The organism is Streptomyces sp. NPDC051664 (assembly GCF_044453545.1).
GTDB lineage: Bacteria > Actinomycetota > Actinomycetes > Streptomycetales > Streptomycetaceae > Streptomyces.
Genome location: NZ_JBITCU010000013.1, coordinates 57,672 through 115,342, shown reverse-complemented (window position 1 = coordinate 115,342; position 57,671 = coordinate 57,672). Strand labels below are relative to the sequence as shown.

Genomic DNA, 57,671 nt, shown 5'->3' with positions numbered 1-57,671 from the left:
GCCTGGATCACCGGTGTCTTCCTGGTTCTCGAAGTCATCGCGGCGGCCGTGGTGGCGGTGCTCGGCTTCGCCCACACCGAGCGCGGCGCCGGCAGCCTGGTGCACGGTGTGGTCGCGAGCGACGGCGGGGCGTCCCGCCCGGTCACCGCGATGCTGGTGGTCTCGGGTCTGGCCATCGCGCTCTTCATCACCCAGGGCTTCTCGACCGCCGTCTATCTCTCCGAGGAGCTGGAGGACCCGCGGCGCAACGTCTCCCGTACAGTCCTCGCCACCCTCGCCATTTCGACCGCCGTCATCCTCGTCCCGGTGGTGGCGATCACCATGGGTGCGCCCGACCTCGCGGCGCTCACCTCGGGCGACATCGGCCGGATGGTCACCACGTGGAGCAACTCGGCGGTCGGTACGTTCGTGAGCCTGTGCGTCGCACTCGCGATCATCAACGCGGGCATCGTCATGGTCATCCAGAACTCCCGGGTGCTGTTCGCGTCGGCCCGTGACAAGGCGTGGCCCGAGCCCGTCAACAACTCCCTCGCCCGCCTCGGCCGCTTCGGTTCGCCGTGGGTCGCGACGCTGGTGGTGGGGGTCCCGGGCGCGGCGCTGTGCTTCGTCAACCTCGACACCCTGTACGGCGTGACCGGCGTCTCCGTGACGGGCATGTACCTGCTGGTCGCGGTCGCCGCGCTGGCAGCCCGCCGCACCTCTCACAAGGACCTGCCCGCATGGCGGATGCCGCTCTGGCCGGCGATGCCGGTGGCGCTGATCGCCGTACTCGTCTACATCCTCAGCCAGCAGGAGGCCAAGTACCTGCTGTGGACCGGTGGCATCATGGCGGCGGCCACCCTCTACTGGGCGTTCTACCTCCGCCCCCGCAAGGACACCCGCTGGCTGGTCACCCTCCCCGAGGACGCACTCCCCGGGAATGCCAGCCTCTGAGGCGAGTGGTACGACCGGATGGCGCGACGGTGCGCCATGGGTACAGTCGGAGCCCGTACCGACCGACCGGGAAGGGGCCATCGGACCATGGCGGTGGACGCACTGGACACCCGCATCCTGCGGCTGCTCATCGAGCAGCCGCGGACCAGCGTGCGTGAGTACGCGCGGATCCTCTCCATCGCCCGGGGCACCCTCCAGGCCCGGATCGACCGGCTGGAGCGCAACGGCGTGATCACCGGTACGGGTCCGGTCCTCTCACCCGCCGCGCTCGGCCACCCGGTGCTCGCCTTCGTCCATCTGGAGGTCACCCAGGGGCATCTGGACGAGGTGGGCGAGGCCCTCGCCGCCGTCCCGGAGATCGTCGAGGCCTTCTCGACCACCGGCGGAGGGGACCTGCTGACCCGTGTCGTGGCCCGCGACAACGGGCACCTGGAGGATGTGATCCAGCAGCTGATCCAGCTGCCCGGCGTGGTCAGGACCCGTACCGAGGTGGCCCTGCGCGAGCGGGTGCCGCACCGGCTGCTGCCACTGGTCGAATCGGTGGGCCGGGCCACGGCCGGCCCGACGGGCTGATCACCGGCTCGGCAGCTGCTTCTCCGCGGTGGGCAGAGCGAGTTCACTGCGCCGGTCGCGTACGACCGGCCGGCCGGAGCTCGGCCTTCTTGATTTTTCCGGTGGCGGTCATCGGGAAGCTGTCGCGCAGCGCCGTCGCCGCACGCTGGAGGACCTGATCGTCTCCACCCCGGCCGACGGCATGGTCACCGGCACCGGAACGGTCAACGGCGAACCGTGCGTGGCCATGTCGTACGACTACACGGTCCTGGCCGGCACCCAGGGTCACCAGAACCACCGCAAGACGGGCCGGATGCTCTCCCTCGCCGAGCAGCGCCGTATGCCGGTGGTGCTCTTCGCGGAGGGCGGCGGCCGTCCCGGTGATACGGACACCACGGCGGTCGCGGGACTCGATGTGATGACGTTCCACCAGATGGGAAGGCTCAGCGGGCTCGTCCCCCTGGTCGGTATCGCTTCCGGCCGCTGCTTCGCCGGGAACGCGGCGCTGCTCGGCTGCTGCGACGTGGTGATCGCGACGCCGGAGGCCACCATCGGCATGGGCGGCCCGGCGATGATCGAGGGCGGCGGGCTCGGTACGTACCGGCCGGAGGAGGTCGGGCCGCTCTCCGTCCAGGTGCCCAACGGGGTCGTCGATCTCGCAGTCGCGGACGAGGCCGAGGCAGTGGCGAAGGCACGGCAGGATCTCTCGTACTTCCAAGGACCGCAGGGCGATTGGGAGGCTCCGGACCCGCGCGTCCTGCGCCACACCGTGCCGGAGAACCGGCGGCGTGCATACGGTGTGCGGGCCGCGGTGGAGGGCGTGGGGGACACCGGCTCGGTGCTGGAACTGCGGGCCGGGTTCGGCACCGGCATCATCATGGCGCTGGTCCGGATCCAGGGCCGGCCGATGGGTCCGATCGCCAACAACCCGGAGCATCTGGGCGGCGCGATCGACCGTGAGGGGGCCGACAAGGCGGCCAGGTTCCTCCAGCTGCGCGACGCCTTCGCCCTGCCCGTGGTCTCGCTCTGCGACACACCCGGCTTCATGGTCGGCCCGGATGCAGAACGGACCGCGACCGTCCGGCACTTCTCCCGGCTCTTCGTGACGGGCGCGAATCTCCGCGTACCGCTGGTCTGCCTGATCCTGCGCAAGGCGTACGGTCTCGGCGCGATGGCCATGATGGGCGGTTCGACGCGCACACCGGTGGCCACGGCGGCGTGGCCGAGCGGCGAGCTGGGCGGAATGGGCCTGGAGGGTGCCGTACGGCTCGGCCACCGCAGGGAACTGGCCGCGATCGAGGACCCGGCTGACCGGGAGCGGGCGTTCGAGACGCGGGTCACCGAGCTGTACGAGCACGGCAAGGCGGTCAATGCGGCGGCGGCGCTGGAGAACGACGCGGTGATCGACCCGGCGCGGTCCAGGTCCTGGATCCTTTCGGCACTGGACGGGTGGTCGGCTCAGGAGGCGTGGGACGCGGGCAAGCGCCGCCCGTTCATCGACACCTGGTGAATCACCACCGGAGCCGGGGTCGGGTCCGGCCACCACCGTCACGAAGGGCAGGCCCGGCTCCCGAGTCCGCCGTAGCTCTCCGTGTGTGGTCGTACCACCCCGCATCGATCAAGACGTATCCGAAGCAGCGCTCCTACCTGCTGTTTTCACCTCTCAGCTCACCTGCGGTAAACCTGCACACCTCGTGCCCAGACCGGTCACCCCCGCCCACCTGGACACCCTGGTCCGGACCAGTTGCAGGGAGGTTTGAACAGGAGTGTCCCAGTTGAAGTAAATGGACTTTCAGGCAAAAGGAATTCAGACGGTGAAGCTTGTGAAGGAGTCGCCGTCGACTCATGAACACATCTGCACGCAGCGCTAATTCATTGCTTGAAGAACCCCTGATCAGCACCGGTCCGATTAGCTGCGCATGGCGTCAACGTGCTTTGATCCTGCCCAATGCGGCGGCCACACCAAGGGGTTACCGCTATGAATTACCAAGCTGAAAGGCAGCCTTCATCATGAACCACACCCCCCAGGTCGAGACCCTCGAGATTTCCGACAACGACCTCGACAACGTGTCCGGCGGTCTCGTCGGCGGCCTGCTCGGCAACGTCACGGGCACCGTCGACTCCGTGGCCCCGGTCTCCGGCGTCGTGGGCTCGGTCACCGGCCTCGCCACCTCGACCACCGGTGTCAACGCCGGTGCCGTCACCGGCCTGGCCACCGGTCTCATCGCCGGTCTCTGAGACGGCCCGTGAGCCCCGGAACCTCATGGTTCCGGGGCTCACTGCTCACACCTGACAGCAAGGGAAGAGTTCCGTGCAGTTCCGCCAACAGGCCCTTTCCAAGCTGCAGTCGCCGGAGGAACTCGACCTGCCGGTACGTTTCGCGCGCCCGCAGGGCCGGCTCGCCCTCGGCATCACCGTGCTCGTCATGGCCGCCGCCGGCTTCTGGGCGGTGACCGGAACCGTCTCGTCCACACTCCAGGCACCCGGCATCTTCACTCACGCACGGGGCAGTTACATCCTGCAGAGCCCTGTTGCAGGCCAAGTCACCGCCGTACTCGCCAAGGAAGGCGAGACCCTGCCCGCCGACGCACCGCTGCTCAAGGTCCGTACCGAACAGGGCGACCGGGTCGTCCGCACGATCGCCGCAGGACGGGTGACCGCCCTGACGGCCTCGATCGGAGCGGTGGTCACCACCGGTGCGGACGTAGCGAGTGTGGAGCGGACCCGTGGCGCCGACGATCCTCTGATGGTGATGCTCTATGTGCCGGGCGACAGCGGACCGGGCATTGCGGTGGGCGCCTCCGTGGATCTCACCGCCCAGTCGGTGCCGGCCCAGAAGTACGGAGTGCTGCGCGGTCGTGTGGCCGCGGTCGGCAGGAATTCGCAGACACCCCGGCAGATCAGTGGCTTTCTCGGCGACGGCCAGCTGGGCGAGCAGTTCTCGCAGCACGGCAGGCCGGTGGCGGTCCTGGTGCGGCTCGACCGGTCGTCCGCCACGGAGTCCGGCTACCGGTGGTCGTCGGCCCAGGGCCCTCCGTACGCGATCGACTCCATGACCCTGGCCACCGGCGCCGTCCACCTGGCCGACCAGCGTCCGATCGATTGGCTGCTCCCGTGACCGCACCGCACACCTCTCCCGCCGCACCGCAGCTGCCGCCTCCCGGCCGCGGCCGGCACCGGCCGGACAACGCGCCGGGCAGCAGGCGACGTTCGGGTCCGCGGCCGGCACCGAAGGGCAAGAAGGCCAAGACCGTACGCAGCCCCACCGTTCTCCAGATGGAGGCCCTGGAGTGCGGTGCTGCCTCGCTGGCCATGGTGCTCGGTCACTACGGCCGTCATGTACCGCTGGAGGAGCTGCGCATCGCCTGCGGCGTCTCGCGCGACGGATCGCGGGCCAGCAATGTGCTGAAGGCGGCGCGCAGTTACGGGCTGCAGGCCAAGGGCATGCAGATGGAGCCGACGGCCCTCGCCGAGGTGCAGGCACCCGCCATCCTCTTCTGGGAGTTCAATCACTACGTCGTGTACGACGGCATGGGCCGCCGCTTCGGGCGGCGCGGCGTGCACATCAACGACCCGGACAAGGGCCGTCGTTTCGTGACGGCCGAGGATTTCGACACCAGCTTCACCGGCGTCGTCCTGGTCCTCGAGCCCGGCGACGGGTTCCGCCGCGGAGGCAGGAAGCCCGGGATCATGGGCGCCCTGCCCGCGCGGCTGCGCGGCACCTCGGGCACGATGCTGGCCGCGCTGCTCGCGAGCCTGCTGCTCGTCGCCGTCGGCGCGACGCTGCCTGCACTGAGCCGCGCGTACATCGACATGTTCCTGATCGGCGATCAGACGTCGTTGCTGAGCGTCCTGTTCGCGGCCATGGGCACCATGGTGGCGCTCACCGTCGTGCTCACCTGGCTGCAGCAGGCGAACCTGCTGCGCGGTCGCATCATCTCCTCCACACTCAGCAGTGCCCGTTTCTTCCGGCATCTGCTCAGGCTGCCGGTCACCTTCTTCTCCCAGCGCAGCCCCGCCGATCTCGTCCAGCGACTGCAGTCCAACGATGTCGTGGCCGAGACGCTGGCCCGCGACCTCACGGCCGTCGGCGTGGACGGAGTCGTCGTCCTGCTCTATGCAGCCCTGCTGTGGATCTACGACCCGCAGTTGACAGTCATCGGCGTGGGGCTGGCGCTGCTCAATGTGGTGGCGATGCGCATCGTCGTGCGCCTGCGGGCCACCCGTGCCCAGAAGCTGCGGGCCGACAGCGCAAGGCTGACCAACACCTCGTACACCGGGCTGCAGCTGATCGAGACGATGAAGGCCACCGGCGGCGAGAACGGATACTTCCGCCGCTGGGCGGGGCAGCACGCGACCACGCTGGAGGAACAGCAGCGCCTCGGTGTGCCGAGCGCCTGGCTGGGTGTTGTCGCCCCCGCGCTCGCGACCCTCAACAGCGCCCTGATTCTGTGGATCGGAGGGCTGCGGGCCGTCGACGGCCATATTTCGATCGGTCTGCTCGTCGCGTTCCAGGCGCTGGTGACCCGTTTCACGGCTCCGGTCGCACGGCTGAACTCGGTGGCGGGCCGGGTGCAGGACTTCGCCGCCGATGTGGCCCGTCTCAAGGACGTCGAGAACTTCCCGGTGGACTCGCTGTACTCGCGCCCCGAACCGGTTGCGAGCACGCGCAGGCTCAAGGGCCATGTGACGCTGGAAGAGATCACCTTCGGCTACAGCCCGCTCGACAAACCGCTGCTCACCGGCTTCTCGCTGTCCGTCGGGCCGGGACAGCAGGTGGCGCTGGTCGGTGGATCCGGCAGCGGCAAGTCGACGGTCTCCCGGCTGATCTCGGGGCTCTACAGCCCGTGGGAGGGCACGATCCGGGTGGACGGGCAACGTCTGGAGGACATTTCCCGCAGTGCGCTGGCCGCCTCGGTCTCCTTCGTCGACCAGGACATCTTCCTCTTCGAGGGCACCGTGCGGGACAACGTGGCGCTGTGGGACCCGTCGGTCCCGGACGACGCCGTCGTCGCCGCCCTGGAGGACGCCGCCCTGTACGAGGTCGTCGCCCGGCGCCCCGGCGGGATTCACAGCCGGGTGGAGCAGGACGGCCGCAACTTCTCCGGCGGGCAACGGCAGCGCCTGGAGATCGCCCGGGCGCTCGTCCGCCGGCCGAGCATCCTCGTTCTCGACGAGGTGACCAGCGCCCTGGACGCGGAGACCGAGCAGATCATCATCGACAATCTGCGGCGGCGCGGCTGCGCGTGTGTCGTGATCGCGCACCGGCTGAGCACGGTGCGCGACAGCGACGAGATCGTGGTCCTCGACCACGGCTCCGTCGTGGAACGGGGCCGGCACGAGGACCTGGTCGCCGCCGGAGGTCCGTACGCCGAGCTGGTCAAGGAGCACTGAGGTGACATCCGTTCACCATCTCGAGGGCGCGGGATCGCACCCGTCCCCCGCAGAGCACGACGCGGTCATCGGCGCCCTGGGAGGGCTCGGCGAACAGGTCGACTGCCACGGTCTGCGCAGGCTCTCGCTGGAGGGGCCGCAGGTGCTGTGGCTCGTCGTGGGCGGCGCCCTGGACCTGTTCGCGGTCGACGCGGCGGAACAGGGCCACTGGCACTTCCTCGGCCGGCTGGAACCCGGGACGCTGCTGCTGGGTCCCGTCGAGGGACCGCGGCACACACTGATCGGCAGGCCCCTGCAGGAGTGTGTGCTGCGCCGCATCCCGCTGCGTGAGCTGTACCGGCCGGAGTACGCGGATGCCGCGGCGTACGACGGTCAGTACCGCAGCTGGTACGACACCGGGGACACGGCTCTGAGCCTGCTCGAACACGCCGTGGCCCTCGGCGTCGGGCGCAGTCGGCGGGTGCTGTTCGAAGCACCGCTGGACGGCCGGACCACCGTCGACGAGACGGTGGCCGACGATGACATCCTGTGGCTGCCGGTCTCCCCAGGCAGCATGCAGTACGGCGCCGCGTACAGCGCGGAGGCGGCAGGCGACCTGCTCATCGACGGCGCGATGTGGCAGGCCATGGTGAGCCAGCAGTACCGGCTGCTGTCCGCGCTGGACCGTTGGATCGAACGGCTGGAGCTCGCGCACGAGGACCGCACGGCAGCCGGCATCAAGGCGGGCGAAACCGTCCGCGACGAGGCCGACCGGACGCTGCTCTCCTCCATCGGGCATTCCCGGAGAACCTCTTCACGTGCGGCGGGCGCAAGCGACGACGCGACGTACGCCGCGTGCCGGCTCGTGGCCGAGGCGGCCGGGATCACGCTCTCGGAGCCGTCGAAGAGCGGTGTGGTGAGCGACCGGATCGATCCGGTCGAGCGTGTCGCGGTCGGCTCGCGGATCCGTACGCGCCCGGTCCGGCTCGACCGCCGCTGGTGGCGGGAGAACACCGGGCCCCTGGTGGGGCACCGGGCCGCGAGCGGAGCTCCGGTCGCCCTGCTGTGGCGCCGCGGCGGGTACGACGCGGTGAACCCGGTGACCGGCCGGCGCACCCGCGTCGACGCGGCCAATGCGGAGGAGTTCGAACAGCGTGCGGTCATGTTCTACCGCCCGCTGCCGGAACGGCCCATGGGCAAGTGGCAGCTGCTGCGGTTCAGTCTGCGCGGTACCCGGCCCGACGTGCGCAACCTGGCGCTGGCGGGAGTCGTGACGGTCGCCCTCGGCGCGCTGGTGCCGATCGCGACGGGACAGGTGCTCGGCGTCTACGTACCCAACGCCGAGAACAGCCTGATCGTGCAGGTCTCGCTGGCCGTCATCATCACGAGCATCGTCTCGGCCGTCTTCATGCTGATGCAGAACCTCACCATCCTGCGCATGGAGGGGCGCATCGAGAGCACGCTCCAACCTGCCGTGTGGGACCGGTTGTTGCGTCTGCCGACCAAATTCTTCACCGAGCGATCCACGGGTGAACTGGCGAGCGCGGCGATGGGCATCAGCGCCATCCGCCGGGTGCTGTCCGGCATCGGTCCGATCGCTGTGCAGGCGGGCACGGTCGGGGCGATGAACCTCGTCCTCCTGTTCTGTTTCAGCGTCCCGCTGGCGTGTACGGCGATCGCGATGCTGATCGTCATAGCCGCGGTGTTCCTCACCATGGGGCTGTGGGAGCTGCGGTGGCAGCGCCGGCTGGTCGAGCTCAGCAACAAGCTCAACAACCAGGCGTTCCAGACACTGCGCGGGCTGCCCAAACTGCGGGTCGCCGCGGCAGAGAGCTTCGCGTACGCGGCGTGGGCGGGGGAGTTCGCCCGAAGCCGCGAACTGCAGCAGCGCGCGGGCCGGATCAAGAATCTGACAACCGTCCTCAACGCGGTGTATCTGCCGCTGTGTTCGCTGGCCATGTTCGTTCTGCTGGCGGGTCCGGCTCGCGGGTCGATGTCGGCCGGCGCGTTCCTGACCTTCAACACGTCCGTGACCATGCTGCTGACGTCCATCACCCAGCTCACGGGTGCGTTCGTCTCCGCTGCGGCGGCGCTGCCCATGTTCGAGCAGATCAAACCGGTGCTCGACGAGGCCCCCGAGGTGCGTGGCGCCAGCACCCAGCCGGGCGTCCTGTCCGGGGAGATCGAGGCACGCAGTCTCTCCTTCCGGTACACCGATGACGGTCCGCTGGTCCTCGACGATGTGTCCCTGCAGGTGCGACCCGGCGAGTTCGTGGCGATCGTCGGCCCCAGCGGCTGCGGCAAGTCGACGCTGCTGAGGCTGCTCATCGGCTTCGACAAGCCGGTGTCGGGCAGTGTTCTCTACGACGGCCAGGACCTGGCCTCCCTCGACCAGGCGGCCGTACGCCGCAGCTGCGGGGTCGTCCTGCAGAACGCCCAGCCCTTCACCGGATCGATCCTGGACTGCATCTGCGGCGCCGAGGTCTTCACCCAGGAAGAGGCGTGGGAAGCCGCCGCGATGGCAGGTCTGGCCGAGGACATCAAGCGCATGCCGATGGGTCTGCACACCATGATCGCCGGTGGCGGCTCCATCTCCGGCGGTCAGCGCCAGCGTCTGATGATCGCCCAGGCACTCGTGCGGCGTCCGCGCATCCTGTTCTTCGACGAGGCCACCAGTGCGCTCGACAACGAGACGCAGCGCATCGTGATCGAAAGCACCCGCTCGCTGAACGCCACGCGCATCGTGATCGCCCATCGGCTCTCCACGGTCCTGGACGCCGACCGGGTGATCGTCATGTCGGACGGCCGTGTCGTGCAGCAGGGACCGCCCGCCGAACTTCTCGCGGACACCAACGGTCGGCTCCACGAGTTGGTCCGGCGTCAGATGCGCTGAACGGCGCCTTCACGCCGGGCCGTGCCCGACAGATCCCGCCCCGGCGCGCGACGCCTGGCGGGAGGTGTCCGGCACGGCCCAGGGTTTCCGAGGCTCTTCGCCGCAGCCCCGGAATCCCCACGTCCGGCATCTCCATGTCCGTCACGAGAGATCCCGCCCTCCCGCCATGCCGTCGCCCCGCCCACCGTCCCGGGTCGGCGGGCATCACGGTGCGCACGACCCGCCAGGAACCGGACCCGCTCCGCGCCCGGTTCCTTCAGGACACCCAGAACAGAATGGAGTTCTAGTATTCTGATTTACAATTCGCATCCTGGGAGGAACGCCCATGTCCGGACCCGAGGAGGCCCAACTTCGCTACGCCTGGCGCGCGTTGTCGGTCGTCAGTCTGGCGAGCATCCTGACGGCGCTGGGCAGCAGCTCACTGAATGTCGCATTACCGCAGGTGGTGCGACATTTCGATGCGAGCGCCACAGCTGCGAACTGGATCCTGCTGTCGTTCATGCTGACCAATACGGGGCTGATGGTCGCGTTCGGCCGGCTGGCGGACATGTTCGGGCGCCGCACCATGTATCTGCTCGGTCTGGCCACGTACACCGGGGCCAGTCTGCTCCTGGGCTTCGCGCCCGGCGTGTGGTACCTGATCGGCCTGCGGGCGGTACAGGCCGCCGGTGGTGCGATGCTGCTGACCAACAGTGCGGCCCTGCTCGCCGACGCGTTCCCGCAGCGTCAGCTGGGGCGGGGCATGGGCATCTACATCGCTTCGTTCTCCGTCGCCCAACTGGTGGGACCGACCCTCGGTGGCTTTCTGACGGACCGGTTCGGCTGGCAGTGGGTGTTCTGGTACAACGTGCCGATCGGGCTGCTGTGTCTGGCCTGGGGTGCGGTCGCGCTGCGCAAGGTGGGCGGCCGGGCGCGCGACGGCGGCATCGACGCGACGGGCAATCTGCTCGTGCTGATCAGCCTCGGAAGCCTGCTGTTCGGCTTGTCCCAGGTCGGTGAGAACGGTTGGACCGATCCCGTGGTCGTTGCCTGCCTGGCCATATGCGTCGTGCTGGTACCGCTGTTCGTGATGATCGAGCTACGCAGTCCGCACCCGGTCATGGACGTGACGTTGTTCCGGGACCCGCCCTTCGCGCTCGGCCTGCTCACCTCGTTCCTCAACTCGGTGGCGCGGATGGCGGTGGTGCTGCTGATCGCCTTGTTCTATCAGGCAGTGCACGGCGAGTCCCCGGTGTCGGCCGGCTTGAAAGTGCTGCCGCTGTCGGTGGCCGCGATGATCGCCTCGGCATGTTCGGGGATGCTGCACGCGAGACTGGCGCCGCGCACCATCGCACTGCTGGGGACCTCCACCGGCACCGCGGGCCTGCTCTTCCTGCTGCTGAACATGTCGGTGGACACCGGCTACCCGCCGATCGCCTGCGGACTGGTCCTCATCGGTGCCGGATCGGGAATGTTCATGCCGGCCAACACCACGGCCCTGCTGGACGGGGTTTCGTCCCGGCGCATCGGAATCGTCAACGCGATGCGCCTGATGGTGCAGAACACCGGTGTCGTGGTGAGCACGGCGCTGGCCATGTCGCTCGTGACCAGTCCGCTGCCGGTCGGCCTGCGGCAGTACGTCTTCGCCGGTACGATCGCCGACGTCTCCTCGCACGGAGTCGCGCAGTTGGTCACCGGATACCGGCTTGCCCTGCTGGTCATGACGGCGATCTCCGCACTGTCGGTGATCGCCTCGCTCGGCCGGCACCGGGCGACGGGCGTCACCACCGGAGGAAACCGGCCGAGCGAGGAACCGGTCGGCAAGGCACCGTGATCTCAGTCCGCCGCGCCCCTGCCCACGGTCGGTGCGAGTACGGGAATCGCCTCGGTGCCCGTACGCCGCCACGGCCCGTGGAACAGCAGCACCGCCGGGATGAACAGCACCATGCAGCACATGGCGGTGATCATCCAGGTGTGCCAGCTGCTGCTCTCCACCACGCGCGGCACGGCGAACAGGGCCAGGACCGCCGCCCCCTTGGAGACGAATCCGAACAGGCCCCAGGCGCTGCCCTGCAGCCGCGGATCGATGTCCTCGGCATCCTCGGAGAAGTTCGCCATCCACGGCCCGTACGCGACACCCAGTGCGCCGCCCAGCAGCGCGCCGGTGAGCATCAGATGGAGTTGAGAAACGTCCTGACGACCCATCAACATCACCAGATAGCCGGTGATCGCCACTGCCGCGGCCGTGCCGGCCACACAGATCGGCTTGCGCAACTGCAGCCGGTCCGAGATCCGACCGCTCACCACGACGGTGAGCAGATTGAGTACCCAGAAGACCGACATGATCCCCGACGCGTTGGCCGCGCCGAGGCCGAAGGAGTGGGCGAGCATCGTCGGGCCGTACAAGGAAAGCGTCAGGTAGAGGATCAGCCACAGTCCGATGCCGACGACATGCGCCCAGATGGTGCGGTGGGTGAGCAGGTCTCGGGCCCGGGGCGCCGTGCCGGGGCCGTCCGGTGTGAACGCCTGCCGTTCGGTCTGCTGGATACGCGCGCGCAACTGCGGTGAGAGGTCGGCGATGTTGAACGCGATCACGAGGGAGACCACGAGCGAGAACGCGGCCATGATGACGAACTGGGAGCGCCAGGAGTCGTGGAAGAGCGGCAGAGTGGCGCTCGCGACCGCGGCAGCCAGGAAGTTGGCCCCCACAGGCCCCCAGGTCCAGAAGCCGAACGCCTGCGCGCGGCCCATCCGGGGTGAGAAGTCGCGGACCAGCGGGGCGGTGCCGGCCATGGCCATTCCGTCGATGACGGACAGTGCGATTCGGGCCAGCATCAGCTGCGTCGGCGAGTGGACCGCGGTCATCGCCAGGCAACAGACGGTCGTCAGCAGCATGAGCGGGATGAGCAGGCGCACCCGGCCCAGGTTGTCGGTGAGCCGCCCGCCGAGGACCGAGGCGAGCGCACCGGCGACGGTGGCCAGTGCGGACACCGTGCCGTAGGTGGCCAGGGACATGTGAAGGTCTTTGAGGAGCAGCGGAACCACGGGGGCGATCTGCCCCTCGTAGGACCCGATCAGGACGGCGAGTACGGCCATGGTGAGGATCCGCATCCGGCGCCCGCCGGTCGGGTATTCGTCGAGTTCGCGTACGTAGGAGAGCTTCATCGCTCTGACCTTTCTGCGAGTGGATTTCCGGCTGGTTCCACCGGTGCCGCCCCGTGGTCGCAGGCGGAGCCGCGGAACAGAATTTCCCTCTGTGACGAGATTTCGATCGATCTCGCGCCGCCGTGCCGGGGGCAGGACGGTGCATGTCTCCCGGCTGCGTCCCGGGGCTGTGGTCTTCCCTTTCGGGGTGGAGCACCGCTCGCTACCCGGTCCGTACCGACAGTCCGGTGAACGGGGCAGGCGGGTACCTGCGGGACCCCCGGTAGGGCAAAGGCCGCCACGGTCGCAGCAGGCGACCGCGGCGGCCCTCGGACAGGAGCCGCAGGTGTGCGGCTCAGTTCCAGGTGATCAGCGCGTCCAGCGCTTCGACCCGACTCCCTTGCACGAGAAGAGGGTTGACCTCCAGTGATTCGAGACCGGGTCCCAGGCCGTCCGCGAGCCCGGCGATACGGGCAATGACCTCGGCGACCTTGTCGAGGTCCGCGGGCTCGGTGCCACGTGCGCCGTCCAACAGCCGGGCGCCGCGCAGTTCCCCCAGCGCCCGGCGTATGTCGTCGGCGCCGACCGGCAACAGCCGCAGCACCGAGTCGCGCAGTACCTCGACCCACACGCCGCCGAGGCCGACGGCCATGGTCAGCCCCCACGCGGGGTCACGGACCACGCCGACGAGCAGTTCCACACCGCCGCTGCGCTGCGGCTGCACCAGGGTCCCGGTGCCGGTAAGTCCGCGTTCCCGCAGGACGGCAGATACTTCGCGGTGGGCCCGGCGCACTTCGTCGGCTCCTCCCAGTCCCAGCCGGACCCCACCGATGTCGCTCTTGTGCCCGAGGCCGTCGGCAACTGCCTTGAGCACCACGGGGTATCCGAACCGGTCGGCCGCCGCCACCGCTTCGTCCTCCGTTGCGGCCGGGGCGGAAGGCACGACCGGGATGCCGTTGTCGCAGAGCAGCTGCGATGCCCGGTACTCCGTCCACACCCCGGAGGTCGGGCCGTGTACCACCGGCCGGGGATCCGGCGCGGGCCCCATCGGGCCTGCGACGGCCCGCGGCAACTCCCGGGACCAGCGCACGGCCGCGCCGATCGCCGTCACCGCATGCTCGATGCCGCCGGCCACGTACGGAAAGCCGGTCTCCTCCTGTACATGACGGCCGAATTCGGTGATGTCGGTGAGGATGTTGCTGGCCACCATCACCGGGCGGCTCGCGTCGCGGATGCGCTGCGCGGTGGCTCCGAAGTGCAGCAGTGTCGGAGCCGGATCGGTCGGCACCACCCGGGGGAGGTCGGACAGCAGCATGACCGCGTCGATCCCCGGGTCGTCGGCGACGACCTCCAGCGCGCGGCCGAGCAGGGTCCGGTCCACCACCACGTACCCGGTGACGTCCAGGGGGTTCTGCACGGTCGCGAAGCCGGGCAGGATCTCCTTCAGCCGCGCCACCGTCTCCGGAGCGAAAGGCGGCAGCTCGAGTCCCTCCTGCTCGGCCCGGTCGGCGATGACTTCGCAGGCCCCGCCCGAGGGTGTCACCACGCCGATCCGCGGACCGTCGATCCGGCCGACCTGGGCCAGCAGCCCGGACGTGATGATCAGATCCTCGAGCGAACGGACGCGGACCACACCCAGCTGCCCGAACGCGGCGTCGATCACGCGGTCGTCCCCCACCAGTGCCCCGGTGTGGGCCTGCGCGGTGTGCGAGGCGATCTTGCTCGACCCGATCTTGAGCGCCACGATCGGTTTGCCGGCCCGGGCGGCCCGGCGGGCGGCGCGGGCGAACCGTTCCGGGTGGCGCACGGACTCCAGGAACAGTGCGATCACCTTGGTGGCCGGGTCGTCCACCAAGTAGTCGATGACGTCGGTGACCGACACCATCGTCTCGTTGCCCATGGAAGTGAGCAGGCTCAGCCCCACGTTCCGGGCCTGCGCGAAGGAGAGTATGGAACTGGCCAGGGCACCGCTCTGCAGCACCACGCCCACCGGGCCGCCGAGCAGCGGCGCCGGGATCGGCAGGCCGTAGGGGGTCGTCCCGGCCGTGGCGTTGATGTAGCCGTTCCCGTTGGGGCCCAGTACGGTCAGCCGGTTCTCGCGTGCGAAGTCGAGGATCTCCTCCTCCCGGCGCCTGCCCTCCGGACCCGTCTCGCCGAAGCCCGCGGTGAGCACCACGTAACTCCGGATGCCCAGACCGGCGCCTTCCCGAAGTACCGGAAGCACAGCGGGTGTCGGCACCATGACATAGGCCATGTCGACCGGCTCGCCGATGTCCGAGAGGCTGCGATGGGCGCGCTGTCCGTGCACCACCTCGGTGCGTGGATTGACCAGATGCACCTGTCCTGAGAAGCCGTGGTTGCGCAGGTTGTCGAACGTGGCCAGCGACCAGCCCGACTTGTCGGTGGCTCCGACCAGGGCGATGGACTTCGGGGCGAACAGCGCGCGCATGGCCTCGGCACCCGCTTGCGTGGTGGGCGCGCTCATATCGCCTCCACCACCCGGAAGCACGGCAGCTCCGGAGAGTCGTCGCCACCCAGGCGGGTGATCTCCAGCTCGACGCGGTCGCCGATGCGCACCCGGTCCCCGCCGACGATCCTGGACATCATCCGCACGCCCTCGTCGAGGTCGATCAGCGCAACCGTGTAAGGAGGCTCCCCGGCGGACGGACTGAAGGCGCGGTGCGCGACGGTGTACGAGTAGACGGTGCCGGTTCCCGGCGAAGTGAACCACTCCAACCGGTCACCGAAGCAGTGCGGGCAGAGCGACCTCGGGTAGAACACCGCACGACTGCAGTCGCCGCAACGCTGCAGGCGCAGCTCTCCCGCGGCTATGCCGTCCCAGAACGGCCTCGACTCGACATCCGGAGCAAGGTCCGCCACGCTGATCAACTCCTTCCGAGTACGACGGTCGAGGTGGACGACAGGACGCCGCCGGTTCCGTGCACCAGGGCCAGTCCGGCACCGTCGACCTGACGGCGCGGGTCGCCGGCGAAGTCGTGCCGCAGTTGCCGGGTCGCCTCGATGAGCAGGTAGATCCCGTACATGCCGGGGTGCGTGTAGGACAGACCACCGCCGTTGGTGTTCATCGGCACCGGTCCACCGGGGGCGGTACGGCCGCGGGCGACGAAGTCCCCGGCCTCGCCCGGTTTGCAGAACCCCAGTGACTCCAGGGTCAGCAGGACGGTGATGGTGAAGGAGTCGTAGATCTCCAGCAGGTCGAGGTCGTCATGGGTCACGTCGGCCATCTTCATCGCCGTCGGTCCCGAGCGGGCAGCACCGGTGACGGTCAGGTCCGGCATCTGGGCGATGCTGCTGTGCGTAGTGGTCTCGCCGTGGCCGAGCACGACGACCGGATGGGTGTCCACGTCGGGCCAGCGGTCCTCAGCCGCCACGACCACCGCGCCGCCACCGTCGGTGACCAGGCAGCAGTCCAGCAGGTGCAGCGGATCGCTGATCATCGGCGAGTCGAGCACGTCGTCGACCGTGATCGGGTGACGGTGGTACGCGTCCGGGTTGAGCGCCGCCCACTGCCGTGCGCTCACCGCCACTTCGGCCAGCTGCTCGCTGGTCGCACCGTACTGGTGGAAGTAGCGGTTGGCCGCCAGTGCGTAGGCGCCGACCGGCTGCGGCAGCCCGTAGGGCCGGTCGAACTGCTCGGTGAGCGACGGGGGTGGCCGTGGGGCGTTGCGTGAGCGGTTGCTGCGCTGGGTGCTGCCGTAGGTGATCAGTGCGACGTCGATCACCCCGGCCTCGATGGCGGCCGCCGCATGGCCGAGGTGCGCCTCGAAGGACGATCCGCCGATGTTGGTGCCGTCCAGGTAGTCCGGCTGGAGTCCCAGATACTCGGCCAGCGTCAGCGCGGGTGCCCAGGACCAGTTTCCGGCCACGAACAGGGCGTCCACGTCCTTGGGACCCAGCCCGGCCTCGGCCAGCGCCCCCCGGCTCGCCCTTGCTTGCTGGGACAGCACGGTCAGGTGCGGGGTCCTGCCCACTTCCGACTCGGCCACCCCGACGATCGCCGCGCGCCTGCGGGCCCTCATTCGCCGATCCCGCCCAGCCGTACATGGCCCTTGAGCAGGTTGCGGGCGATGGTGCGGCGCTGAATCTCGTCGGTGCCCTCGAAGATCCGCAGCAGTCGCAACTCCCGGTACCAGCGCTCGATCGGCAGCTCCTTGGTGTAGCCCATCCCGCCATGGATCTGCAGCACGCGGTCCACGACCTGGTTGGCCATGAGTGCGCCGTTGAGCTTGGCGATGGAGGAGGCGTGGCGCGCGTCCATGCCCTGCTGGACCCGCCAAGCCGCGTACAAGGTGAGCCACTTCGTGGACTCGATCTCCACCTGCGAGTCCGCGATCTGCCACTGGATCGCCTGGTACTCGGCGATCGGATTCCCCATGGAGTGCCGGATCTTGGCGTAGTCGATGGCCATCTGCAGCATCCGTTCGGCGGAACCGATCGCGCGGGCCGGGATCATGTATCGGCCCTGGCCGATCCACCGCAGCGCCAGCGCGAAACCGCGGCCGACTTCACCAAGTACGTTCTCGTCGGGAACACGCACCTCGTCGAAGACCAGTGCCGCCGGGCCCCACTGGCCCATCGTGGGGATCGGTTCGGACTTCCAGCCCATGTCCCGGTCGACGACGAAGCAGGTCACCCCGCCGTCCGCGCCCTTGTCCGGGTCGGTGACGGCGAACACCATCACGAAGTCGGCCTCGTTGCCGCCGGTGATGAAGGTCTTTTCCCCGTTGATCACCCAGTCGCCGCCGTCGCGCACCGCGCGGGTACGGATGTTGCGTGCGTCGGATCCGGCTCCCGGCTCGGTGATCGCGAAGCAGGACCGCCGCTCGCCCTCGATCGTCGGGATGAGGTAGCGCTGCTTCTGCTCGTCGTTGCAGCTGTAGAGGATGTTGTCCGCCGAGCCGCCGAAGCTGAAGGGAACGTACGTCCTGCCGGTTTCCATCGCCAGGATCGCGGACATGACGGCGCCCAGGTTCATCCCGCCGTACTCCTCGGGCGTGTTCATTCCCCAGAAGCCCGCCCGGCGGGCCTTGGCCCGCAGCTCGGCCAGGACGTCCACGGCGATCGCGGGAACGCCCGCCCGTTCGTTGCGCAGCACCTCATGTTCCAGCGGCATCACCTCCTTGGAGATGAACGCGCGGACCGTGTCCCGGATCTGACGTTCCTCGACACTGAGGGAGAAATCGACCATCGAGCGGTGTCCTTTCCTTCTCAGGACACGCGGGCGACCACCCGGGGTCCTTTTCTAGAACGGAACTCTAGGAATTGGCTCAGCCTGCGCCCGGCCGGACGAGCGTGTCAAGACGCCTGCCGCAAGCCGGTTCACGTACAACCGGCCACCCTTGGCGGCAACTTGCGAATCCGCGCCACTACTGCGGACGCGGCCGATCAAGGAAGCGTGACGAAACATCGACGAAACATCCGCGACGGCAATTCTAAGATTGGATTCGGTACGGTGGACCGCGTCGGTGCCCGTCGACGAAGGCAAGGAGGGGATCCCATGGCACGTAGCGCGAGCAGCGCCGCAGCCGGCGGGAACGCCTGGCAGTGGAGCCGCACCGCGGAGACCCGCCGGGTGTTGCTGAACGCCGCGCGTGAGGTGTTCTGCGAACAGGGCTTCGCCGAGGCGAGCATCGCAGGGGTGGTGGAACGCGCCGGGTCCAGTGTGGGCAGCCTCTACCACCACTTCGGCGGGAAGACCGAGCTCTTCCTCGCTCTGTGGGAGGAACACCAGGCCGCCCATGAGCAGAACGCGGTGACCGCGGTCGCCGCGGCCCGAGCCGCGGGCGAGGGAGAGGACCCGCTCGATCTGTTCGTCGTGGGCGCCCGTGCATTTCTCGAGGGCTCCTGGCAGCGCCGCGATCTGGCCAGGCTCTTCATGGACGGCGACGGGCCACCGGGCTTCGAGCTGGTCCGGCGCACACGCAGCCGGGAGTGGGTCCGGCAGAACGCGGTGCTGCTCGGCGCCGGCATCGACTCGGTCGACCGGCTCGCGGTGGCGGTGCTGACCACGATCATCGGGGAGGCGGGACGCGAGATCGCGACGTGCCCGAACAAGCGCCAGGCCAACAAGATCACCGAAGCCGCGATCGTGCTGATCCGCCGACTCGGCTCACCCGGCCAGGACACCTGACCAGCGGTCGGAGCATCGGGACCGCACGGCTGACGGCCGGGCCGGTGCACCGGCATCCCTGCGGCGCGCAGCCCGGTACATCGACACATCGGTTCTCCAGGAAGGAAACGCCCGTGGCCCAGGCCGAACAGCAGGAGGCCTTCTTCACCGGTGCCGGAGATGCATTCGTCCCCGCCCCCCACGCGCGCAGTTGGTGGGCGCCCGGCATGATGCACGGCAGGCTGCTCGGCGCGCTGGCGGCCCGAGCCCTGGAGCGTGAACACGCCGCCGAGGGACTGCACTTCACCCGGCTGACCGTCGACCTGTTCCGCAACGCGCCGATGGCGCCGGTGCGGGTGGAAACCCTCCGGGTGCGCGACGGCCGTCGCATCCGGGTCGCCGACGCGACCGTGCACGGCGCCGACGGCGTCGTCGCGCGGGCCAGCGCCGTGCTGCTGCGCCGCAGCGAGCAGCCACCGGGCCATGTCCCTGCCACACCGCCCTGGGACGCACCCGCACCTGAAGAGCTGCCCGCACCGCGCGAAGGGGCCTGGACGGTCTGGAAGTTCGACGAGCGCAACACGCCTGTGCGGGACGGCGGGCAGGGAAGCGGCAGGCGCAGGGCCTGGCTGCGGGAATCGTGCGAACTGGTCGCCGGCGAGTCACTCTCGCCGTTCGTACGGGCAGCGCTCGCCGCCGACACGGCCAGTCCGCTCGCCCATGCCGGTGACTCCGGGCTGCAGTTCATCAATGCCGACTACACCCTGTGCCTGAGCAGACTCCCGCTCAGCGACGCCATCGGGCTGGAGTCCGCCGCCCACACCAGCGAGGACGGGGTCGCCGTCGGGCACTGCACACTGCACGACACCGCGGGCCCGATCGGCTACTGCATGACCACCGCGGTTGCCAACCCCAGGGCCGGCACCTGACCGGTGTCCGCCGGACCGCGCTCGGGGGCGACACCATGGCCGCGCAGTCTCCGCGGACGGCGTCCGACGGCGTCACCCCGGAGCGACGGGCGTCAGGCGCCAGGGCCGCCCGCCCCGCGGACGGCAGCCCGCCCACGATCGATCACGACTGTTCCGTCGGCCTTGGTGGTACGGAACTGCGCGGTGTCACCGTCCCTCCAGATGGACACGGTCAGCGACTCGCCGGGGTGGACCGGCCTGCTGAACCGGCCCGACATGGAGACGAACCGGGACGGTTCCGATTCCGCCAACGTGTGCAACAGGGCACGTCCGGTCACCCCGTAGGTGCACAGGCCGTGCAGGATCGGACGCCCGAATCCGGCCTTCGCGGCAAACGTGGGATCGGAGTGCAGTGGATTGCGGTCACCGGAAAGCCGGTACAGCAGTGCCTGCTCCGGTCTGGTCGGGCAGGTGATCCGGCGGTCCGGCTCACGACCGGGCTCCGGCCAGCTGTCACGCGGCCCCCGGTCACCGCCGAAACCGCCCTCCCCTCGGATGAAGACGGCACTGCGCGAGGTGATCACCGGATCGCCCGTGCCCGGATCCACGGCCACCGCCTCGCTGGTCACCAGTGCACCGGATCCCTTGTCGTACATCCCGGTGATCTTCGAGGTGACGCGCACGGTCCCCGCCGGCGGCAGGGGCCGGTGCAGGTCGAAGGACTGCTCCGCGTGTACGAGCATCGCCGGGTCGAACTCGCCGATGCTCCGGCCCCGGCCCCCCTGCGCGGCCAGCACGGCGAACGTCGGCAGAACCTGCTGGCCGATGCCGTGCGAGTTCTCCGTGGTGAAGGCCAGTTCCCGCAGCGGGTCGTCCAGCCCGGCTCCGACCCCGACCGCGTAGAGCAGGGTGTCCTTGGAGGTCCAGGTCCGCTCGACCGGTGGGGACTCGATGCCGATCACACTGTGGTCGAGGGGCACGTCAGCGGTCCTCCCCCGGCGCCCGGCCGTTCTGCAGCGCGTTCGGACGGGCCTTGTCGACCAACGCCGGTATCACCCTGTCGAGTTGTGATTGTTCCCAGCGTGATTCGTTGTCAGCGGCCGGTCCCGCATGCCAGCCCTCCGCGACGCTGATCAGGCCGCCGCGCACGTTGAAAACCCGACCGGTGATGCCCCGCGCCGAGGGACCCGCCAGCCAGACGACCAGCGGAGCTATGTTCTCCGGCGCCGACGGGTCGAAGGTGCCGGGCTCCGCCACCGTGCGGTCGGACCGCAGCCCCTCCGTCATACGGGTGAGCGCCGCCGGTGCCACGGCGTTCACCGCGACGCCGTAGCGCTCCAGTTCCCGGGAGGCGATCACGGTCAGCCCCGCGATCCCCGCCTTGGCCGCTCCGTAGTTCGCCTGCCCCGGGTTTCCGTAAATACCCGACGAGGACGTCGTGTTGATGACCCGGGCATCGACCTGCACACCGGCCTTCGCCTGCGACCGCCAATAGGCCGCCGCATGCCGCAGTGGACCGAACGTACCGCGCAGGTGCACCCTGATCACCGCGTCCCACTCCTCGGCGCTCATGTTCACCAGCATCCGGTCGCGCAAGATGCCGGCATTGTTGACCAGCACATTCAGGTCGCCGAAGTGCCTGATCGCGGACTCCACCAGCCTGCGAGCGCCTTCGAAGTCGGACACGTCGTCACCGTTGGCAACGGCCTCACCGCCGGCCTCGCGGATCTGCGTCACGACCTCGCCCGCGGGTCCGGACGAGGAACCGGATCCATCGACCTCCGCGCCCAGATCGTTGACCACCACTTTCGCGCCCTGCCGGGCGAACTCCAGCGCGTGCCCGCGTCCGATCCCACGTGCCGCCCCCGTGACAACGACGACCCGGCCCTCCACGACGCCACCCATACGCCTCTCCCGTCCGCAACTCCGCGCCGGCCCGGCGCTTCAGCGAGCCGGCCAATCATAGAATCGCTTTCTAAAAAGCGTCTCGGTGCGGTAGCCGGATGTCAACCCTCCTGCACGCGCGGCGACTCCGGACGTACGGCCATACCTCAGTGCGGCCTCGGTCCTCACAGCGGACGTCAAGCGGGCCCCTTCTGTTCAGGTCCGATCACACCGCACCGGCCACTGGCCGATCACGCCCGGTCCTGGCGAGCTGTCGGCTCCGACCGGCTGCGTCTTCACGCGCCCTTCACTCCGGCTGCCGGTCGACCGTCAGGCATGCGTCAGGACATGCGGCACCGGCATCAGCACTCCGTCAAGACACGATGACCGGCCGGCTCGCCGTCCTTAGCCTCAGCGCCATGGAACGACGCATCACCCGCGCAGTGCCCGACGGCCGCTCCGGCCGTCGCGGCCGAGTCCTGCCTCCCCCGGGTACGACGGTGTACGACGAGGACTGGGCCGGCCACGTGCGCTTCGCGGTCGGCTGCGCCGCGTCGCTCCTGGGGCTCCTGCTGGCGGTCGACGCGGCCGCCGGCCGGCTCACCTGGCTGCGCTTCCTGCTGTGGGCGGCCCTCGCCACGACGCTTTTCGTGGTCCTGGTGCCACCACGGGTCCGCGCGGGCGCCGGGTGGCTCTCCTCGCGCGGCCTGCTGCGCGCTCACACGGTGCGTACGGACCGACTGGTCTCCGTCCGCTGGTCCGACGGCGTCTCGCAACGTCTGGTGCTCCGCGACGCCGATGGCTGGCGGGTCGAGGTCGACCCGCGGGTGTTCGTCGCCAATCCGGCACTGTGGCACCGGTTGGACCAGGACACCCGCGCCTGCGTGGGACGCGGGACGCTGCTCTGCGGGGTGACGGCGCTGCGTCAGCTCGGGGAGCGTATCGACCGCCGGACGGCCCAGACGGTTTTCCAGGTATCCGGCTTGGAATAGCGACACTCCCCGGCCCGGCGGTATGTCCGCCCGACCCCTCTGCGGTCCCGCCGGGAGAGACCCTCTACGGTGTCGCTGCAGCCACCCGGCTGGAGTGAGGGTCTGAGGGGAGATCGGCGGATGCGGCACGCTGGGCGTTGGCTGTTGATCACGGGGACTGTGCTTGCCGTCCTGGGGATCGTGCTGGCAGCGGGCGCGCTCTGGACCGTCCGTAGCGGCTACACGATGGTCACCTTCTCCGGCGGGTCGATGGAGCCCAGCTACGCTCCGGGCGACCGCATTCTCATCGCGAGGACGTCCGGCGCGAAGGTACGGCGAGGCGATGTCGTGCTCTTCGGCGTGCCGGAGCGGTTCGAGGGCAAGCCGGTGCTGAAGCGCGTCATCGGTCTGGGGGGCGACCATGTGGTCTTCGACGGCACACGCCTGACCGTCAACGACGCCCCGCTCAAGGAGCCCTATCTGAAGGACGGAGAGGTCGACGGCGGGCACGGACCGTACGACGTGAAGGTACCGGCCGGCCAGATGTTCCTTCTCGGTGACCATCGTGCGAACTCCTACGACTCGCGCTACTTCGCGAGCGGGGACCCCGGGACCGTACCCGTGACGGCCGTGCGGGGCCGGGTGCTCGACGACGACACCGCGCCGGTGGTGCTGGGACTGTGCGTGCTGCTCGGCGTCGTGCTTGCCCTCGCGGGTGCCGTCTGTACGTTGGTCGGCTGGTTGACGCGGCGGCGCCGGCCGGCGCCACCTGCGCTGATCGCACGCCCCGCGGCGTAGCCCGTCGCGACGGTCCGGCCCGGGTGGACGCTGCCGGACCGCGCTCAGGCCAGCTGGTTGACCAGGTTGGTGAAGGCTGCGGGGAGACGGCTCGCGGTCGGGACGATGCGGCTGGCCAGTCGCGGGTGCTGCCGGGCCAGGAGCAGCGATTCGGTGAGCAGGCGATGGCGCCGGGAGACCTTGCGCCACGCCCGCTCGTAGGCCTGCGGCCGGTCGTCCCGGACGCAGCGCACCAGTTGAGCGGCTCCGGCGAGAGCCAGCGAGACGCCTTCACCGGTCAGGGCGTCGATGTATCCGGCGGCGTCCCCCACCAGCAGGACCCGTCCTGCCACGCGGGAGCCGACCCGCTGGCGCAGTGGTCCGGCGCCACGCACCGGCGTGGTGGCGCTCGCAGGCAGATGCCGGGCCAGGAGAGGGAAGCGGGCCAAGTGGCCGTCGAACGGGCCGCGTTCCGTGGTCAGGACGGCGACGCCGACCAGGCGTGGGCCCAGCGGGGTGACATAGGCCTCGGCCCGTGGTGACCAGTGCACCTCGACGCAGTCCGTCCAGGGCTCGACCGCGAAGTGGCGGCGCAGTCCGAACCTCGGGGGGCGTGGGTCCGTCAGGTCCAGGCCGAGTTGGCGTCTGATCGGTGAGTGCAGGCCGTCAGCGGCGGCCAGGTAGCGGGCGGTGACGCCTGCCGCGTACACGCTGTCGGCGCTCTGCCGGACGCTGCCCGACCGCACGGGGATCACCCGCACGCCGAGTTCCGCGGCGCGGCGGGCCAGGGCGGTCTGCAGTTCGGTGCGGCGCACACCGCGACCGGGGCCGGGTGCGAAGAGGGCTTCTGCCCGGTGGCGGTCGTCGAGGTAGCGGATTCCGCGCAGCGGGTGTCCGGCGACGGAGACGCCGAGTCCGGCCAGAGCGTTCACGGCGCCCGGCATGAGCCCCTCTCCGCAGGCCTTGTCGATCGGGGTGGGGCGCGGTTCGGCGACCACCGCTTCGAGCCCGGCCTCGGCGGCGTGGATCGCGGTGGCGAGGCCGGCGGGTCCGCCGCCGACGACCAGCAGGTCGATCACGGCGCCGCCGGTGCGGCCCCGGCGAGGGCGGTGTTCTCGCACCGTACTCGGGTCGCGAGGAGCGGCAGGTTGAGCAGGCTGAAGGCGGTCGCGGTGAGCCAGTTGGTGTGGACGAGTGGCAGTGCGACACCCTCGACGATCACAGCGACGTAGTTGGGGTGGCTCAGCCACCGGTACGGTCCGGCGGTGACGAGCGGCAGGTCGGGCACCACGATGACACGGGTGTTCCAGCGTGGCCCCAGCGTGGTGATGCACCACCAGCGCAGGCCCTGGGCGCCCAGGGCCAGGGCGAGCATCGGCCAGCCGAGTGCGGGCAGGAAGGGTCGGCCGCCGAGCCAGGTCTCCGCCAGGCAGCCGGCCAGCAGTCCGGTGTGGAGGGCGACCATGACGGGGTAGTGGCCCTGCCCGTACTCCGCTGCGCCGTGGCGCCGGCTCCAGGCGGCATTGCGTCGGGCGGTGACGAGTTCGGCGAGGCGCTCGACGGCGACCAGAAGGACGAGGACGGTGTAAGGGATCACAGGGCGGCTACCAGCGGAGCAGGACGAGTTCGGTGCAGAAGCCGGGCCCCATCGCAAGGAGGAGTCCGGGAGTTCCGGGCGGTGGTGAGCGCAGCGCCAGGGTGTCCCTGAGGACATGCAGGACGGAGGCGGAGGACAGATTGCCGACCTCGGCCAGCGAACGCCAGGCCAGTTCCAGTGCGCGGGCGGGCAGATCCAGCGTCTCGCGTACGGCTTCGAGTACCTGGGGGCCGCCCGGGTGGCAGACCCAGGCCGTCACGTCCTGCGTCTTGAGGTCGTGGTCGGAGAGGAAGGAGTGCACCTCGTCGCCCAGGGTCTCGCGTACCAGGTTCGGGAGGTCGGCGCCGAGTACGATCCGGAAGCCTTGGTCACCGATGTCCCAGCCCAGTGTGCGTTCGGTGCCGGGGTAGAGGCTGCTGCGCGTCGCGACCACCACGGGCCCGGACCGTTCCTGACGGTGCGGGTGGTTCCGGCCGACCGCGAGGACGGCGGCGGCGCCGTCACCGAACAGTGCGCCCGCCACCAGGTTCGGCACGGATGTGTCGGCACGTTGCAGGGTCAGCGAGCAGAGTTCGACGGAGAGCAGCAGCGCGACCTGGCCGGGGTGGCCCTCGAGGTAGTCGTGGAGCCGGGCGAGGCCGGCGGCCCCGGCCACGCAGCCGAGCCCGAAGATCGGTACGCGTTTGACATCGGGCCGCAACCCGATCCGTCCGGCGAGCCGTGCCTCCAGGGACGGGGCGGCGATGCCGGTGACGGAGGTGGAGATGACCAGGTCGATGTCGCCCGGGTCCAGGTCCGACCGGTCCAGGGCGCCGCGTACGGCCTGTTCCCCGAGCTCCAGGGCGACTTCGATGAACACGTCGTTGGCCTCGCCGAAACCGCTCAGCGCGGCGTACCGTTCCAGGGGCAGGGCCAGGTGGCGGCCGCGTACGCCGGCGGACCGGTGCAGGCGTTCCAGCACGCCGCGGTCCGCGCCCGGAGGCAGGCACATGTCGGCGAAGGCGTCGGTGATCACGGACTGCTCGTACCGGTGCGGCGGGAGCACACCATGGATCGCGATGATTCGCGTCATGCCGTCACCATAGGTGCGGAAGGGATGTTTTGATCGAACATCATGAATCAGACTTTTCAGGCGCTCTCCTTGTCGGCCGCCCCGCCCTCGCCGGCACCCGTACCGGCGGAGCCGGCAGCGCGAGCGGGTGGCCTCGGCCGCGGCGCCTTGGCGCTCCTCCTGTCGGCCCACCCGGCCCCCGCGCTGGCCGTGACCGCCCTGATCACCGCCCTGGCCGTCGCAGCGGGACGCGACGCGTTCGGCAGCTGTCTGGTCGCCCTGGCCGTGCTCACCGGACAGCTCTCCGTCGGCTGGAGCAATGACCGCATCGACCTCGCGCGGGACACCGCGGCACACCGGCGCGACAAGCCGCTCGTCGGGGGCGAGGTGCAGGTGCGTAGCGTGTCGGTCGCGGCGTGTGCCGCGCTCGTGCTGTGCGCTCCCCTGTCCCTCGCGAACGGCGCGGCGGCGGGCGGCGCGCATCTGATCGGGGTGGCCGCCGCATGGTCGTACAACCTCGGCGTCAAGCGGACGCGGTGGTCGTGGCTGCCCTACGCGCTGGCCTTCGGACTTCTGCCCGCCTTCCTCACCCTCGCGCTGCCGGGCCACCCCTGGCCGGCCGCCTGGGTGGTGGCCGCGGGTGCCCTCCTCGGCGTGGGTGCGCACTTCACCAACGTCCTCCCCGACATCGAGGCCGACCTGGCCGCGGGAGTCCGGGGCCTGCCCCAGCGCCTGGGCCGGCGCCGGTCCCGTACCGCCGCGGCACTCACGCTGCTCGCGGCCTCGGCCGTCCTCGTTCTCGGCCCGCCCGGACCGCCGGACGCCATGGGCTGGAGCGGCCTCACGGTGACCGGGGCGCTGGCCGTCGTCCTGTGTCTCCCGCTGGGCACCTCACCCGACAGCCGTCTTCCGTTCCTGGCCACGCTCGGCCTGGCCGGGGCCGACATCGCCCTGCTGGTCGCGCGTGGTACGTCTCTGGGCTGATCACGCGACCGCCGCCGCATCCTGCGCCCCGCCCGGCACCTCGACCAAGGGCTGTCCGGCTTACGGTTGACCTCCGGCGAGGGTCACCGGCACCGACGGGGAGAGTCACACATGTCGAGGTATCACGAGATGAAGTTCCGGGCCGTCACGTCGTTCCAGCGGCGGATCGGGAATCCGATGGTCCGGCAGCTGCCGCGTCAGACACTCCTGGAGACCACGGGACGCACATCCGGACTCCCCCGCCGGACGCCGGTCGGCGGACGCCGCGCCGGGAACGAGTTCTGGCTGGTCTCGGAGTACGGCGAGAAGTCGCAGTACGTACGCAACATTCAGGCCAACCCGCAGGTCAGGGTCCGGATCAAGGGACGTTGGCATGCCGGGACCGCCCACCTGGTTCCGCAGGACGACGCCCGCGCACGACTCAGGACGTTGCCGCGCCTGAACAGCGCCACGGTCCGGGCGGTCGGCACGAACCTGCTGACCGTACGGGTCGATCTCACCGGCTGACCGGGCCGGCCCCGGTCAGCCGCGTCTTCCGGCTACCAGCGGTGGTGGACCTCCGCGCGGATCCGACGGTCGTAGAGGTCCCGTACCGCGTCCAGGGTGCTCTGCGGCAACGGCGGAAGCGATGCGGCCGCCGCGTTGGCACGGGCCTGCTCCACGGAGCGCGCGCCGGGGATGACGCTGGTGACTCCGGGCTGCTGGATGATCCAGCGCAGTGCGGTCTGGGCGGGTGTCGCCCCCTGCGGTGCGAGTTCGGCGAACTCGGCGGCCGCGGCCACCCCGTTGCCGTACTCGATTCCGGAGAAGGTCTCGCCCTGGTCGAACGCCTCGCCATGCCGGTTGTACGAACGGTGGTCCTCGGGGGCGAAGACGGTGTCCTTGGTGTATTTCCCGGAGAGCAGTCCGGAGGCGAGCGGGACCCGCGCGATGATGCCCACACCCGCCGCACGGGCAGCCGGGAGGACTTCGTCCAGCGGCTTGAGACGGAACGGGTTGAGGATGATCTGGACGCTCGCGACGCCGGGGCGGGCAATGGCGGTGAGCGCCTCGGCGCACGTTTCGACACTCACCGCGTAGGCGGCGATCCGCTGCTCGGCGACGAGGGTGTCGAGCGCGTCGTAGACCTCGTCCGAGGAGTACACGGCGGTGGGCGGACAGTGCAGTTGCACGAGATCGAGCGTGTCGACGCCGAGGTTGGCCCGTGAGCGGTCGTTCCAGGAACGGAAGTTGTCGAGGCTGTAGTTCTCCGGAACCTGGTCGGCACGCCGCCCCATCTTGGTGGCGACGAACACACCGGCGTCCGGGCGGTCCTTCCGATAGCGGCCGATGAGCTGTTCACTGCGGCCGTCGCCGTACACGTCCGCCGTGTCGAAGAAGGTGACGCCCGACTCGACCGCCGCGTCCAGGACACCGAAGGCGTCCGCCTCCCGCACCTCGCCCCAGTCGCCGCCGAGCTGCCAGGTGCCCTGCCCGACGACGGATACGTCCTGTCCGGTCCTGCCCAGTGTGCGCTGTTCCATGGGGATCATGCTACGCCGGTGCGCATGGGCCGCCGGGGACGGCCGAGCACCTGATTGTCCCGAACCGCCGACCCGCTCGAACACCGGTTCCCTGAAAGGCTTTGGGTCACCTCGCGCGGCATGCGGATAGAGTGGCTGCCGGGCGATGCCCACGGAGCGAGGAGTTCTTGCCCTGAACGGACACCTGCTGGCGGTCAGCGACCTGCACGTCGCGTACGCCGACAACCGTGACATCGTGTCGTCCCTGCGCCCCGGCACCGACGCCGACTGGCTCATCGTCGCAGGTGATGTCGGCGAGAAGGTCGCCGATGTCGAGCGGGCACTGGCGCTGCTCAGCGAGCGCTTCGCCAAGGTGGTCTGGGTCCCCGGGAACCACGAACTGTGGACCCACCCGAGCGATCCTGTGCGACTGCGGGGCGAGGCGCGCTACCTCCACCTGGTCGACCTCTGCCGAAGCCTGGGCGTCCTCACCCCCGAGGATCCCTATCCGGTATGGGAGGGCGCGGACGGGCCGGTGACCGTCGCCCCCCTCTTCCTGCTCTACGACTACACGTTCCGCGCCCCCGGCGCGACCACCAAGGACGAGTCCCTCGCCATCGCCCACAGGGCCGGGGTCGTCTGCGCCGACGAGCACTTCCTCCACCCCGATCCGTACCCGACGCGCGACGACTGGTGCCGGGCACGGGTACGGGAGACCGAACTGCGGCTGGCCGGCATCCCCGAGGACCACCGCACGGTCCTGGTGAACCACTACCCGCTGGTGCGTGAACCGACGGACGTGCTGCGGTACCCGGAGTTCGCGCAGTGGTGCGGGACGGAGCTCACCCGCGACTGGCATCGCCGCCACCGTGCCGCGGCTGTGATCTACGGGCATCTGCACATCCCGCGGGTGACCCATCACGACGGGGTGCGGTTCGAGGAGGTGTCGATCGGCTACCCGCGCGAGTGGCGGGCCCGCCCGCCGCGCGAGCCACTGCGGACGGTCCGGCTATCGCCACGGCCGTCCGGCCACACCCCCTGAAGCCGACACTCCGTCGGCTGCCCTGCGCTGCCGCCGGTGAGGGCGAACCGATGAGCCGGTCGGTGCCCACCATTCGTTCAACTCTTGTTCCCAACAGGCCCTGAAGCAGCACCTGCTGCACACCTATTGACGTGTCCGAGTCAAGAGAGAAGTATCTTCCGCAGCCTGAGAGCGCTCTCAGGCTGCGCGTCGTGCACCCGCACCACGACTCAGGAGACGAACCCCCATGTACGCACCCCCCGTACTCCGCAGACCTGCCCGTTCATCGACCGGACGACGTGCCGGTGTGCTCGCCGCCGTCGCCGGTCTCGTCATCTCGCTGCTGGCGTTCGTCCCCGCGACCCCGGCGAGCGCAGCGCCCTCGCTGCTCTCCCAGGGCAGAACGGTGACGTCCTCCAGCGAGGAGAACGCCGGCGCCCCCGCCACCTCAGCCGTGGACGGCAACGACGGCACCCGCTGGTCGAGCGCCTTCTCCGACCCGCAGTGGATCAAGGTCGATCTGGGCGCCTCCGCCTCGGTCTCCCAGATCGTGCTGAAGTGGGAGGCGGCCTACGCCACCGGCTACCGGGTCGAGTTCTCCACGGACAACAGCACATGGACCACCGCCTACTCCACCACCAGCGGTCCCGGCGGCACGGAAACCCTGAACGTCTCCGGCACCGCCCGCTACGTCCGGCTGACCGGCACCGCCCGGGCCACCCCGTACGGCTACTCGCTCTGGGAGTTCCAGGTGTTCGGCACCACCGGCGACCAGGGCGGCCCGCAGATTCCCGGCGGCGGCGACCTGGGACCGAATGTGCTGGTCTTCGACCCGTCGACGCCCGGCATCCAGGCCAAGGTCGACGAGATCTTCAAGCAGCAGGAGTCCGCGCAGTTCGGGAACGGCCGCTATGCGCTCCTGTTCAAGCCGGGCACGTACAACAACATCAACGCGCAGCTCGGCTTCTACACCTCCATCGCGGGGCTCGGCCTCAAGCCGGACGACACGACCTTCAACGGTGACGTGACCGTCGACGCCGGCTGGTTCAACGGGAACGCCACACAGAACTTCTGGCGCTCGGCGGAGAATCTGGCGCTCAACCCGGTGAACGGCACGGACCGTTGGGCTGTGTCGCAGGCCGCGCCGTTCCGGCGGATGCACGTCAAGGGCGGCCTCAACCTGGCACCTGACGGCTACGGCTGGGCCAGCGGCGGCTACATCGCTGACAGCAAGATCGACGGCCAGGTCGGCCCGTACTCCCAGCAGCAGTGGTACACCCGCGACAGCTCGGTCGGGGGCTGGACCAACGGCGTCTGGAACATGACGTTCTCCGGAGTCGAGGGTGCCCCCGCGCAGAGCTTCCCCGACCCTCCGTACACCACGCTCGACACCACCCCGGTCTCGCGTGAGAAGCCGTTCCTCTACCTCGACGGCTCCGAGTACAAGGTCTTCGTCCCGGCCAAGCGCACCAACGCGCGCGGCGTCTCGTGGACCGGTACGCCGCAGGGTGAGTCCATCCCGCTGAGCCAGTTCTACGTGGTCAAGCCCGGCGCCACCGCACAGACCATCAACGCCGCCGTGCAGCAGGGCCTGCACCTGCTGTTCACGCCCGGCGTCTACCACGTGGACCAGACCATAGACATCGACCGGGCGAACACGGTCGTCCTCGGCCTGGGGCTCGCGACGATCATCCCGGACAACGGTGTGACAGCGATCAAGGTCGGCGACGTGGACGGCGTGAAGCTCGCCGGGCTCCTGATCGACGCCGGTCCGCAGAACTCCTCGGTGCTGCTCCAGGTGGGCCCCGAGGGCGCCTCTGCCGACCACTCGGCGAATCCGACCACCGTGCAGGACGTGTTCATCCGGATCGGCGGTGCGGGCGCCGGCAAGGCCACCACCAGCATGGTCATCAACAATGACGACACCATCGTCGACCACACCTGGATCTGGCGCGCCGACCACGGAGACGGGGTCGGCTGGGAGACCAACCGTGCCGACTACGGGCTCCGGGTCGACGGAGACGACGTCCTCGCCACCGGCCTCTTCGTCGAGCACTTCAACAAGTACGACGTGCAGTGGAACGGCGAGAACGGCAGGACGATCTTCTTCCAGAACGAGAAGGCGTACGACGCACCGAACCAGGCCGCCGTCCAGAACGGCACCATCAAGGGGTACGCCGCCTACAAGGTCGCGGACTCGGTCAACAACCACGAGGGCTGGGGCCTGGGCAGCTACTGCTACTTCAACGTCGATCCGACGATCCGTCAGGACCACGGCTTCGAGGCCCCGGTGAAGCCCGGGGTGAAGTTCCACGATCTGCTGGTGGTGTCCCTGGGTGGCCAGGGACAGTACGAGCACGTGATCAACAGCACCGGTTCGCCCACGTCCGGCACCTCGACCGTTCCCTCGACGGTGGTGTCCTTCCCCTGAGGAGGGTCCGGCCCCGACCAGGTGAGGTCAACGGATGACGTGGGGCCCGGCAGAGACTGCCGGGCCCCACAGCCGCGTCTCACGCGCTTGCGGTCATTCGGACCGCACGTCTCGTACGCCCCCCGCCGTCGGGCCGGTGCCGAGTGCTGGGGACTCGCCCCTCGTCGTACGACCGATCACCGGGAAGAACACGGATGACCGGCATGCACGACCCCGATCCGGTCGGGTCCGTGCCGGGACAGGGCACGCCGCAACCCCGCGAGGTCGTGCGCCGGGCGGAGCCGGACCCGGCACGCCGGCTGACCGGGGCGGCCGTCCGCCCTGTTCGGCGGGCGGCCTCCCCGGCCCGCCTCAGCCGCCCGCCGGCCGGCCTGCCGTGTCGAGCGCGGCGCCCGCCTGGTCGGCCAGTGTCACGGCGACAAGGCGGGCCTCCAGCGTCGGTACGGTTCCCGGCGTGGGATCGAGCATGTACCTGCCGACGTAGTGGCCCTGCCCGCTGGCCCGCAACTCGATCTCGCCGTCCGGCCAGCCGACGCGCGCGACGTCCCAGCACCTTCGCCCGACGGACACACTGCCGTCCTGTTCCAGCCTCGGTGGCCGCCCCAGCAGGGTTCCGTACTCGAACCGGCAGCCCCGCAGCTGCAGCAGCTCGACGAGCTCACCGCGCACATGGGCGACGACGGCGTCGGCGGAGGTCGTCGCCTGCGCCAGTTCGGCGGTGTCATGGATTCGGGAGAGATGGCCCGCATCGGTCACGGCGATCACCTCGAGCCGCCGTACCCGGGCGGCCAGCTGCGAGACGATCAGACCGACGATCAGGAGCAGCACGGCCGTCTCGATGTCGTCGCCGCCATTGATGGTGAACCGCTGATACGGCTGGGTGAGGAAGAAGTCGAACCACACGGCCGCGGACAGCGCCGCCACCGCGCCCGCGACGCGGCTGCCGAAGGCGGCGACCGCGACGACGACCACGACGAGTACGAGGGCGGCATTGGTCCTCGACAGGTCCGTACGGAACGGCACGAGTGCCAGCGCGACCAGCAGCGGCCCCACCAGCGCAGCCACGAGTGCGAGCCGGTCCCGGAGCAGTTGGCCGGTCATGAGTCACCTCCTACGCCCTCCGTATCACGGGCCGCCGGTGGCCGCTCGGCGAGATCTTCATGTGCGCACCCCAGGCGGTGATGATCACTCGCCCGCCCGGGCCACGCCACGGACCGGTCGTCCGCGCCACCGTCCGGTTCAGTCCGGGTCCGCCGCGATCCGCGCACGCCATGCGTTGATACGGCCCTGACACGTCGCACACCCGAATTGACGCCGCGCTGACAACGGGGCGGGTGACGAATCAGCCGTCCCGCCGGGTACGTGAACCGACTCGTGCGGCGAACCGGCACGCACCGTGCGGTTCCGCTCACGCCGCGCCACCGGTGAAGGTCCTGGCCTCCGCATCCGCGGCGGGCGCCGGTGCGCTTCCGCTCGTCCCGACGGCCGACACCGCACATGATGAGAACGAGGGCATGACGCGAACGGACGTCGCCCCGACGGTTCACTCCCGACATTGGAGGTGACATGGACATCGACACCACGATGGGCGACGAGGTCTACCAGCCGGACGGCTCGGAGGTGCAGGACGACGCCGGGCTGCTGGACGTGGAGGACACTCTCGACGACCGGGCCGGTGCGGATCCGCTCGATGCAGGCTATTCGCCCCCCGAGCAGCCGTGGGCCGTGGAGCACCACGGTGTCACGGCGTCCGAGCAGCACGAAGGCGAATCGCTCGACGAGCGCCTCAGCGAGGAGGAGCCGGATCTCGTCGTACCCGACGGAGACGAGATCGGCGATGTGTTGGACACCGATGGTGAGGTCCGCGACGAAGAGGTCGGCGGTCTGCGAGCCGGACGGCTCGTGGCACCCGACGAGGGCGCGCACGAGGACGACGAGAAGGACATGATCGCGTTCGACATCGGCATCGACGGCGCAGCAGCCTCGGCCGAGGAAGCGGCCATGCACGTGGTCCCCGCCCCGGAAGGTCCGTAGACCCGCCCCGCACCACCGGCTGCCGCGCTCCGGGATGCGGGGGTCGCACGGATCGTGGCGACGCGACGCCGCATGCGGGCGCCACGCCGACCGAGCCGCGCGCCCGCTCGGTGAGCTTCCGGCGACGTCTTTCGTGCCTGCTCGACGGCGCCGAGCCGAACGACGACGTGGCCGAGTTGCTGAGCAGCGAGCACGGGCGGCTGGTCGAGGTGGATGCCGGCATCGGCCGATGCTCTCGCCAGGGCCGGCACGGAGTCCTCTCCGGTCAGGCAGGGAGCCCTGAGGACCCTCTGCCGGTCGACGCTGGGCTCAGGCCAGCCTCAAGTCGATGAAGCGCACACTGTCACCCGGCAGCAGGTACCTCTCGACCTCGACAAACCCCTGCGCCTGCGCGAACCGCAGCCCGTCCGGGTTGGACTCCAGGACCACCGTCTCGATGACGTCGGCTCCGAGCTTTCGCGCCTGCGCCAGCCCTCGCGCGTAGAGTGCTCGGCCGAACCCTTGCCGCCGGTGTGCCGGGAGCACTCTGGCGATCACCGTGGCCACGGATGCTGCGCTCGTGGGCGGGCGCACGGTCGAGCAGCCGACAAGGACGTCGCCCAGATACGCGACATCCAACCGGTTGCGTTCGACGCGCTCACGTACCTCGTCGATAGACAGGGCGGCCGTGGGGATGATCGTGTTATGGACATGCTGCCAGTCATGAAGCATGGCATCGTCGTCCACCTGCTCGATGCGAAGATCAGTCATCGCAGCAGGAAACCGCGCGCCTGCTGGGCCGTCAACTGCAATAGCCGTCCGGCACGTCATCTTCATCAGGCGGTCGGGCTTCCTTCCGCCACGGCGAGGGTGAGGAGTTCGGCCCGGCTGATGAAGTCGGTCCCCGTCGCCGGCACGGTGCAGGCATGGGCTCCGGCGATCGCGCCGTAGAGGCCGCACCGCTGTGGCGACTCGCCGGACAGCCGGCCGAACAGATAGCCCGCCACGAACGCGTCGCCGGCGCCGTTGGAGTCCACCACCTGCGCGGGCGGTGTGACCGCCGGAATGTGGGTCAGCTCCCTGTCGAACAGTTGATACGCCCCCTCGGCTCCCGCTGTGGCGACGACCGCTCGGGCCCGACCGCGCTCGGCGATCTGCCGCATGATCTTCTCCGGGTCCACCAGTGCGGCGGTCGACAGGAAGACCAGGTCGGCCTCGTAGGCGAATGCCTCGTGGTACGCCTCCGCACCGTCCCAGTTGTGCAGGTCGGTCGAGATGGTCACCCCCGCCTCACGCAGCGTGGGAAGGGCGAACGCGCAGGGATAGGTGATGGAGACGTGGGCGTGGCGGCTGACCGCGGCGAGCGCGCCCACCGTTTCCGGAGGCAGCCGGTCCGCCTCCTGCGAGCGACTGTTGTCGTACAACGACACCCGCCGCCCGTCGGGGCCGACGAGATTCACCGCGCGCTTGGTGCCCGCGGGCAGGGGGACTTCGGTGAGCGCGATGCCCCTGTCGCGGTGCAGCGCGCGGATCAGGTTGCCTGCGTCGTCATCGCCGATCATGTCGATGTGATGTGTGCGCAAGCCCAGAGCGTGTACCCCGAGCGCCACGAAGTCGCCGGTCTGTCCCGCCCGCGTCTCGATGGCAGGCACCATGTAGCTGTCGGCGTACGGAAGAGGCAACTGGGGGACGTACACGATGGTGTCCACGCCGGCACCCCCCAGGACGAGGATGTCGGTCTCGGTACTCAACGGCACTCCTCCGGTTCTTGAACTCCGGGTGCAGCGTATCGGCGGGGAACACCCCACCGAAGGGCAAGACCGCAGCCCGGTCGTTCACTTCGGCTCGGCACTCGTGGACAGCGGTCCCGGCCGGGCCGCGTCCTCTTGTCGCCGCCCAGCCGTTCTGGTTGACTCCGCCCGCCGGGTCGCCGACTCACAGGCGGAGGACGCCACATGGAGATCACCCGCAGACGCCTGCTGGCCGCTCTGTCAGCCGTCGGTCTCCTGACGGTGATCCCCGCACGACCGGCGACCGCCGCCGGTGTCGCCGAGGGCAGCGCACGTCTGATGGCCAACACGGTGTCGGTCTTCGCCGGGACCGCCGAGTCCAACTCCCGTCCCGAGACGGCTGCCAAGCTCGCCGCCGTGGACAACGTGGCCCGGACGAATCTCAGGGCGATGGACTCCGCGGGCCCCGGCGAGCTGTTCGCCGGGCTGGTGCTCGGCAGCAACGAGGCCAACCTCAACAGCGCCTTCCAGCGGCTGTACGAGATCGCTCTCGCCACCTGCACACCCCCGGGCGGCACCCCCTCGGACCTGTACGGGAACACCGTCGCGCGGCGCCGCGTGCTCGACGGCCTCGGCTGGCTGCACGACCACTACTACGGCGACCAGTCCAAGGGCTACTACGGCAACTGGTTCTACTGGGAGATCGGTCTCGCGCAGTACATCAGCAAGACTCTCGTGCTCCTCGCCGACGAAGTGCGCGCCTACCGCCCCGACCTCGCACAGACCTACGTCACCTCCATGGACGCCTACCTCCGCAACGGCGTCGACGGCGACGTGAATCTCGACTCCCGCTTCCACACCGGTGCCAACCTCGCCGACATCACCACCAACCGCATCCTGCAGGGCGCACTCCTCGGCGACGAGGCCCGCATCCGCAAGGCCCTCACCGACCAGCTGACGGTGTTCGCCACCATCGACCCGTACCACCTCGACCACGGTGTCACGGACGGGTACTACGCCGACGGATCCTTCATCCAGCACGCCTCCGTCGCCTACACCGGTTCGTACGGAAAGGGCCTCCTGACCCGCGTGGTACAGACCCTCAAGATCCTCGACGGTACGGGTTTCGCGCACGGCGATGAGCTCGTACCGACGGTGCGGAGCTGGGTGCAGAACGGCTTCGCGCCGTTGATCTTCGAGGGCTGGATGATGGAGATCGTCAAGGGGCGGGCGGTGTCACGGCCCGACAGCGGCTACACCGATGTCGCCGTGGTCGTCGAGGCCGTGGTCGACCTGGCCGCGCTCGCGAGCGGCGCCGACGCCGCCGCTCTCAAGAGCTACGTCAAGCACATCCGGTCGACCTCGCGCGGCACGCTCGATCCGGGGCGTTTCGTCTCCCCGGTCAGTGTCGTGCGTTACGCCGACATCATCGGCGACCCGTCCGTACCTGCCGAGGATCTCAACGCCGCCTCGCGCAGCGTCGCCTTCAACGCGATGGACAGGAATGTGCATCGCAGGCCCGGTTACGCCTTCGCGCTCGCCCGCAGCTCGGACCGGATCAGCAAGTACGAGTACATGAACGGCGAGAACCTCATGCCGTGGTTCCAGGGCGACGGGGCGTACTACCTGTATCTCTCCGGACAGGACCAGTCGCAGGCGTACGGCGTCGACTACTTCACCACGGTCTCGCCGTACGGCCTCGCCGGTGTCACCGCGCCGGTCGAGCAGCGACGGACCGTCCCCGACCTGTACGGGAAGCCGTACTACGACAACCCCGGCCACCCACTGAACTTCACCTCGTCGTCCGAGTCGCAGAACACGTACGTCTACTTCCCCCGCGGCACCGATCAGCGCTCCGGCGGCGCCGTTCTCGGGGCGTACGCCGCGGTCGGCATGGTGCAGTCCAGCGATGTCGCCGACCGCGACAGGCGCCTGCTGCCGGACGATTTCGTCGTCTACCGGAATGCGACTGCGACGAAATCGTGGTTCCTGCTCGACGAGGAGATCGTGGTGCTTGCCGCAGGGGTCGGTGATCCTGCCGGGCGGGCCGTGACCACGACCGTCGACGCCCGCACCGCCTTGCCGGGCGACCAGGTCTCTCTCACCGGGATGCTCCGCGGCGGCCGTCCGTGGAGCGGCGCGGGCACCGGTGACCTGCACTGGCTGCGCTACGCCAACACCACACAGCGCACCGCCGTCGGCTACGTCTTCCTCGACACCCCACAGGTCCGGGTCTCGCTGGACGAGGTCACCCGCAGCCGCCGGGTCGTCCGCACCTCGAACCCGGACACCGTCGTCACCCGCACCGTCCTCGGCGTAACGGTCGACCAGGGACCCGGAGCCGAACCCGCCCGCATCGCCTACGCGTTGGTGCCGAATGCGGGCGGTCCACAGTTGGCGTCGTACCCGAACGGTCCGCTGCAGGTCCTGGCCAACACGCCGCGCCTGCAGGCCGTATCCCACACAGGCCTCGGTCTGAGGGCGGCCAACGCGTTCACGCCCGGCCGGCACGAGGTCGCGGGCCTGCGCATGGACGGCCCGGCGTCGGTGATCGTGCAGCGCCGCGGACACCGGGGCCCGACCACCGTCGCCGTGTCCGACCCGACGATGGGCCGGGACACGGTCGGTGTCCTGATCCGCGGCAGGTCACTGCGGAAGGTGTCGTCGGACGACGGGGTACGCGTGAGCCCGGTCCACGGCGGAACCCGCGTCGACGTCGGCACCCGCCACGCCTACGGCCGCAGCTTCACGGTCACGCTGCAGGACTGAGTCCGTGCCGTGACGGTGCGGTCTGCGGGGCCGTCGTCCTCCTCCGCCGACATCGTCATCCTTTCGATGACGTTTTCCTTGTCATCATCTGGATGACCTGTGAGGACGGGAATCAGCTGAAGCGCATCGGCAGGTACCACTGCCTGATCAGCTGGAGGTGCTTCGCAATGTGTCGGGAAGCCGCTCGATGGCGACCATGGCCGCATCGTCTCCCAGGTGCCCGCCCGCGTGCCGAAGGAGGTCGGCGCGCACGTACTCCAGCAGGGATTCCGCACCGTCCCCGGACCGGGACGCAACCCGCTCGAACAGCGGGTAGAAGCATCCTGACCGGTCACGGGACTCGATGACGCCATCGGTGTACAGGAGCAGGACATCACCGGCGCCGAAGGCGAACGTCTCCGCAGTGAATGCGGGGGCGAGCAACTGCGCGAGCCCGAGAGGCGGAGCGGGCTCGCGCACTTCGAGGGACAGTACCTCGCCGGCATGGAGCAGCAACGGCGGTGGATGACCGCAGCTGACCAGGCGAAGTTCGGAAGCGGCATCCGGGATGTCGAGCACGGCCGCAGTGACGAAGGCTTCGGCACTGTAGTCGTCCTCCCCCTCCATGGTGCAGTTGCGGTCCACGGTGACCCCGTCCTCCAGGTGCCCCACCAGGTCCGGCAGCCGCGCCTCCTTACGCGCCAGAGCCCGGAATGCACCCAGAACGCCGGCCGCTTCACCGATCGCATCGAGTCCCTTGCCGCGAGCATCGCCGACGATCACACGGGTGCCGTCGGCGGTGCGGGCCAGCGCGTAAAGATCACCGCCCAGCTGCGCCTCCGCCTCTGCGGCCAGATAGACCGAGGCGATGCGCAGGGGGCCGACGCGACCGGGCAAGGGCTGCATCAGCACGTGCTGTGCCGTCTCCGCCACCGAGCGGAGCTGCGTCATCTCCTGCTCGTGCTGTTCCCTCAGATGGGCAAACAACGTGACGAAGGCAGAGATCAGGCAGAGGGCAATGATCTGGTAGGTGTGATTGAGGTCGTTGAGACTGGTGCGTGCGATGGCCACCACGGACTGAGCCAGCACGGCAACCACGCCCACGAAAGCGGTCATGCGAGGCCCGGCGAAGGACGAGGTCACAGCGGGTGCTGCCACGAGAAACGGACCCAGGTGAACATCCGGCGGTGCGCTGATGTCCACCACGGTGACGGCGGCGATCAGAGCGAAAGGCATCGCCACGAGTGCCTTCGAGTGCCGCCGGGTCGCGTACAGGAACCGCTGCGAGTTCATAGTTCCGGAATACCCCACGCCGTGTGGGACCGCCCTCCCGGCGCGCGGTTCCGGATACGGCCGCCGCTGCCCGGGGCGCTGCCCGGGGCGCTGCCACAGCTCGTACCTCACACGTGCAACTCCGCCCGTCAGTGGCCCTGAAAAATCCCCGACGGCCGGGTCGCCGATCTGCTTCGCACCTTCCGCCGGCCGACTGCACCCGAGTCCCTGGCCCGGCGCATGCCCCACCGGTAGGCTCACCGCTCATGCCCGACATGGACGAACAGGGTCGCCCGGAACCTCCCCTTGCGGCCGACGAGACCAGCACCCTGCTTGGCTTCCTGGAGTTCCACCGCGCGACCCTGACGTGGAAGTGTGCCGGACTGGACACGGGCGGCCTCGGGGCGACCGTCGGTGCCTCCTCCATGACGCTGGGCGGGATGCTCAAGCACCTGGCCTTCGTCGAGGACTACTGGTGCTCCCGATGGCTGCACGGGCGGGACCCGGAGCCCCCGTGGGACACGGTGGACTGGAAGGCCGACCCCGACTGGGACTGGCACTCAGCTGCCGAGGACACCCCCGAACAGCTTCGTACGCTCTGGCAGGACACCGTGGCCCGCTCCCGCTCCCTGGTCACGCAGGCGCTGGCCGACGACGGCCTGGAGCGACTGGCCCGGCGCACCTGGCCCGACGGTCGCGCACCCAGCCTGCGATGGATCCTGGTGCACCTGGTCGAGGAATACGCGCGCCACAACGGTCATGCCGACCTCCTCCGGGAGTCGTTGGACGGGCGCACCGGGGAGTAGCCGCCGGGGGCAGTGCTCATCCCCGCGGGCCCCGGCGCCACCGAGCGGACAGCGGCCACCCACCGTCGTCCTTCCGGAACTCTGTGCGCCCGCTCCGTCCTCCGCTCCCGCAATCGGTTCAGAACTTCTCCGCGCCTGCCGTGATGGCCTCACGGATGCGGTTGTAGGTGCCGCACCGGCAGATGTTGCGTATCTCGTCGAGGTCGGCCTGGCCGATCTCGCGTCCCTCCTCCCGGGCTTGCCGGACCTTGGCGACGGCGGTCATGATCTGGCCGGGCTGGCAGTAGCCGCACTGCGCCACGTCGTACTCCAGCCATGCCTCCTGCATCGGGTGCAGGTCCCGGCCGACCGTGGCGGGCAGGCCTTCGATCGTGGTCACCTCGTCTGCGGGGCCAAGATCCTTGACCGGGACGCTGCACGGGTTGAACGCCTTGCCGTTGATGTGGCTGGTGCACGCCTGGCAGACGCCGAGCCCGCAGCCGTACTTCGGTCCGGTGACGCCCAGGACGTCGCGAAGCACCCAGAGCAGCCGGACGTCGTCCTCGATGTCCACGATCACCGGTTTGCCGTTGAGGATGAAGGTGTGTTGCGGCACGGGAGCTCCTGGTCTTCTAGAAAGTGCGGTCGAGGCCGTCGGTGGGCGAGGCGGGGATCGGCGGGGTGGTGGGCAGCGGCTCGAAGCCGAGAGGCTCACCGTGGTTGATGGGGAAGCTGGTGGGCATGGTGCCGGTGGCCCGGCCGTAGGCGCAGGCGACGGCCGCCATCGCGCCGGCGACCGCCAGCTCCCCCGCACCACCGGGCTTGCCGGTGGTCGGTGGCATGACGACGATCTCGAGCTCGGGCGGGGTGTTCCACTGCCGGGTGTAGAAGTAGTTGTCCCAGCTCCCCTCGAGGAAATGCCCGTCCTGGAGGTGAAGGCCCGCGGTGAGGGTGATGGCGATGCCGTCGATGATGCCGCCCATCATCTGGGCCTCCAGGCCGCGCGGGTTGACGGCGAGGCCGACGTCGACGGCGCAGACGACCTTGGTGACACGAGGGCCGGTGTAGGCGTCACGGACCTTCCGGCCGGTCGTCTCCGGCCGGCAGTCGATCTCGGCGAGGACAGCGACGAAGCCGTGGTACTCGGGGTGCACCGCGATCCCCTGCCCCGTTCCGGCAGGCATGGACCGGCCCCACCGGCCCACTTCCGCGACCTTGTCGAGGACGGCCCTGGCCCGCTCGTCCTTGAGGAACCGACGCCGGAACGCGTGGGCGTCCTTTCCTGTCCGTTTCGCCAGCTCATCCACGACGAGCTCCTGCGCGCAGCGGACGTTGGGCGAGTAGATGTTCCGCATGGAGCCGGTGTTGAAGCCCTTGTCGGTCTCGGCGAGGAGCTGGGTGGTGACCCCGAAGTGGTACGGACTCTGCTGCGTCAGAGCGAAAATTGTCTCGGAGAACGTCAAGTCACCGACCGGCAGGCGGGCCGCCTCCGAGGTGATGATCTCGCCCAGGCCATGGCCGAAGTCGGTGGCCACGGACGTGTGCCGCTGTTCGTACGTCAGGACCTCGCCGAGCGTGTACGTGGCCCGCACCCGCGAGGTGGACATCGGATGCGTGCGGCCCTGGCGGAAGTCGTCGGTCCGGTGCCACATCAGCCTCACCGGCTTGCCCATGGCCCGGGATATCTCGGCGGCCTCGCGGGCGGCGTCATGGAAGAGCTTGCGACCGAACGAGCCGCCGCCCTCCGTGACATGGACCTTGACGGCGGTGGGCGGCAGACCGAGCTGGAGGGCGATCTCTTCCTGTGCGGCGATCGGTGACTTCAGGCTCGCCCAGATCTCGGCGGAGTCCGCTCGTACGTCTGCGACGGCGCAGTTGGTCTCCAGGGCGCCGTTGCTGGCGAAGTGGAAGGTGAACCGTGCGTCGACGGCCTTGGTGAGGAGGGGCAGCGGCGGTACGACAAGGGGAAGTTCGGCTGCGCGCAGTTTCTTGAGGACGGTCGTGTCCGACGCACCCTCGGCGGTACCGGGTGCCCAGGTGACCTTCAGGACGCGGACCGCGTCGATGCACTGTCCGAACGTGCGGCCGCGGACGGCGACGCCGGTGGAGATCCGCGCGACGTCGGTGATGCCCGGCATGGCCCGGACCTCGTCCAGGTTCTCCACCGAGCGGACCGTGCCGTTGATCGTCGGCGGCCTGCACACCATCGTGGGCAGGGCGCCGGGCACCTGCACGTCCATCGCGAACTTCTTGCGGCCCGTCACCGCCGCCAGGGCGTCGATGCGCCGCTGTGCCGTTCCGATGACCTTGAACTGCGAAGGCTCCTTGAGCGTGACCTCGACCTGGGCGTCCGCGTGGGCGGCCGCCTTCACCGCCAGCTCGCCGTAGGTGATGCTCGCCCCGGCCGGGGAGGTGATGACGCCGGCCTTCGCCGTGAGGGAGCCGATCGCTTCACCCAGCTCCAGAGCCGCGGCCTTCAGCAACTGCCCCCGTGCCACGGCCGCGGCCACCCGGATCGGGGTGAAGGTGGAGATGGTCGTGTTCGAGCCGCCGGTGAGCTGGTTGAACAGCAGCTCCGGCCGGGCGTCGGCCAGCGTCACCGATATCTTCTCCAGCGGGAGGTCCAACTCCTCGGAGATCAGCATCGCGGAGGACGTGGTGATGCCCTGCCCGACTTCCGCCCGCGGCAGGGCGAAGGAGGCCGTGCCGTCGGCACCGATCCGGATCGTGATCAGATTCGACGTGGGCAGTGCGGCGTGGGTCAGCATGTCGTTGAGGTCGTAGACCTCGGACGGCCCCGGCACCGAGGGAACCACGGCGGCGGCCGGCGACGGCGCCAGCACCACCTCGCCCAGCTGGGCGGCGACGGTGAGCGTCGATCCCGCCACGACGTATCCGAGGAACCGCCGTCTGCTCACCCCGGCCGTCCCACGACCGAAGCCATCGCCCGGGTTCTCGTCCCGCATGCGCTTCTCCACATCCATCAACTGTCCTCTCGAGGAGTCGGAGTCGGATTGGGACCGGCGACGGCCGGGCGCGACGGAGCCGGCTTGCGCCTGACCGCCGCCCGGAACCACCTGTCATATCGTCGGAATCACCAGAGTTATACGCGAACTGGAGCCTCGCGCCGGGCGGGGTGAGGAAAACTTCTACCGTATCGGCATGAAGAACGCACCAGTTGCGTCCCGCCTCGCCGAGCTCACCTGCCTCGGTGGCCTGCGGATGCCCCACCGTCTGCGGAGGGCACACGGGCGAGCAGCTGCCGGCCGGGGGGAGACGACCTGATCTCCCCCGGGCGCTGGTGAACGGCTCCGCATCGGCTCACTGGTCGATCCGGTTCGCGACGAGCGTCCGATGTACGTCAGCGGAGAAACCGGGCACGCCGACCACCCCGCGCCGGTCACCACCCGCCCCTGGACCAGGCATCCGAACCGGGTCGGCACAGGAGGCGAAAGGGCGTAATGATGGAAGACAACAAGCCGATGTCACTCAGTTCATGACGACAACGACCGGCGGCCTGACCGGACTGACGCGAGAACGCCGGCGGTGGTCCTGCTGTCTTCCTGCTCCGGTGTCTACCTGCTCCGGCTGTGTCGCGGTCAGCCACGCATGGCAAGCCCTTGAAGGCGCCATGGTGACCAGACAACCGCCCTGCTGTGTCCTCAGTGGTCGGTCGGCACCGCCGCGGGACCTCGGAGCAGAGAAGAGCCCCCGGTGAAGTACATCCCTCAACAACTTCGCGCCTCCCCCGAGCCCGCCTCCGCTTCGGCGCGGCCCGCAGTGTCCGCCGCCGACTGCGGTCTGCTTCTTATCAGGATGACGTTCGGCCTGCTCCTGGCAGGACACGGCGCCCAGAAGCTCTTCGGCCTGTTCGGTGGCGACGGCCTCACCGCCACGGGTGCGTGGTTGGCCGCGATGGGTTACCGCCCAGGGAAGGTCTACGCCGTCATCGGCGGCGGATCCGAGCTCCTGGGGGGCCTCGGACTGGCTCTGGGGCTGTTCACGCCACTGGCAGCTGCCGCTGTGATCGGTGTGATGATCAACGCCGTGGCGACCGTTACGGCGGCACACGGTTTGTGGGACCAGGACGGTGGCATGGAGTACAACCTGTGCATCGCCGTCGTCGCGCTCGGCATTGCGGCCATCGGCCCTGGGCAGCTCGCCCTGGACCGCCCCTTCCGCTGGGGGAAGGGCGGTTGGCGCGAAGCCGCCGTCGCTCTGTGCCTCGGCGGTATAGCGTCCGCGATCGTGCTGAGCCTCTGAGAGGTGGTCCTGTGACTGCCGGACACCGCTCGTGCCGGAGTGCGTCGGCACCCCCGAGTCGATGCAGCAGACCCGCTCTCCACCCGCATCGGTGGCAGACGTCGGCTCGTCGGCGCCCCGCGCGGCGTGCGGATCGCCGGCGAGCAGCTGCCCACTCGCACGTCGCTCTGCGTGGCGGGCCTGCGCCGGTGCGCCACTTCCTGCCCGACATGATCGAACGGGCTCGTCGGCCGCATCGGCCCGGCAAGGTCTTCGACCTCACTCTCCCGCTGGATCAGGTCGCCGAGAGCCACCGACGCCACTCCCTCCGTGATCAATCCGGACGACAGCGCAGCGCACCGGGCGCCTCGAGATACCGGATCGCCGCGTCGACCGTCGCGTCGTCCACCCGTCCGGTGGCCAGGATCGCCTCCCCCGCCCGGCCCCGGCTGCGGGCCGGTGCGGCCGACGACAGCAGGCCGTTCCCCCGGTTGATCACGTGCGAGACCGTGCCGTGCCCGGGACTGCGGCGACCCGCATGACGTCCTTCATGCCCACCAGGAGGCCCGCCGCGGGGCCCACGAAGGTGTCATCGGCCGGTGACTTCCACCAGTTCCAGGCCGACGAGGTCCGCAATGGCCCGGAGTTCGGGCAGTAGCCGGCCGGTCGCCAGCGCCCAGTGGTGGCCGACTCCGCTCGCGCTCCAGGCGTCCGTCCACTCCCCCGGGTCGGTCCCGAAGTCCACCCGCGAGGTGGTGTTGCCGATCTGGAGCAGCGGACCTCCGACGACCTCGCCCTCGGAGGCGATCAGCCGGTAGCGGCCGTCGCGGGACTGGCCGAGCCCGACGAGGGTGACCGGGCCGTGCTTGACGTCGAACTCGACCGAGACGCCCCAGCCGCGCTTGCCGTGGTAGACGCCCAGACCCCGCAGCAGCGGCTTCCGCTCGCTGATGGCGAGGTGTCCCGGGCCGTCATGGCCCATCTCCACCACACCGTCACGGAAGTTGAGCGCCTGCAGCTCGGTGAACGAACCGCCCGCCCCCAGCCGGTCCGCGACCAGCATGGCGAGCGAGGTGCGCAGTTCGTACTCGCCGCACGTGGGCACGCCGCGCGCGGTCAGCAGGGACGAACCGAGGATCATGCCCGCACCCAGCCGCTCGTGGATCTCGCCGTCGAGACCGCGGTGGTAGTACGCCAGGGAGTCCAGGTCGAAGTCCTCGACGAGCCGGTCGAGTCCGACGGACACCCGCGCGGCCCAGACCAGGTCGCCCTGGACAACGGATTCGGCCAGCTCGAACACCTCGCCGACCTCGGCGAGTTTGGCCTCGACCGCCTCGTCCCCGGCCTTCTCGACCCGCACCCGCAGGTCGTCGAACTCCAGGACCTCGACATGGCCACCCAGGTTGCCGGGGACCATGGTCAGGTCGGTGGACACGTCGTACATGCCCGGGTAGAGGTGACCCATCAGCCCGTGCCGTCCGTGCCGCAGCACCGACCGTACGCCCGCGGCCCGGATCCACCGGCCGATGCGCTGCCAGGCGCGCTCGTCCTCCAGGTGCCCCGAGACGGAACGGAAGTGAACTCCCGCGCGCTCGAAGGCGCCGGCCATTTCGGGGAGCGGGCAGGCTCCGCAGTAGGCGAGCCAGGAGCCCGTGTCGAAGGACGCGTGGTCCATGGCCTCCGTGGGCTGGAGGTTGATGAGGAGTACGGGGGCGCCGCTGCGCTGGGCAATGGGCACCAGCATGGTGGCGGTCATATACGTGGTGAGAAAGCCGACGATCAGGTCGCAGCCCTCGGCCCTGAGCTTCTCGGCCGCGGCGGCGCCCTCCTGGGCGTCGGAGATGAAGCCCACGTCCACCACGTCCGCTTCGAACTCCCGCATCCGCTCGGTGACGCGGTCGGCGGAGCGCCGCAGCTGCGGGAGGAGGTCCGGGAACTGGGGCCAGTAGGCGCCGAGTCCGCCCGCGACGAGCCCGATCTTCGGCCTGCGTGCGGTGGCGGGAGTCCTTGCGGTCATGGGCGATCCCCTCCTGTGCCGGGTCATTGCGGTCGATCGAGGTGGAAGACTTCGGTGAGCGGCTTCATCGCCTCGTCCGGCTTGGCGCCGTCCAGGGCTTCGAAGTAGCCCGCCATGTCGGCCTGCCAGCGGGTGTTGACCTCCGTGGCGGCCATGGCGGCCTGCCCAGCCGCGAAGTCCTCGGTCTCCAGGTAGCCGACGAGCAGGCCGTCCTCCCGGAGAAAGAGCGAGTAGTTGTGCCAGCCGGCGGCGGAGAGCGCCGCGAGCATCTCGGGCCATACGGCCGCGTGACGCTCGCGGTACTCCTCAAGCCGCTCCTGCCGGACCTTCAGCAGAAAACAGACGCGCTGCATCGGACGAACCCGGAACTCAGAAGTCGAAGTCGTCGATGTTGTTCTTGTCGAAGACGGTCGGCGGGCCGAGGATGACCTCGCCGTCCTTGCCGATGGTGTACTCGCCGAGGTCACCGGCCTTGAACTTCTCACCCTCCGCACCGGTGATCTGGCCCGAGGCGAGAGCGGCGGCCGCGTACGAGCCGAGGTAGCCGAGCTTCTTGGGGTCCCACAGGGAGAACTGCTCGACCGTGCCGTCCTTGACGTACTTGCGCATCTGGTTCGGCGTGCCCAGACCGTTGATGACGACCTTTCCCTTGTAGCTGGAGTCGCTGATGTAGCGGGAGGCGGCGGCGATGCCGACCGTGGTGGGTGAGATGATGCCCTTCAGCTTCGGGTAGGCCTTGAGCAGGCCCTGGGTCTCCTGGAAGGACTTCTGGTCGTCGTCGTCCCCGTAGGCGACCTTGACCAGCTTCAGGTCCTTGTACTCGGGCTTCTTCAGCTCGTCCTTCATGAACCCGATCCAGGTGTTCTGGTTCGTCGCGTTCTGGGTGGCCGAGAGGATCGCGATCTCGCCCTTGTAGTCGAGCTGCTTGGCGAGGTGCTGGACCTGGCTGCGGCCGATCTCCTCGGAACTGGCCTGGTTGATGAACAGCTGGCGGCAGTCCTTGGCGGTGTCGGAGTCGTAGGCGACGACCTTGATGTCCTGCTTCATGGCCTGCTTGAGCGGGCCGCACACCGCGTTGGGGTCGTTCGCGGCGATCAGGATCGCGTCCTGGCGCTGCTGGATGAGGGTGTTGATGTACGAGACCTGGGAGGAGGCCTTGGCGTCGGAGGGTCCGACCTCCTTGCCCGAGCCGCCGAACTCCTTGACCGCGCCGATCCCCGCGTCGTCGACGATCTTCTCGTACGGGTTGTTGATCTGCTTCGGCAGAAAGGCGATCTTGAGGCCCTTCTTCAGCGGCGCATTCGGATCGGCCTTGGCGCTGCTCGCCGCTTCCTTGGCGTCGTTCTTGGTGTCGTTCTTCGTGGTGCCCGAGCAGCCGGCCAGCGTGACGGCGAGGACGCAGGCCGCCGCTGTGGCGGTGAGGGTGGCACGGCGGCGCGTGCGGGAGTGCGCAGACATGATGACGTCCCTTTCGGAGAGCGGGAGTTGAGGAAAGGAAGGGGAGCTAGGCGGAGGCGGTCGCGGCGCGCCGGTGACGGCGTTCGGAGACGGCGGCGACGACCCGCGGGGTGAGGACGGAGGCCACGAGCAGCAGGCCGGTGACGATCACCTGGATCTCGTTGGACACGTCGTTGAGGGTGAGGAGGTTGTTCAGCAGACCGATCAGCAGCACACCGGCGACCGCGCCGCCGAGGGTGCCCCGCCCGCCGTCGAAGTCGACTCCGCCGAGCAGCACCGAGGCGATGACCACCAGTTCGAGTCCGACCCCGTTGTCGGCGCGGGCGCTGCCGTACCGCAGGGTGAAGACGATCCCGGCGAAGGAGGCCACGAAGCCCGCGAGGACGAACAGCACCAGTTTGATGCGCTTGACCCGGATGCCCGCGAAGTAGGCCGCGTCCTCCTGCGCGCCGATCGCGTACAGCGACCTCCCGAAGGCCGTGCAGTGCAGGACGACGGCGGTGACGACGGCGAGGACGCCGAACAGGGCGACGGGGTACGGGATGAAGGTGCCCGGCACGGTCTGGGTGTAGGTGGCCCACTGGGAGTACGTCTCGGGGAAGTCGGCGACCGCCTTGTCCCCGAGAACGACGGAGGCCAGGCCCCGGTAGAGAGTGAGCGTGCCGATGGTGACGGCGAGCGAGGGCAGTCCGACGCGGGTGACGAGCCACCCGTTGAGGAGGCCGCCGAGCGCGCCGACGAGCAGGCACAGGGGCACGATCGTCTCGAAGGCCCAGCCGGCCTCCCACAGCGAGCCGGCGAGCGCGCTGGAGAGTCCGAGCATGGAGGCCACGGAGAGGTCGACCTGCCCCGCGACGACCAACAGGGTCATCGGCAGGGCGATGAGAGCGATTTCGGCGGTGTCGTCGAGGGCGGCGGAGAGGTTGGCGGTGTCCGCGAAGCCCTCCGTCGTACCGGATCCGGCGAGGAAGACGGCGATCAGGAGCACGCCGACGACGGTGTCCCAGCGCAGGTATTTGACAAGGGTGTTCATCGTCGGCTCCTCTTCCTCAGCGCGCTGGTGGTGCGCAGGTTCACGATGCGGTCGGTGGTGATGGCCGCGAGCAGCAGCACACCGGTGATGGCCTGCTGCCAGAAGGAGTCCACCTTCAGGACGACGAGGGCGCTGCCCATCGTGGTGAGCAGCAGCGCGCCGAGCGCCGCGCCCCAGACCGTGCCGACGCCGCCGGTGATGGCGACGCCGCCGACGACGACCGAGCTGACGACGGTCAGCTCCCAGCCGTTCGCGGCGTCGGCGACGACCGTGCCGAAGCGGGCGAGCCACAGCGCCCCGGCAAGGCCGGCGACGGCGCCGGAGAAGGCGTACGCCGCGAGCACGCGGCGGCGGATGGGGATACCGGCCAGGCGGGCGGCCTCGGGGTTGGACCCGATCGCGTACAGCTCCCGGCCGCTGCGGTAGGCACGCAGGTAGTAGGCGATACCGACCAGCACCGCGGCGGAGATCAGCGGCAGATACGGGATGCCGATGACACTGCCGCTGCCGAGGCCGAGCACGTCGTCGGGGACGTCGGCGGCGTTGATCTGCTCGCCGTGCGCCCAGGCGTGGTCGATGCCCTGGATGACGTACAGCATGCCGAGGGTGACGACCAGCGCGGGCACCCGGCCGAAGCTCACCAGCAGGCCGCTGACCAGGCCGCACAGGACGCCGAGCCCGATGCCGAGCAGGACGACGGCCAGCGCGCTGTGGTGCGTGCCCGAGACGAAGCTGCCGCAGGCGAAGGCGGTGAGCCCGACGACGGAACCGACGGACAGATCGATGTTGCGGGTGATGACGACGACGGACTGGCCGACGGCGAGCAGCACGAGGATCGAGGAGTTGAGGAGCAGATCCTTGATTCCCTGGTCGTCCAGGAAGGACGGGTTGGATATCCAGGTGCCGAGGATCAGCACCACGAGCGCGCCGCCGATGCTCAACTCACGGGCACGGAAGACCAGATCCATGAGCGAGCGCGCGGATCGCCGGTCCGCCTCCGGCGCGGCCGGCGGAGATTCGAGGGTGGCCGTCACGCCGCTGCCCTTCCGTGTGTGTCGTGCGAGCCGCCACATCCGCGGCGGCCGCTGAGACCTGGCTCGACTGTCATGCCGCCTTCTCCTTGCCGGTGAGGCGACCTGTGGCCGCGGCCATGACCGTCTCCTCGGTGGCCTCTTCGCGGGGGATCTCCGCCACCAGTCGGCCCTCGTGCATGACCAGCACGCGGTCGGCCATGCCGAGCACCTCGGGCAGGTCGGAGGAGACCATCAGCACGGCGAGCCCTTCGGCGGCGAGCGAGGACAGCAGCCGGTGGACCTCGGCCTTGGTGCCGACGTCGATGCCGCGTGTGGGCTCGTCGACGATGAGCACGGACGGGTCGGTGGCCAGCCACTTGGCGAGCACGACCTTCTGCTGGTTGCCGCCGGAGAGCACCCCGACCGTGTCGGAGAGTTTGTTGTACTTGAGCTGGAGCTTCACCGCCCAGTCGGCAGCCCGCCCGCGCTCCAGGGTGCGGCGCACCATCCCGCCGCTGCCCAGGCTGCCGAGCCCGGTGAGGCCGATGTTGCGCTCGATGGACATCTCCATGACGAGCCCGCGCTGGCGCCGGTCCTCCGGTACGAGCGCAACTCCGGCGTCCATGGCGGCAGTCGGCGAACCGGCGCGCAGCGGCGCGCCGTTCACGTGCACCTCGCCCGCGTCCGCCTTGTCCACGCCGAAGACGGCCTGGACGACCTCGGATCGGCCGGCGCCGACCAGCCCGGCGAGCGCCACGATCTCGCCGCGCCGCACCTCGAACGACACGTCCCGGAAGACGCCTTCGCGGGTGAGCCGCCGCACCGACAGCGCGGTCTCGCCGACGGTCGTGGCCTGCTTGGGGTAGAGCTCGTCGAGGTCGCGGCCGACCATGCGGCGTACGAGGTCGTCCTCGGTGAGGCCGTCCAGGGGCTCGGAGGCGACCCAGCGGCCGTCGCGCAGCGTCGTCACGCGCTGGCAGAGCCCGAATATCTCCTCGAGCCGGTGCGAGATGAACAGGACGGCGGCGCCGGAGGCGCGCAGCGTCCTGACGACCGAGAAGAGGCGGGCGGTCTCGCTGCCGGTGAGGGCGGCGGTGGGCTCGTCCATGATCAGGACGCGGGCGTCGAAGGAGAGCGCCTTGGCGATCTCGACGATCTGCTGGTCGGCGATGGACAGTCCACGGGCGAGCCGTTCGGGGTCGAGGTCGACGCCGAGCCGGGTCATCAGGGCGGCGGTCGCCTCGCGCACGGCCCGGCGGTCGATCCGGCCGAGCGAGGCGCGCGGCTGACGGCCCATGAAGATGTTCTCGGCGATCGACAGGTCGGGGAAGAGCGTGGGCTCCTGATAGATGACGGCGATGCCGGCGTTGCGGGCGTCGGCCGGGCCGTTGAAGACGACCGGCTTCCCGTCGAGCAGCACCTGGCCGGAGTCCGGCCGGTGCACCCCGGCCAGCGCCTTGATGAGCGTGGACTTGCCCGCGCCGTTCTCCCCCGCGAGCGCGTGGACCTCGCCCGGCAGCAGTTGCAGGGAGACGTCCTGCAGCGCCCGTACGGCACCGAAGGACTTGGACACGTCCGTCAGGGCCAGGACGGGGGCCGGGCCCGTGTCGGGCTGGTTCATGGATGCTCCGTGGAAGTACGCCCCGAAGGCGCCGTGAAAGGTTTCAACTAAGTTTCACGGAAGCTAGACGCGCAACACCCGCGTAGTCAATGGGTCAACCCGTGAAATCTCTGAACCGACTCAATCCCTTGACATGCCCGCCGGGTGGTCATAACTTCACCTTCGATGAAACGATTCATCCATCTGCTCGGCCCCCGGGAGCGCTGATCCATGACTGCCGTATCCGCCGTGAAGGCGGCCCTCAAGACCCAGGCCATCGAGACGCCGTCATGGGCGTACGGCAATTCCGGCACGCGCTTCAAGGTGTTCGCGCAGCCCGGAGTGCCGCGCACCCCGCGGGAGAAGCTGGACGACGCGGCGCGCGTCCACCAGCACACCGGCGTCGCCCCGACCGTCGCCCTGCACATCCCGTGGGACAAGGTCGAGGGCTCCGATGGTTACGCGGACCTCGCCACGTACGCGCAGGAGCTCGGACTCCGGCTCGGCGCGATCAACTCCAACGTCTTCCAGGACGACGACTACAAGCTGGGCTCGGTCACCAACCCCGACCCGGGCGTCCGCCGCAAGGCCCTCGGGCACCTGCTGGAGTGCGTCGACATCATGGATGCGACCGGCTCGCGCGACCTCAAGCTGTGGTTCTCCGACGGCACCAACTACCCCGGCCAGGACGACATCCGGGACCGTCAGGACCGGCTGGCCGAGGCCCTGGCCGCGGTGCACGAGCGACTGGGCGAGAACCAGCGGATGCTGCTGGAGTACAAGTTCTTCGAGCCCGCCTTCTACGCGACCGACGTCCCCGACTGGGGCACCGCGTACGCGCACTGCCTGAAGCTGGGCCCCAAGGCGCAGGTCGTGGTGGACACCGGCCACCACGCGCCCGGCACCAACATCGAGTTCATCGTCGCTCTGCTGCTGCGCGAGGGGAGGCTCGGCGCGTTCGACTTCAACTCCCGGTTCTACGCGGACGACGACCTGATGGTCGGCGCGGCCGATCCCTTCCAGCTGTTCCGCATCATGTACGAGGTGATCCGCGGCGGCGGCTTCACACCCGACGTGGCCTTCATGCTCGACCAGTGCCACAACATCGAGGCGAAGATCCCGGCCATCATCCGCTCCGTGATGAACGTCCAGGAGGCGACGGCGAAGGCGCTGCTCGTGGACGGCGAGGCGCTCGGCGCTGCGCAGCGCTCCGGGGACGTGCTGGCCGCGAACGCCGTCCTGATGGACGCGTACAACACGGATGTACGGCCGCTGCTGGCCGAGGTGCGCGAGGAGCTTGGCCTCGACCCGGACCCGATCGCGGCGTACCGCCGTTCCGGCTGGGCGGAGAAGACCGTCGCCGAGCGAATCGGCGGCACGCAGGCGGGCTGGGGGGCGTAAGGCCTCCCGCGGGAATGCGGAGGGGCGCGGCGGGCGCGGCCACCACGGTGGAGTGGGGTGTGGAGTACGACGCCCGGAGCCGGTTCGGCACCGCCGCGCCGCAGCACACCGGTCACCCGTTGTCGCGTCGGGAAGCAGGCGCCGCCGCGGCGGAACCACGACAGATCTCCCGCCGCGACGGCGGGCGTCCCGCGCGGCGCAGCCCGGCGACGCGAACCCGCCGCACCCCGTCGGCAGGAAGCCATGACGAAACTCGAAGGAAGCAAGTGATGACAGACGCACCTCACGAGCGCGTGGCGGAGCTGCTCGCTCGATCCCACCGGCTGGGCGCGGACGCCCGTAACACCAACTACGCGGGCGGCAACACCTCCGCGAAGGGCACCGCCACCGATCCCGTGACCGGCGGCGACATCGAGCTGATGTGGGTCAAGGGTTCGGGTGGCGACCTGGGTACGCTCAAGGCCGACGGGCTCGCCGCGCTGCGGCTGGACCGGCTGCGCGCGCTGACCGGGGTGTACCCGGGCGTGGACCGCGAGGACGAGATGGTCGCGGCCTTCGACTACTGCCTGCATGGCAAGGGGGGCGCCGCGCCGTCCATCGACACCGCGATGCACGGCCTCGTCGAGGCCGCCCACGTCGACCATCTCCACCCCGACTCCGGCATCGCGCTCGCCTGCGCAGCCGACGGCGAGGCGCTGACCAAGGAGTGTTTCGGCAACCAGGTCGTGTGGGTGCCGTGGCGCCGCCCCGGCTTCCAGCTCGGCCTGGACATCGCGGCCGTCAAGGCTGCCCGCCCCGAGGCCATCGGCTGCGTTCTCGGCGGACACGGCATCACCGCCTGGGGCGCGTCCTCCGAGGAGTGCGAGCGCAACTCCCTGCACATCATCCGCGCAGCGGAGGCGTTCCTCGCCGAGCGTGGCAAGGCGGAACCGTTCGGGCAGGTACTCGACGGGTACGGGGCACCGGCCGAGGACGAGCGCCGGGCCCGCGCCGCCGCGCTCGCCTCCGTCATCCGTGGTCTGGCCTCCACCGACCGCCCCCAGGTGGGCCACTTCACCGACTCCGATGTCGTACTGGACTTCCTGGCGCGCGCCGAGCACCCGCGGCTCGCCGCGCTCGGCACCTCCTGCCCCGACCACTTCCTGCGGACGAAGGTCCGTCCACTGGTCCTCGACCTGCCGGCCGGCGTGCCGCTGGAGGAGGCGGTCGCACGGCTGAAGGAGCTGCACGCCGCCTATCGCGAGGACTACCGCGCGTACTACGAGCGGCACGCCGACGCCGACTCCCCCGCCATGCGCGGCGCGGACCCGGCCATCATCCTCGTCCCGGGCGTCGGCATGTTCAGTTTCGGCAAGGACAAGCAGACCGCGCGCGTGGCCGGCGAGTTCTATGTGAACGCGATCAACGTGATGCGCGGGGCCGAGGCGGTCTCCTCGTACGCGCCCATCGAGGAGTCCGAGAAGTTCCGCATCGAGTACTGGGAGCTGGAGGAGGCCAAGCTCCGCCGGACGCCGCCGCCCAAGCCCCTGGCGACCCGGGTCGCGCTGGTGACGGGGGCCGGGTCCGGCATCGGCAAGGCCATTGCGCACCGGCTGGCCGCCGAGGGCGCGTGCGTGGTGGTCGCCGACGTCGACGCGGACAGCGCCACTGCGGTGGCCGATGAGCTGGGCGGCCCCGACAAGGCGGTCGCGGTGACCGTGGACGTCACCTCCGAGGAGCAGATCGCCGCCGCCTTCGCCGCCGCGTCGCTCGCCTTCGGCGGCGTCGACCTGGTGGTCAACAACGCGGGGATCTCCATCTCCAAGCCGCTGCTGGAGACCACGGCGAAGGACTGGGACCTCCAGCACGACATCATGGCCCGCGGGTCCTTCCTCGTCTCCCGCGAGGCGGCGCGGGTGATGACCGCGCAGGGCATCGGCGGCGACATCGTCTACATCGCCTCCAAGAACGGCGTGTTCGCAGGCCCGAACAACATCGCGTACGGAGCCACCAAGGCCGACCAGGCTCACCAGGTCCGGCTGCTGGCGGCCGAGCTGGGTGAGCACGGCATCCGGGTCAATGGCATCAACCCTGATGGGGTGGTGCGCGGTTCCGGCATCTTCGCCGGCGGCTGGGGGGCGAAGCGGGCGGCCGTGTACGGCGTGGAGGAGGAGAAGCTGGGCGAGTTCTACGCCCAGCGGACCCTGCTGAAGAGGGAGGTGCTCCCGGTGCATGTCGCCAACGCGGTGTTCGCCCTGACCGGCGGGGACTTGAGTCATACGACGGGGCTCCATGTGCCGGTCGACGCGGGGGTCGCGGCGGCGTTCCTGCGGTAGCGCTCGCGCGAGCGGCACGGTGCGGGGCGGGCGCACTGCCGCCCTGCCGCCCCGCACCGCCGCAGGCCGGCGGGTCACCGCCGCGCGGAGAGTCGTTCCGCCGTGGTGCGGGCCGGCGTGGCGCCCGCATCGCAACCCGGTCGTACGAACCTTCACGAAGGACTGACAAGACGTGGCACCGACCGATCCCCGCCCCTTCGCCGCCGTCGACCTGGGCGCGTCCAGCGGCCGCGTGATGGTGGGCCGGGTGGGAACCGGAACGCTCGACCTGACGGAAGTGCACCGCTTCCCCAACACTCCCGTACGGGTCGGCTCCACCCTGCACTGGGACATCCTCGCCCTGTACCGCGGCGTGCTCGAAGGTCTGCAAGCCGCGGGCCGGTTCGCAGGCGGGCCCCCGGCGAGCGTGGGGATCGATTCCTGGGCCGTGGACTACGGCCTTCTCGACGCGGACGGCGCGCTCATCGGCAACCCCGTGCACTACCGGGACGGCCGTACAGGGAGCGCCACCGCGAAGGTCGCCGGGGCAGTGTCGCCCACCGCTCTGTACGCGGCCACCGGGCTGCAGTACCTCCCCTTCAACACCGTCTATCAGCTGGTCGCCGCCCAGGGCACACCCGCCCTGGCCGCGGCCCGCAGGCTGCTGATGATCCCGGACCTCGTCTCGTACTGGCTGACAGGCGAGGTCGGCACCGAGCTGACCAACGCCTCCACCACCCAGCTGGTCGACCCGCGCACCCGCGACTGGGCCCGGCCCGTCGCCGACACCCTCGGGATCGACCTCTCGCTCTTCGCACCCCTGCGCCGGCCCGGCGACCGGGCAGGGCAGTTGCTGCCCGAGGTGCTGGCCGAGACGGGGCTCGGGGGGCCCGTTCCCGTGACCGCCGTCGGGTCGCACGACACCGCGTCCGCCGTGGTGGGCGTGCCCGCGCGCGGTGACCGCTTCGCATACATCGCAACCGGCACGTGGTCGCTGGCCGGGCTCGAACTGGATGCGCCCGTCCTCACCGAGGACAGCCGCCGCGCCAACTTCACGAACGAGCTGGGCGTGGACGGCACCGTCCGCTACCTGCGCAACATCATGGGCCTGTGGCTGCTCCAGGAATGCCTGCGCGCCTGGGCGTCGCAGGGCCGGACGTACGAGCTGGACGAACTGCTGTGCCGCGCCGCCGAGTCCGCTCCCCTTCGCTCGGTCGTGGACGCGGGCGATCCGGAGTTCATCGCGCCGGGCCGGATGCCGGAGCGGATCTCCGAGGCCTGCCGCCGCACCGGCCAACCCGTGCCGCGCGACGCGGCCGAGACAACCCGCTGCGTGCTGGACTCCCTTGCCCTCGCCCACCGCCGCGCACTCATGGACGCCCAGCGGCTTTCCGGCCGTACGGTCGAGGCCGTGCACATCGTCGGCGGCGGCGCCCACAACGAGCTGCTGTGCCGGCTGACGGCGGACGCGTGCGGGCTGCCCGTGGTGGCGGGCCCGGCCGAGGCCGCGGCGCTCGGCAACGTTCTGGTGCAGGCCCGTACGGCGGGTGCGGTGGCAGGTGGCCTGTCCGACCTGCGCCAACTGCTGTGCGAGACACAGGACCTGCGGCGCCATGCGCCCATGGGTGATCGCAGAGCCTGGGAGCGGGCCGAGGCCCGCATCGCGGACGGCCGGGAGTCCCACCGGCAGCAGGCGGGCGACAAAGGCGAACAGCCGCGCGGCTGACGCTCTTCGTGACCTGTCTTCACGACGCGCACTTCCTGGCCGGTGGGGCCACGTCGGCCGATGCCGTACGCAAGGGTGGCGACAAGGCTACGCCGAGATCGCCCAACGGATCGTCCTGGCAGCCGACTTGACGTCGATCCCGGGGCCGGTCCAGCGCGACGGTGCCGCACGGATCAGGCCGGAGCGACGAACAGGAAAGTTTCCTAATC

Annotated in this window: 47 protein-coding genes (1 of these 47 only partly in view); 23 read left to right on the top strand and 24 right to left on the bottom strand. The window is 69.8% G+C overall.

The window, feature by feature from the left end:
* The 8 genes from ACIA8E_RS24205 to ACIA8E_RS24170 all read left to right on the top strand — a co-directional run.
* On the top strand, positions 1-933 hold the 3' portion of the coding sequence (locus tag ACIA8E_RS24205) for an APC family permease (RefSeq protein WP_399301404.1). The gene continues 501 nt to the left of window position 1, outside the view; only the last 933 of its 1,434 coding nucleotides appear in the window; the start codon falls outside the window, past its left edge; it ends in the stop codon at positions 931-933.
* Positions 934-1,020: 87 nt separating this feature from the next.
* The gene (locus ACIA8E_RS24200) at positions 1,021-1,506 is read left to right on the top strand and encodes an Lrp/AsnC family transcriptional regulator (RefSeq protein ID WP_399301403.1); all 486 of its coding nucleotides are present in this window, start codon (positions 1,021-1,023) and stop codon (positions 1,504-1,506) included.
* Between the two features lie 28 nt (positions 1,507-1,534).
* Positions 1,535-2,995: an acyl-CoA carboxylase subunit beta gene (locus tag ACIA8E_RS24195; RefSeq protein ID WP_399301402.1), complete on the top strand. Its 1,461-nt coding sequence runs from the start codon at positions 1,535-1,537 to the stop codon at positions 2,993-2,995.
* A 500-nt stretch (positions 2,996-3,495) separates the two neighbouring features.
* Positions 3,496-3,723, top strand: coding sequence for a type A2 lantipeptide (locus tag ACIA8E_RS24190; protein WP_399301401.1), 228 nt, complete (start codon positions 3,496-3,498; stop codon positions 3,721-3,723).
* 73 nt (positions 3,724-3,796) lie between these two features.
* Positions 3,797-4,603, top strand: a complete 807-nt coding sequence (locus ACIA8E_RS24185) for an HlyD family efflux transporter periplasmic adaptor subunit (protein ID WP_399301400.1) — start codon at positions 3,797-3,799, stop codon at positions 4,601-4,603.
* Positions 4,600-6,879, top strand: coding sequence for an NHLP family bacteriocin export ABC transporter peptidase/permease/ATPase subunit (locus ACIA8E_RS24180; RefSeq protein WP_399301399.1), 2,280 nt, complete (start codon positions 4,600-4,602; stop codon positions 6,877-6,879). Before ACIA8E_RS24185 ends, ACIA8E_RS24180 begins: the two co-directional genes overlap by 4 nt.
* A 1-nt stretch (position 6,880) precedes the next feature.
* The gene (locus ACIA8E_RS24175) at positions 6,881-9,751 is read left to right on the top strand and encodes an NHLP bacteriocin export ABC transporter permease/ATPase subunit (RefSeq protein ID WP_399301398.1); all 2,871 of its coding nucleotides are present in this window, start codon (positions 6,881-6,883) and stop codon (positions 9,749-9,751) included.
* Between the two features lie 325 nt (positions 9,752-10,076).
* Positions 10,077-11,564 (top strand): MFS transporter, encoded by a 1,488-nt coding sequence (locus ACIA8E_RS24170; RefSeq protein WP_399301397.1) that lies wholly within the window; start codon positions 10,077-10,079, stop codon positions 11,562-11,564.
* Positions 11,565-11,566: 2 nt separating this feature from the next.
* Here ACIA8E_RS24170 and ACIA8E_RS24165 read toward each other — a convergent pair whose 3' ends face one another.
* From ACIA8E_RS24165 to ACIA8E_RS24145, 5 genes are all read right to left on the bottom strand, one after another.
* Positions 11,567-12,895, bottom strand: a complete 1,329-nt coding sequence (locus ACIA8E_RS24165; protein ID WP_399301396.1) for an MFS transporter — start codon at positions 12,893-12,895, stop codon at positions 11,567-11,569.
* A 334-nt stretch (positions 12,896-13,229) separates the two neighbouring features.
* Positions 13,230-15,359 (bottom strand): acetate--CoA ligase family protein, encoded by a 2,130-nt coding sequence (locus tag ACIA8E_RS24160; RefSeq protein ID WP_399301395.1) that lies wholly within the window; start codon positions 15,357-15,359, stop codon positions 13,230-13,232.
* Positions 15,356-15,754: a Zn-ribbon domain-containing OB-fold protein gene (locus ACIA8E_RS24155; protein ID WP_399301394.1), complete on the bottom strand. Its 399-nt coding sequence runs from the start codon at positions 15,752-15,754 to the stop codon at positions 15,356-15,358. The genes ACIA8E_RS24160 and ACIA8E_RS24155 overlap by 4 nt, the downstream gene beginning before the upstream one ends.
* A gap of 5 nt (positions 15,755-15,759) precedes the next feature.
* Positions 15,760-16,914, bottom strand: coding sequence for an acetyl-CoA acetyltransferase (locus ACIA8E_RS24150; RefSeq protein ID WP_399301393.1), 1,155 nt, complete (start codon positions 16,912-16,914; stop codon positions 15,760-15,762).
* The gene (locus ACIA8E_RS24145) at positions 16,911-18,083 is read right to left on the bottom strand and encodes an acyl-CoA dehydrogenase family protein (RefSeq protein ID WP_399301392.1); all 1,173 of its coding nucleotides are present in this window, start codon (positions 18,081-18,083) and stop codon (positions 16,911-16,913) included. The genes ACIA8E_RS24150 and ACIA8E_RS24145 overlap by 4 nt, the downstream gene beginning before the upstream one ends.
* Before the next feature lie 309 nt (positions 18,084-18,392).
* On the opposite strand from ACIA8E_RS24145, the gene ACIA8E_RS24140 reads away from it, so the two are divergent.
* Positions 18,393-19,025: a TetR/AcrR family transcriptional regulator gene (locus ACIA8E_RS24140; protein ID WP_329165172.1), complete on the top strand. Its 633-nt coding sequence runs from the start codon at positions 18,393-18,395 to the stop codon at positions 19,023-19,025.
* Between the two features lie 113 nt (positions 19,026-19,138).
* Complete coding sequence (locus ACIA8E_RS24135) at positions 19,139-19,933, top strand: acyl-CoA thioesterase domain-containing protein (protein WP_399301391.1); 795 nt, start codon at positions 19,139-19,141, stop codon at positions 19,931-19,933.
* 92 nt (positions 19,934-20,025) lie between these two features.
* On the opposite strand, the gene ACIA8E_RS24130 is transcribed toward ACIA8E_RS24135, so the two are convergent.
* Positions 20,026-20,892, bottom strand: a complete 867-nt coding sequence (locus ACIA8E_RS24130; protein WP_399301390.1) for a MaoC/PaaZ C-terminal domain-containing protein — start codon at positions 20,890-20,892, stop codon at positions 20,026-20,028.
* Position 20,893: 1 nt separating this feature from the next.
* The gene (locus ACIA8E_RS24125) at positions 20,894-21,817 is read right to left on the bottom strand and encodes an SDR family oxidoreductase (RefSeq protein ID WP_329165169.1); all 924 of its coding nucleotides are present in this window, start codon (positions 21,815-21,817) and stop codon (positions 20,894-20,896) included.
* Between the two features lie 398 nt (positions 21,818-22,215).
* Between ACIA8E_RS24125 and ACIA8E_RS24120 the strand changes: the two genes are divergently transcribed.
* A complete protein-coding gene (locus ACIA8E_RS24120; protein ID WP_399301389.1) occupies positions 22,216-22,788 on the top strand; it encodes a hypothetical protein in 573 nt (190 codons plus the stop codon).
* A 159-nt stretch (positions 22,789-22,947) separates the two neighbouring features.
* Positions 22,948-23,565: a signal peptidase I gene (gene lepB, locus ACIA8E_RS24115; RefSeq protein ID WP_399301388.1), complete on the top strand. Its 618-nt coding sequence runs from the start codon at positions 22,948-22,950 to the stop codon at positions 23,563-23,565.
* 44 nt (positions 23,566-23,609) lie between these two features.
* On the opposite strand, the gene ACIA8E_RS24110 is transcribed toward lepB, so the two are convergent.
* Genes ACIA8E_RS24110 through ACIA8E_RS24100 form a run of 3 tightly spaced genes read right to left on the bottom strand, consistent with a single transcriptional unit; the run spans position 23,610 to position 26,213 of the window.
* Positions 23,610-24,623: an NAD(P)/FAD-dependent oxidoreductase gene (locus tag ACIA8E_RS24110; protein WP_399301387.1), complete on the bottom strand. Its 1,014-nt coding sequence runs from the start codon at positions 24,621-24,623 to the stop codon at positions 23,610-23,612.
* On the bottom strand, positions 24,620-25,141 hold the full coding sequence (locus ACIA8E_RS24105; protein WP_399301386.1) for an isoprenylcysteine carboxyl methyltransferase family protein: 522 nt from the start codon (positions 25,139-25,141) through the stop codon (positions 24,620-24,622). The genes ACIA8E_RS24110 and ACIA8E_RS24105 overlap by 4 nt, the downstream gene beginning before the upstream one ends.
* A 7-nt stretch (positions 25,142-25,148) precedes the next feature.
* Entirely contained in the window at positions 25,149-26,213 is a 1,065-nt protein-coding gene (locus tag ACIA8E_RS24100; protein ID WP_399301385.1) for a type III polyketide synthase, read from the bottom strand.
* Positions 26,214-26,255: 42 nt separating this feature from the next.
* Between ACIA8E_RS24100 and ACIA8E_RS24095 the strand changes: the two genes are divergently transcribed.
* Entirely contained in the window at positions 26,256-27,176 is a 921-nt protein-coding gene (locus tag ACIA8E_RS24095; RefSeq protein ID WP_399301384.1) for a UbiA family prenyltransferase, read from the top strand.
* A gap of 111 nt (positions 27,177-27,287) precedes the next feature.
* Entirely contained in the window at positions 27,288-27,683 is a 396-nt protein-coding gene (locus tag ACIA8E_RS24090) for a nitroreductase family deazaflavin-dependent oxidoreductase (RefSeq protein ID WP_399301383.1), read from the top strand.
* A gap of 32 nt (positions 27,684-27,715) precedes the next feature.
* Here ACIA8E_RS24090 and ACIA8E_RS24085 read toward each other — a convergent pair whose 3' ends face one another.
* Positions 27,716-28,708, bottom strand: coding sequence for an aldo/keto reductase (locus tag ACIA8E_RS24085; protein ID WP_399301382.1), 993 nt, complete (start codon positions 28,706-28,708; stop codon positions 27,716-27,718).
* Between the two features lie 136 nt (positions 28,709-28,844).
* Between ACIA8E_RS24085 and ACIA8E_RS24080 the strand changes: the two genes are divergently transcribed.
* Positions 28,845-29,720: a metallophosphoesterase family protein gene (locus tag ACIA8E_RS24080; RefSeq protein ID WP_399301381.1), complete on the top strand. Its 876-nt coding sequence runs from the start codon at positions 28,845-28,847 to the stop codon at positions 29,718-29,720.
* Positions 29,721-29,946: 226 nt separating this feature from the next.
* A complete protein-coding gene (locus ACIA8E_RS24075; protein WP_399301380.1) occupies positions 29,947-32,130 on the top strand; it encodes a discoidin domain-containing protein in 2,184 nt (727 codons plus the stop codon).
* 351 nt (positions 32,131-32,481) lie between these two features.
* Here ACIA8E_RS24075 and ACIA8E_RS24070 read toward each other — a convergent pair whose 3' ends face one another.
* Positions 32,482-33,231: a DUF4118 domain-containing protein gene (locus tag ACIA8E_RS24070; protein WP_399301379.1), complete on the bottom strand. Its 750-nt coding sequence runs from the start codon at positions 33,229-33,231 to the stop codon at positions 32,482-32,484.
* Between the two features lie 465 nt (positions 33,232-33,696).
* Between ACIA8E_RS24070 and ACIA8E_RS24065 the strand changes: the two genes are divergently transcribed.
* Entirely contained in the window at positions 33,697-34,164 is a 468-nt protein-coding gene (locus tag ACIA8E_RS24065) for a DUF5709 domain-containing protein (protein ID WP_399301378.1), read from the top strand.
* Between the two features lie 309 nt (positions 34,165-34,473).
* On the opposite strand, the gene ACIA8E_RS24060 is transcribed toward ACIA8E_RS24065, so the two are convergent.
* Both ACIA8E_RS24060 and ACIA8E_RS24055 read right to left on the bottom strand, forming a co-directional pair.
* Positions 34,474-34,914 carry a GNAT family N-acetyltransferase gene (locus ACIA8E_RS24060; RefSeq protein WP_399301377.1) on the bottom strand — a complete coding sequence of 147 codons (441 nt, stop codon included), beginning with the start codon at positions 34,912-34,914 and terminating at the stop codon, positions 34,474-34,476.
* A 65-nt stretch (positions 34,915-34,979) separates the two neighbouring features.
* Positions 34,980-35,894, bottom strand: coding sequence for an adenosine kinase (locus ACIA8E_RS24055; RefSeq protein WP_399301376.1), 915 nt, complete (start codon positions 35,892-35,894; stop codon positions 34,980-34,982).
* 204 nt (positions 35,895-36,098) lie between these two features.
* On the opposite strand from ACIA8E_RS24055, the gene ACIA8E_RS24050 reads away from it, so the two are divergent.
* Positions 36,099-38,642: a polysaccharide lyase family 8 super-sandwich domain-containing protein gene (locus ACIA8E_RS24050; protein ID WP_399301375.1), complete on the top strand. Its 2,544-nt coding sequence runs from the start codon at positions 36,099-36,101 to the stop codon at positions 38,640-38,642.
* 147 nt (positions 38,643-38,789) lie between these two features.
* Here ACIA8E_RS24050 and ACIA8E_RS24045 read toward each other — a convergent pair whose 3' ends face one another.
* Entirely contained in the window at positions 38,790-39,914 is a 1,125-nt protein-coding gene (locus ACIA8E_RS24045) for a PP2C family protein-serine/threonine phosphatase (protein ID WP_399301485.1), read from the bottom strand.
* A gap of 245 nt (positions 39,915-40,159) precedes the next feature.
* On the opposite strand from ACIA8E_RS24045, the gene ACIA8E_RS24040 reads away from it, so the two are divergent.
* On the top strand, positions 40,160-40,699 hold the full coding sequence (locus ACIA8E_RS24040; RefSeq protein ID WP_399301374.1) for a DinB family protein: 540 nt from the start codon (positions 40,160-40,162) through the stop codon (positions 40,697-40,699).
* Between the two features lie 118 nt (positions 40,700-40,817).
* Here the strand turns inward: ACIA8E_RS24040 and ACIA8E_RS24035 are convergent, their stop codons facing one another.
* On the bottom strand, positions 40,818-41,294 hold the full coding sequence (locus tag ACIA8E_RS24035; RefSeq protein WP_399301373.1) for a (2Fe-2S)-binding protein: 477 nt from the start codon (positions 41,292-41,294) through the stop codon (positions 40,818-40,820).
* Between the two features lie 16 nt (positions 41,295-41,310).
* Complete coding sequence (locus tag ACIA8E_RS24030) at positions 41,311-43,662, bottom strand: molybdopterin cofactor-binding domain-containing protein (RefSeq protein ID WP_399301372.1); 2,352 nt, start codon at positions 43,660-43,662, stop codon at positions 41,311-41,313.
* 730 nt (positions 43,663-44,392) lie between these two features.
* Here ACIA8E_RS24030 and ACIA8E_RS24025 point away from each other — a divergent pair.
* Positions 44,393-44,941 (top strand): DoxX family protein, encoded by a 549-nt coding sequence (locus tag ACIA8E_RS24025; protein WP_399301371.1) that lies wholly within the window; start codon positions 44,393-44,395, stop codon positions 44,939-44,941.
* A 313-nt stretch (positions 44,942-45,254) separates the two neighbouring features.
* Here the strand turns inward: ACIA8E_RS24025 and ACIA8E_RS24020 are convergent, their stop codons facing one another.
* From ACIA8E_RS24020 to ACIA8E_RS23990, 7 genes are all read right to left on the bottom strand, one after another.
* Positions 45,255-45,419 (bottom strand): hypothetical protein, encoded by a 165-nt coding sequence (locus ACIA8E_RS24020; protein WP_399301370.1) that lies wholly within the window; start codon positions 45,417-45,419, stop codon positions 45,255-45,257.
* Between the two features lie 90 nt (positions 45,420-45,509).
* Positions 45,510-46,937 (bottom strand): arabinose isomerase, encoded by a 1,428-nt coding sequence (locus ACIA8E_RS24015; RefSeq protein WP_399301369.1) that lies wholly within the window; start codon positions 46,935-46,937, stop codon positions 45,510-45,512.
* A 23-nt stretch (positions 46,938-46,960) separates the two neighbouring features.
* Positions 46,961-47,290, bottom strand: a complete 330-nt coding sequence (locus ACIA8E_RS24010) for an L-rhamnose mutarotase (protein WP_399301368.1) — start codon at positions 47,288-47,290, stop codon at positions 46,961-46,963.
* 16 nt (positions 47,291-47,306) lie between these two features.
* The gene (rhaS, locus tag ACIA8E_RS24005; protein WP_376260770.1) at positions 47,307-48,395 is read right to left on the bottom strand and encodes a rhamnose ABC transporter substrate-binding protein; all 1,089 of its coding nucleotides are present in this window, start codon (positions 48,393-48,395) and stop codon (positions 47,307-47,309) included.
* A gap of 46 nt (positions 48,396-48,441) precedes the next feature.
* Positions 48,442-49,428, bottom strand: a complete 987-nt coding sequence (locus ACIA8E_RS24000) for an ABC transporter permease (RefSeq protein WP_399301367.1) — start codon at positions 49,426-49,428, stop codon at positions 48,442-48,444.
* Positions 49,425-50,501 carry an ABC transporter permease gene (locus tag ACIA8E_RS23995; protein WP_399301366.1) on the bottom strand — a complete coding sequence of 359 codons (1,077 nt, stop codon included), beginning with the start codon at positions 50,499-50,501 and terminating at the stop codon, positions 49,425-49,427. The genes ACIA8E_RS24000 and ACIA8E_RS23995 overlap by 4 nt, the downstream gene beginning before the upstream one ends.
* A gap of 31 nt (positions 50,502-50,532) precedes the next feature.
* Positions 50,533-52,062 (bottom strand): sugar ABC transporter ATP-binding protein, encoded by a 1,530-nt coding sequence (locus ACIA8E_RS23990; protein WP_399301365.1) that lies wholly within the window; start codon positions 52,060-52,062, stop codon positions 50,533-50,535.
* A gap of 210 nt (positions 52,063-52,272) precedes the next feature.
* Here ACIA8E_RS23990 and rhaI point away from each other — a divergent pair, with 210 nt between their 5' ends.
* From rhaI to ACIA8E_RS23975, 3 genes are all read left to right on the top strand, one after another.
* A complete protein-coding gene (gene rhaI / locus ACIA8E_RS23985; RefSeq protein WP_399301364.1) occupies positions 52,273-53,442 on the top strand; it encodes an L-rhamnose isomerase in 1,170 nt (389 codons plus the stop codon).
* A 269-nt stretch (positions 53,443-53,711) separates the two neighbouring features.
* The gene (locus tag ACIA8E_RS23980) at positions 53,712-55,757 is read left to right on the top strand and encodes a bifunctional aldolase/short-chain dehydrogenase (protein ID WP_399301363.1); all 2,046 of its coding nucleotides are present in this window, start codon (positions 53,712-53,714) and stop codon (positions 55,755-55,757) included.
* Positions 55,758-55,929: 172 nt separating this feature from the next.
* Positions 55,930-57,462 carry a rhamnulokinase family protein gene (locus ACIA8E_RS23975; protein ID WP_399301362.1) on the top strand — a complete coding sequence of 511 codons (1,533 nt, stop codon included), beginning with the start codon at positions 55,930-55,932 and terminating at the stop codon, positions 57,460-57,462.
* Positions 57,463-57,671: the final 209 nt, after the last annotated feature.

Coding starts and splice junctions, on each gene's coding strand:
- ACIA8E_RS23990 (WP_399301365.1), bottom strand. CDS start 52,062: ATGAACCAGCCCGACACGGGCCCGGCCCCCGTCCTGGCCCTGACGGAC.
- ACIA8E_RS24050 (WP_399301375.1), top strand. CDS start 36,099: ATGGAGATCACCCGCAGACGCCTGCTGGCCGCTCTGTCAGCCGTCGGT.
- ACIA8E_RS24160 (WP_399301395.1), bottom strand. CDS start 15,359: ATGAGCGCGCCCACCACGCAAGCGGGTGCCGAGGCCATGCGCGCGCTG.
- ACIA8E_RS24125 (WP_329165169.1), bottom strand. CDS start 21,817: ATGGGTGGCGTCGTGGAGGGCCGGGTCGTCGTTGTCACGGGGGCGGCA.
- ACIA8E_RS24045 (WP_399301485.1), bottom strand. CDS start 39,914: ATGAACTCGCAGCGGTTCCTGTACGCGACCCGGCGGCACTCGAAGGCA.
- ACIA8E_RS24100 (WP_399301385.1), bottom strand. CDS start 26,213: ATGACGCGAATCATCGCGATCCATGGTGTGCTCCCGCCGCACCGGTAC.
- ACIA8E_RS24075 (WP_399301380.1), top strand. CDS start 29,947: ATGTACGCACCCCCCGTACTCCGCAGACCTGCCCGTTCATCGACCGGA.
- ACIA8E_RS24140 (WP_329165172.1), top strand. CDS start 18,393: ATGGCACGTAGCGCGAGCAGCGCCGCAGCCGGCGGGAACGCCTGGCAG.
- ACIA8E_RS24165 (WP_399301396.1), bottom strand. CDS start 12,895: ATGAAGCTCTCCTACGTACGCGAACTCGACGAATACCCGACCGGCGGG.
- ACIA8E_RS24000 (WP_399301367.1), bottom strand. CDS start 49,428: ATGAACACCCTTGTCAAATACCTGCGCTGGGACACCGTCGTCGGCGTG.
- ACIA8E_RS24150 (WP_399301393.1), bottom strand. CDS start 16,914: ATGAGGGCCCGCAGGCGCGCGGCGATCGTCGGGGTGGCCGAGTCGGAA.
- ACIA8E_RS24170 (WP_399301397.1), top strand. CDS start 10,077: ATGTCCGGACCCGAGGAGGCCCAACTTCGCTACGCCTGGCGCGCGTTG.
- ACIA8E_RS24060 (WP_399301377.1), bottom strand. CDS start 34,914: ATGACTGATCTTCGCATCGAGCAGGTGGACGACGATGCCATGCTTCAT.
- ACIA8E_RS24040 (WP_399301374.1), top strand. CDS start 40,160: ATGCCCGACATGGACGAACAGGGTCGCCCGGAACCTCCCCTTGCGGCC.
- ACIA8E_RS24120 (WP_399301389.1), top strand. CDS start 22,216: ATGGAACGACGCATCACCCGCGCAGTGCCCGACGGCCGCTCCGGCCGT.
- ACIA8E_RS23995 (WP_399301366.1), bottom strand. CDS start 50,501: ATGTGGCGGCTCGCACGACACACACGGAAGGGCAGCGGCGTGACGGCC.
- ACIA8E_RS24080 (WP_399301381.1), top strand. CDS start 28,845: ATGCCCACGGAGCGAGGAGTTCTTGCCCTGAACGGACACCTGCTGGCG.
- ACIA8E_RS24070 (WP_399301379.1), bottom strand. CDS start 33,231: ATGACCGGCCAACTGCTCCGGGACCGGCTCGCACTCGTGGCTGCGCTG.
- rhaI (WP_399301364.1), top strand. CDS start 52,273: ATGACTGCCGTATCCGCCGTGAAGGCGGCCCTCAAGACCCAGGCCATC.
- ACIA8E_RS23980 (WP_399301363.1), top strand. CDS start 53,712: ATGACAGACGCACCTCACGAGCGCGTGGCGGAGCTGCTCGCTCGATCC.
- ACIA8E_RS24030 (WP_399301372.1), bottom strand. CDS start 43,662: ATGGATGTGGAGAAGCGCATGCGGGACGAGAACCCGGGCGATGGCTTC.
- ACIA8E_RS24190 (WP_399301401.1), top strand. CDS start 3,496: ATGAACCACACCCCCCAGGTCGAGACCCTCGAGATTTCCGACAACGAC.
- ACIA8E_RS24065 (WP_399301378.1), top strand. CDS start 33,697: ATGGACATCGACACCACGATGGGCGACGAGGTCTACCAGCCGGACGGC.
- ACIA8E_RS24015 (WP_399301369.1), bottom strand. CDS start 46,937: ATGACCGCAAGGACTCCCGCCACCGCACGCAGGCCGAAGATCGGGCTC.
- ACIA8E_RS24200 (WP_399301403.1), top strand. CDS start 1,021: ATGGCGGTGGACGCACTGGACACCCGCATCCTGCGGCTGCTCATCGAG.
- ACIA8E_RS24145 (WP_399301392.1), bottom strand. CDS start 18,083: ATGGTCGATTTCTCCCTCAGTGTCGAGGAACGTCAGATCCGGGACACG.
- ACIA8E_RS24090 (WP_399301383.1), top strand. CDS start 27,288: ATGTCGAGGTATCACGAGATGAAGTTCCGGGCCGTCACGTCGTTCCAG.
- ACIA8E_RS24085 (WP_399301382.1), bottom strand. CDS start 28,708: ATGATCCCCATGGAACAGCGCACACTGGGCAGGACCGGACAGGACGTA.
- ACIA8E_RS24010 (WP_399301368.1), bottom strand. CDS start 47,290: ATGCAGCGCGTCTGTTTTCTGCTGAAGGTCCGGCAGGAGCGGCTTGAG.
- rhaS (WP_376260770.1), bottom strand. CDS start 48,395: ATGTCTGCGCACTCCCGCACGCGCCGCCGTGCCACCCTCACCGCCACA.
- ACIA8E_RS24095 (WP_399301384.1), top strand. CDS start 26,256: ATGAATCAGACTTTTCAGGCGCTCTCCTTGTCGGCCGCCCCGCCCTCG.